The sequence below is a fragment of the Mongoliibacter sp. genome (assembly GCF_007692705.1).
Taxonomy (GTDB): Bacteria; Bacteroidota; Bacteroidia; order Cytophagales; family Cyclobacteriaceae; genus Mongoliibacter.
The window spans coordinates 1-53,776 of sequence record NZ_REBN01000151.1; the positions used below are offsets into that span (position 1 = coordinate 1).

Consider the following 53,776-nt stretch of genomic DNA (forward strand, 5'->3'; position numbering starts at 1 on the left):
GATATGGTAAGAGAATACCAGGTGTTGGAGTCATTACAAAAAGCGGCTTATAGCAAAGTTCCTCCCCCTGTGCATTGTTGTGACAATGAAAACATTATAGGGGCTCCTTTTTTTATTATGGAAAAAATCGATGGTTTGATTCTTAGAAACAGAATTCCTGATGGATTGAAGCTGAGTAAGGAGTTCTTTAAGCAATTATCTAAAAATACTATAGATGGGCTACTGGAGCTACACCAATTGGAACTTGAAAAATCCGGTTTAATCAATTTAGGTAAACCCGAAGGTTATGTAGAAAGACAGGTCTTGGGCTGGTCTGAACGTTATTTTAAAGCCAAGACTGATGAAATTCCTGAAATGGAAAAAGTCAGTGAATGGTTGAAAAAAAATATGCCTAGGGAAGAAGCTGTGGGTTTTATCCACAATGATTACAAATATGACAACTTGGTACTCGAGGGTTCTGAAAGCCCTGAAATCCTTGCTGTACTGGACTGGGAAATGGCTACAGTAGGTCATCCTCTGATGGATTTGGGGACTTCACTGGCTTATTGGTGTGAAGCAGGTGATTCTGACACCTTGAAAATGTTTAATCTCACCTACCCTGAAGGAAATCTAAGCAGAGCAGAGGTTATTAAATATTACGGAAGTAAAAGCCCTCTCTCTATGGATAATATGGTATTTTATTACGCTTTTGGTCTTTTCAAAGTAGGAGTGATTGCGCAACAAATTTATAAAAGGTATAAGATGGGCTTTGCTGATGATAGCCGTTTTGCTGCCTTGATCCATGCTGTCCGTTCCTGTGGTAAAAAAGCATTTAACAGTATTGAAACTCAAAATATTTAAACATATGAAAATCAAAAATGTATGTATCCTCGGTGCAGGCACCTTAGGTAGTAGGGTTGCACTTCAATCTGCCCTTTCCGGCTATAAAGTTAAAATCTATGATATCAGTACTGAAGCCCTGAAAGCTTCAAAAATCACAATGACCAAAATTATCCACCAACTGGCAAAAGGAACCGGGCTGGAGGAAAGTGCCGGTATCAATGCCATAGAAAGTATCATATTCACAGACAATGCTGAAAGTGCGGTGGAAGATGCTGACATCATCAATGAAAGTGTACTGGAAGATATTCAAGTCAAAAACGAGGTCTGGGAAATGTTCGGGAAAATTGCCCCGGAAAAAACTATATTCACAACCAATACTTCCTTTTTATTACCATCTATGTTTGCGGATATTTCGGGAAGACCTGCTAAATTTTGTGCTTTGCATTTTCATGATGTATTTTATATGAAAGTCGTTGACATCATGCCTCATCCCGGCACTGACCCTGATTTAATTCCGATTCTAGAAACATTTGGAAAAAGTCTGGAACAGCTACCTGTTTTTGTCAAAAAAGAGAACCCGGGGTATATTTTCAACAGCATGTTGATGGCCTTTATAGGGGCCGCAGGAAAACTGCTGACCAAAGATATTGGAAGCATAGAGGATATAGACAAGTCATGGATGGTCAATTTTAACATGCCCACGGGACCATTCGCAATATTAGATAAGATTGGACTGGATACAGCTTGGCGTGTCACTTCTGCTCAGCCCGACCCTGCTTCGCAGCGTTTTGCTGCACTTCTAAAATCATATATTGATGCAGGAAAGCTGGGGGAAAAATCCGGAGAAGGCTTCTATAAATACCCAAAACCAAAGTATAGAGATGAAAATTTTTTAACTTGAAATAAAAATTAACCAGTTATTATAGAATTTTTTCAAGGATTATTACCTATTTTTCTTTTATAAACTTTACGCATACCATGAATCAAAAATGATTACATGATTTTTTTACTATTTTTTTTACTTAAATATATTTTTAGAGCCCAAACAATCTTCATGTAAGAAAATTGCCCTACATCTATTTGTTGCAGAAAAGGCGTACTTTATCATGTTTTTCACCCCAAAAACCAATCAGATGAACTTTAAACAAAATCTATTTATACTAGCTTTACTGTTTATAATTCCTCTTACTACACTGGGTAAGGATGTTCCAGAAAAGTTTCCAAGAAGTATTTTTCAAATCGCTGAAATAGCTGATTTAGGTGATGAAAATTTAGATTTTGAAACTTTCCTATCAAGAGAAGGAGAGTTTAAATTTACCGAAGTAGCTTCAGCAAATTCAAATTTAGGCTTCACTGATAAAAATTATTGGCTGAAATTTGAACTCTCCAATTCTTCTGAAAAATTCAAAAAACTTTATTTAGAGACCGGAAGACCCATTACTGATGTCGTTAATCTTTACCAAATAAGGGATAAGCAAGTCATTGCAAGTTTTGAAAGCGGGGACCTAATTCCCCTGAAACTAAGACCTGTAAATCATAGAAAAATTCTCTTTCCATTGGAATTAGAGCCCGGAGAAACATATACTTTTTACATTAATTTTCAAAGTGATGGCGAGGTTATCAATCTACCCCTCAATATTTTTGATTCAGAGTCTTTGATTGAACAATCTTATTTTGAACAGCTCATTTTTGGAGGGTTCTATGGCTTACTCTTTTTAGCAGGGATCATTTATCTTTTTTTCTACTTTGGTATCCGAGAAAAAAGTTTTCTGTTATACTCTTTTTATGTTTTGTCTATCATTCTATTGCATATGGGACTTGATGGCTATTTTTACCAATATATCACTCCTGATGCAGGCTGGTTTTCCCAGCGATCAATTTTAATTTTTGCAACCTTTTCAGCCATTGCTTTTGGAAGATATACACAAGTTTACCTAAATGTAAAGGAATACAGTCCTGGGATACATAAGTCTTTTAACATACTGTTTATTCTATTAATTACGCTGATGATCCTGATAGTCACAGTGCCATTTGGAATTAGGTTTTATTACCCTTTGGTCAATTTATTGGGTATCCTTATTTTGTTTCATGTTATAGCTTCTTTGGTAGCCGGATATATCAAAGGGAAATCTCCCGATATCTTTTTCAGTTTGGGTATCACATCTTTTTTCTTGGGCTTTTTGGTCTTTATTCTGAATAACTTCAGTGTTATTCCAAATTCCTTTTGGACTGAATTCAGCTCCAAATTTGGGACTGGCATGGAGGTAATGTTTCTTTCTTTGTCCATGGCAAACAGAATCCGTTTGCTGAAATCTGAGAAAGAGCAAATGCAAGAACTAGCACTAGAGAAATCGGAAGAATCCAATGAGATCAAGTCATTTTTCCTTTCCAATATCAGCCATGAATTACGCACTCCCTTGAATGCCATTATAGGGTTATCCAAATCAGTCCAGGAACAAAGCAAGGATGAAAGAGTAAAAGGAGACCTTGAAGTAATTCAATATTCTTCGCTTGGCCTTTTGAGTGCCATCGATGATATCCTGGATTATTCCAGAATAGAAAAGAAGGAGCTGAAATTAGACAAAAAGGTTTTCAATTTCCATAAACTGCTCAAAGAAGTCAGAACCAATACTGAAAGACAGGCTTTGGATAAGAATCTTAAATTCATTTATGAAGAAATTGGACAGATTCCAAAATTCATTATTGGGGATCTGGCCAGAACCAGACAGATTTTCCAAAATCTACTTGGCAATGCCCTAAAGTTTACTCCTGAAGGAAGTTTAAAATTGAGCATTGAAACTACTCAGAAAGCCAATCAGACAGTCAGTCTAAATATCAAAATTACAGATACAGGAGTTGGTATTCCAAAACATAAACTCAATAGTATTTTTGAATCTTTTATTCAGGAGACCATCAATGATAAAAGGAAGTTTGGGGGATTTGGCTTGGGATTGTGCATAGTAAAGGCATTGGTGGAATTGTTTGAGGGTAAGCTGGAAATAGAAAGTCAAGAAGGAGAAGGTACAACGGTAACAGTTTTATTGGATTTCAATTATGCAGAACCAGCCTCTGCCCAAGAACCTGATTTTTTAAAGAATGGTGTTCACGATCTCAGTGGTAAAAACATCCTGGTGGTCGAAGACAATGCTGTCAACCAGATGGTCATGAAGTCTATATTGAAAAAGTGGAAAAATACCAGTTTTGATCTCGCTTACAATGGTGTGGAAGCTCTGCAAAAGTTGAAGGAAGAGAAATTTGACCTTATCCTTATGGACCTTCAGATGCCGGAGATGGACGGTTATGAAGCTACAGAAGCCATAAGATCTGGATCTGCTGGAAATCATCACACTCATATTCCTATCATAGCCGTGACAGCAGATGCTACAGATAAAGCCAAAAATAAAGCTGCTGCCGTTGGAATGGATGATTACATTACCAAACCAGTAGACAGGGAAGAGCTATATAAGAAAGTTCAGAAATGTTTCTTTTTGCAAAAAGTGAATATCTCTGCATTAAATGGGGATATAAGAATGTGAAAATTTTGAAATCAATCGATGAGGTAAGTTCCAATAATTTAGAGAACTACCCTTTACATCTCAAAAAAGAAAATAACCTGAGGCTTTTGAATTATTGGACGATCCCATTCAGCCATCAACCCTATTTCACCATCTCGAATGTGGAGCTGATACCATGAATAAGAATCAAGTATCAATTATAATTCCTTAAAATCTATCACCAAACTAAATAATATTTGATGGAGAGTAACTGAAAATCTGTGCGATACAGGGGGGGGTATATTTCAAAATTGTACAGAAAAGCTCTTATAAATTAAAGAAGAGTTAAAAAGAAAAAAAACAGAAAAAACCCGGGTCATTTAACTAACATAAGCAATTAACCTGGGTCCTGTTCAAATCTATTTGATCTACACTTTTTTTGGAGGGAGATCGAAAGCTACCGCATTGTGTTCCAAATGTCCACGATGTGAACCGTCACAAAAAGGTTTATTTTTGGAAAGACCACAGCGGCAAAGTCCCAATACGGTCCTACCCTGAAGCCCATAAGCATTACCCTGAGCATCGACAATTTCGAAGTCACCTTCAACTTTTAACGATCCATTTGAATTAACAGTGATTTTAGTATTAGCCATTTTTTTATTGTAAAGTTGATTAAAAAACTACTGTAATTAAGCAATTTAGTATAAATAGAAAGAAAGTATTGAAATTTCTTTTTTACAATGAATCCATAAAATCAAGTCTTTGATTTAAAAAGCCTTATCGGGCTCCATCAGTCTTCCCACCATGATACCAGACTGTGACTTATTTCCTTTCAGGTAATCATGCAAAGGCATTTCAGAAACCTCCACTTTCATATTTTTGGTTCCTGCGTGCAATAAATGAATTCTCCCTTCTTTCTCAACAGCAAATCCCACATGGACAATATCGAGGTTCTTCATGGAGGTAGTGATGGCTATAAGGTCGCCTGGTTTGATCTTATTTTCCTTTTGGCTGATTTCCTCTTTAGGAATATAATAATACGTCCTATCACTGATCTCACTTTCGTAAAGCTTTAATCGTTCTACATATTCAGGATTCCCTAATTGAGCATAATATTGAGGATTGGAAGACATAAATGAAGGATTATTAGCATAAGACCTTCCTCCAATCTCTTTGGTGATATCCTTCAATAGCCCCTTTTTCTGATTTTGATAAATCCAGTCTGAGAAATAATGTAACCTGGAAGGATAGTCCTGTCTCATCCCATCCCTATACCTTAGAATTTCCAGTTCCTGTTCATAATCCTCAAAGGTATTCTTCCCCAATTTGGCCATTCTTGTAAGGGTAACCACAGTTTCCAAGTATGTAGTACAATCCAAACCAGTCAGGTTAATCACCAGTTTTTCTTCTCCAGGTAATTCCAGGGTCTTTTCCACATAAGGGGTCCCCAAAAATTTCTGTCCTATAAGGACATTCAGCTCATTGATTGATTTTCCTTGGAGCTCCATCCCTGACAGTTCCTCCAACATACTTTCCAAGCGCTCCCTGCTCTCGGCGGTGCATACGGTCTGTGCCTGGATCAATAGTGGTAAGAAGCAAATCAGAAGGAATATATAGCGCATTTTATGGATGTTTAAGGTTGAAATTTTCGAAATATAAAAAACAACTCATTGATAACCCAGTAGCCATTTGACCATCATACCAGTAAGTAGTGCTATTCCAAAACTCAACAAGGTTCCAATCAGAATATACTCAGTCAATTTCCTGTCTTTGGACTCCTTCAGGTCTCCAAATCTAAATATAGATTTGGCAGCCAATAAAAATCCTATAGCTTCCCAATGATCTGTCAACACAAATACAAAAACCATCAGTCTTTCCAGTATTCCAATATACCTTCCTGCATTTACCAAAGACTCTCCCTCACTTTCCTCTAAAGCCTTTGCCCAATTGGCCAAAAGCGCATTGATCAAGATGCCCACTACCCAGGTAACGAACAGAAATGAAGTCAATAATATCCAGATAGATGGATTATCCATCCAAACAGAAAATGTGATTTCAGGCTGAAACCAAAAATACCAAATCAGCAAAATACTGAATACGTGTAGCCCTTGATCTATGATAAACCACTTGGGTTTATTTTGGTCAGTCTGCATAAAAATTTTGACGATATCTATCACTGCATGGGAAAAAGCCAAGATCAAAGCCAATAGCCAATAGGATAAGTCCCAAAGGACAATAAGAACCAAGAAGCCATGAAGCAATACATGGATATAAAACTGATATGCTTTAAGCTTGTAGGTTTCCTTGGCCTTCACCCATGAATCAGGTTGTAAGACAAAGTCGCCGATCAAATGGGCCAATAAAAGTTTGACTAAAAAGATCACTGCAATAAGTTATTGAGTTTATGTTGAAAAACCTTATTTATCTCAATCAGTTCATCGACTTTGGCCCGGGACCACCTCCCACTGACTGAATTCTGTCTGATTCCTAATTTCTCCCCAATTTCTTCTTGGGTTGCTTTAGGATTATCCAGGTATATCGCAACCAACTCTGCTGAAGAAACAGTCCAAGAATCCATAAATGTACCTGCAAGTTTCAAGTAAAGATTCATTTCCTTATCGAATTCTTCCCAAGGACTTTGGATCGCCAAATTGATCTTGTCTTTTTTTAGCTTTTCAAAGCGTTCACCTGCATGTATAAATGCAGGACCGTTACTTTCCGATATTCTTGTTCCTGCGTATGTTTTAGCTCCAATTCCAATTGCCAACCTTACATCAAGAAGACCATTGGACTTGTCTTCTTTATTATGTACTACATTCTTGATCAAAGCCTTAATAGCCAAAGCTTTTCCAAATGCAGTTATTGGTTCTTTGATTTCCAATTGGAAAAAATCACCCCAAACAAGCTCCCAGTCTTTTGGAGAGTCTCCCCATCTTGACAAAAGCTCCTTGAGTGGATTCATCCAGACCTCGGGATCCTGAATTTTCCTCGATGCTATAATATCTCCTTTTATTACTGCTATCATAATTTCAAATATCGTTTAATTTAACGATAATTCAAATTATCGTCTATTTTAAGGATAATTTTAAATATCATTTATTTGAACGATAATTTAATTTATCGTTCATCTATAAGATTATTGCAATTATTTGGACTTACAGTAATTCCTATTGTAAACTTGATTCCAAATTCAACAAACAAAAAACTCATTCCTGGTCATCATAAAGCTCCTGATGCAGTTTCCGAATTTCTTCTATTGGGAATTTGATCACCTTCCTGTCATAAGTCATCAGTCCATTCACCTCAACTTCCACATCTGTAGTCTGGGTATAAACAGCAGCTGCAAGTCCTTTAGGTATCAATAGCTTAAGATCTTTGATCAACTGCTGGTAGCGCTGCCAGAGTTCATCCTGATTTTTGAAACTCTGATATCCCCAATTGTCCTTTTCCTGCCATGTATGCCCTTCTACCGGCAAACCCAAACCTCCAAATTCTCCCAAGGTCAATATATTGACTTTCCCAAAAAGATCGGGCGAAGGCATCACAGGATCAGGATAGTTGTGAACATCAAAAATATCCCCTACCAATTTATTGCCTTCCAATTCAAAATTTCCTCCTGAAGCTGAATTGACCAGCCTGCTTGGGTCATATGCTTGCGTCCATTCAGTAATTTCTTTGGTCTTGAATTGTCCCCAAGCTTCATTGAAAGGTACCCAAACCACAATAGATGGGAAATGATGGAATGCATCTATAATGGCTTTCCATTCTGTCCTGAATATTTTCTCTGATTTCTCAGTCCTTTCTCTTTCCATTCCTTTTCTGTAGATACCAGGCTTGGGTTCCCACACATTTCCCATGTCTCCACTTGGCATATCCTGCCAAACCAGCAATCCCAAGCGGTCACAGTGATAATACCAGCGTGCAGGTTCTACCTTGACATGTTTCCTGATCATATTGAAGCCCATCTCTTTGGTTTTGACAATATCAAATAGCAAAGCATCATCTGTAGGGGCCGTGTATAAACCATCAGGCCACCAGCCCTGATCCAAAGGACCATACTGGAAAAGAGATTTACCGTTCAATTCCATTACCTGCATCCCATTTTCATCAAGACCAATACTGATTTTTCTCAAAGCCGAATAGGATTTAACCACGTCCACTACCCTATTTCCGCGTTTAAGACTGATTTCAAAATCATACAGGTGCGGCTGATTGGGTGACCAGGATTTTGCATCAGGAATATTCAAAACCAGTTCTTCTCCAAATTCTCCTGAAGATTCTGCAACTATCACTGTTCCTTCAAACGCTTTTACCTCAACTGTAAAGTCATCTGTGACAAGCTTAGCAGAAGTTTCCACTAAAAAATTTCCGTTTTCCCAATCTGGAATGATTCTCAAAAGAGAAATGTAATTCTCTGGAACAAATTCCAACCAAACTGTCTGCCATATCCCTGTTACAGGGGTGTACCATATTCCTCTAGGCTTATTGACCTGTTTGCCCCGAGGCTGCGGCCCCTCATCTGTAGGGTCCCATACTCTGACGGTGATTTCCTGCTCTTTTCCTCTTTTAAGGTAATCTTTGATATCAAAATAAAATGGGTCAAAACCACCTTGATGTATACCTACTGATTGACCATTGACAAAAACTTCTGCTTCCCAGTCTACTGCTCCGAAATGCAGCAAAACCCGACCTTTTCGCTGCGAATTTTCAAGGTTGATCGTCCTTTGGTACCAAAGTTCATTTTCATCTCCCACAGGTTTCATTACACCACTTAGATATGATTCTACCGGGTATGGAACGGTTATTTTTCCATCAAAACTTTCAGGTCTTGCAGCTCCTTTATCCAAGATGGTGTAATTCCACTGACCATTCAGGTTTTGCCATGTCTCTCTTTCCATCTGCGGTCTGGGATATTCCTGCAGAGGGGTATTGGGATTGACATCATCAGCCCAGGGACTGAGGATAGGGTTTTCATTAATATTTTGGCTAAAGCCATAATTCGAAGATCCGACTATAAGCAATAAAATAGCAAATAGGTTTTTCATGGTGAATAGCTTATTGATTGGGTGTATTATTTTGAAATGTAAACCAGAGTTGAATGCCAAATGGCTTGTCACCTGAATGGCTCACAGGTTGAATTTTAGTTCCACTAGGTCCCATGGTCTGAGGACCTGCAAATTTATTCCCTATAGGGCTAATCTGGTGAAGGAAAGTAATATCACCTTCAGGCATGGATGGAGTTACTCCTGGCGTCGCTTGTGGTGGATTTTCTGGATTATAAAGCTTGAAAAACATCCCTGGACTTCCCGAAACTACCTGAATATCTCCTGCTGTAGTCTGAAGAAGCATCGCATAAAGATTTGCATGGTAGCCTTTGAATTCAGGATAGATAAGGTTTTCATAACTGTAACCAGTGATCGTATTGTTATAAGCCTTTTCCCAAAGTCCGAACTCCACCCCTTTCATACGGTTCCTCCATACACGGTATGGACCATCTCCAATCCACTTCACTCCTATCATTTCATCTTCCGGAAGATTAAATGAAAGTCCTAAATAATCTAATTCCTGTCCTCCCAACATTGGTCCATCTGCTTCAAAATAAAGAGTGCCATCAGGATAAACCTTCCAGATACTTTGTTTCGGAAAGGTACTATGTGTAGTCCTGACAAGAACATTCCCATCTGCATCCATTTCCCAACTTACATCCTCTGCCTGTGATGAAATTCCAACGGGAACAGGTCCATCCTTTATTGGGAAAGGGACTCCGTTTTTTGAAACATTTTTCAAATGTCCAGAATTCAGGTCAAAAAGATATTTCATATCGCCGGCATCAACAGTCAATATACTTCCCTCTTCCTCCATGGAGGTTACGCCTTCTACCATAGAATCGAAAGCTAATATTCGCTCAGCAAATTCTTGAGCACTCGAAATGGGCCAAGTCCAAGAATAAAGCTCTCTGCCAGACCAGTCAAATGCACTTACTTCCAGGTAATCTGCTGATTTGAATTCGTCTGACAAGGGCAATTTTATTTGTTTTCTTTCTCCCGGCAATATTTCAGGAAGTTGAATTTCACCTTTAGACAATCTTATGGATTCTTCAAATCCGGAAATTTTATGAAGGCTCCATTCGATTTTACAGTCTTCTAAAGAGGAATAGATATAAGTATTTTCAATCCAAATGTCACCTTTGTAATTCTTATTGACGTTGGCAGGCACAATCTGAATAGGTGACCAAATATTTTTAATCGTATAGAAGCTTCCTTCTTTTTCTTTGTAAGGCCCCACGATTCCATCCGGAGCATGATTGCCGTCAGCATCCAATTTGCCATCCTGATCAGTTCTTACCACTGCTTCATCAGCAAATACCCAGAGAAAACCACCGGTAGCTACAGGGTTTTTCATAAAATCAGTCCAATAATCTTCCAAGCCTGCACCATGTCCGCCATCATAAAGTCCATGCATAAATTCTGTCGGGAAAAATGGAGTCTGCCCCCGTGTCAACCTTTGGACTCCGGCATTGAAATTAAAATAGTGAAATGTATCTACACCATTACGAATCAACCAAGGATAGATTACTGGCCTTTTTTGTATGTCGTACTCATGAAACCATTGCTCATTTTCGAAGTCCCAACCGCCTTCATTTCCATGATCCCAAATGATGACAGAGGGATGGTTTGCATCTTTCAAGACCGTAGCTTTGATCACCTTTGGGCCTATTTTAGTATCATACCCCTGTTGCCAACCGGCAACCTCATCCAATACAAAAAGCCCCAATGAATCACAAAGAGCCAAAAAGCGTTCGTCGGGTGGATAGTGAGACATGCGCACAGCATTCATATTCATCTCTTTCATCAACAGAATGTCCTCTAAATGATTGGCTTCAGAAAGTGCTCTTCCCGAACTAGGATGGAATGAGTGCCTGTTTACTCCTTTAAATATTACCCGTTTATCATTAACATAAATACCATCTTGTTCCCTAAGCTCTACAGTCCTGAACCCGATTTTTTCTGTTTTTTCAAAAATGGCTGTACCTTCATTTTTCAGTCTGAAGACAGCATCATACAGTATTGGTTTTTCTGGATTCCAAGCTTTTACTTCAGGAAAATCCCCCCAAAGGGTAATTTCACTTGCATCGACCAATGTACTTATTGTCCCAAGGGATTGCTTTTGACCTGACTCAAAAAGCTCCATTTCAATTATGCCCTGATCCAGTACCTCATTCAGCCATAGTCTGGCTTCAAAACTCCCATCAGCCTTAGGATTGACCGCTATTCTCTGAAAATGCACTTCTGGCAAAACTTCCAAATATACAGGTCTGTAAATACCGCCAAAAATCCAGTAATCTGCTTCACGCTCAGCTCTGTTTACGGATGCATTTGCAGAATGCTTAGCCACCTCTACCTCCAATACATTTTGTTGACCAAAATTCAAAAATTTACTGATATCAAAAGTAAATCGGTAAAAACCCCCTTGAAACTCAGCTCCTACCGCATCCCCATTTATTTTAATTTTAGTGTCTGTCATAACACCCTCAAAAACGAGTTGCACTGACTTACCTTCCCATGATGAAAGAGCTTCAAATTCATATTTATAAAAACCTTTTTCCTTACCCAAAACTCTATTAGGATTACTATGGTCATGTCCATAATTATACGTTCCAAATCCATGTAGCTCCCAATTGGAGGGAACAGGAATGCTTGACCACTCTCCTGATTTCCTCCCACCATCCACCATAAATTCCCAGTTTACAGGAGTAGCGGCATCCTGGCCGGAAAGATAAATACGTTCGTAGGCGATATTTTGCCCGATGCAAAAGGGTATTGCGCTTAACCAAAGAAAAAAACAAAGATGAAATTTTTGCTTGGTAAAATACGAGAAAGGATAGAAGCAGATAGCTCTAGCTTGTGTGGGTTTTTTAGGCATGAGTTAGAGGGAGTTTTGCCGATTACATACATCGGCTGTTATTTTTATCAAGATATTTTCTAATTTAAAGAATTAATAACTCATTATAGCTGAAAGTCGAAATCGATTTCGTAATAAATGCTTTTTATAACTTGAAAATTTGGCTTTAATGAGGAATTTCAAGGATTATAAAAATAAATCCGTATATCAAAACCCAAAATATGAAACTAAATGGACTGAATTATCTCATCTTGTTATTTGTGCTTTTTTTGAGCTATGCCTGTCAATCTGCAAATGATGAACAAGGAGATGAAACCTGGACTGACCTATTCAACGGCAAAGACCTAGATGGTTGGAGACCTGTTATGGGGGAAGCCAACTTTGAAATCAAAGACGGAGAAATCATAGGAATAGCCAAGTCAAATACTCCCAACACGTTTTTAATTACTGAAAAGGAATACAGCGATTTTATCCTGGAGTTGGAGCTTAAGATAGAGGACCTCAGCAGCAACTCAGGCGTGATGGTCAGAGGTCAGTTTGACCAAGAGGCAAGAGATGGCAATGGCTTAGTCTATGGCTATCAAATAGAAGCAGATCCTACAGAAAGAGCTTGGTCCGGTGGATTATATGATGAAGCAAGGCGTGGTTGGTTATATCCTTTGGATCTGAATCCGGAGGCAAAGTCCGCCTTTAAAATGAATGATTGGAATCACTACAGAATAGAGTGCATAGGAAATGAAATCAAATCCTGGATAAATGGAAAAGAGGTTGCCTATGTAGTGGATGAAATGGACTATAAGGGTCACATTGGCCTACAAGTACATAGCATCAATAATCCAGAAGATGAGGGCAACAAAACATACTTTAGAAAAGTCCGCATCAAAACTGAAAATTTAGAACCTACCCCATTTAAAAATGACATTTTCGTGGTCAGCACCGCTTTGAATAATTTGACTGATTTCGAAAAGGAAAAAGGTTGGAAGTTGCTTTTTAATGGTGAAAATTCTGATGGCTGGATAGGTGCTTACAAGGATGATTTTCCTGAAAAAGGCTGGCATATCAAAGAAGGTATATTGATGGTAGAAGCAGCTGATGGCGGGGAATCCACGAATTTTGGAGATATCGTCACAAAAGAGAAATACAGTGCTTTTGATTTGGCTTTTGATTTTAAATTTACCGAGGGGGCCAATTCGGGAGTAAAGTATTTTGTAACCTTGGAAGAAAAAAACACAGGTTCAGCCATTGGTCTGGAATACCAGATTTTGGATGATAAAAACCATCCAGATGCAAAAATGGGCATTGATGGTAACCGTACCCTTGCATCTTTATATGATCTGAAAACTGCTTCAAAACAGGCACGATTTGTAAAAGGACCAGGAGAATGGAATAAAGGTAGAATTGTAGTACATCCTGACAACAAGGTGGAGCATTATCTAAATGGTGTGAAGGTCTTGGAATATGAAAGAGGTTCGGAGGATTTCCGCAAATTGGTAGCTGGAAGTAAATACAAAATATGGGAGAACTTTGGCGAGGCTGAAGAAGGCCATATTTTATTGCAGGATCACGGAGATGAAGTACATTTCAAAAACATTAAAATCAAAACGCTTAAATAAACCCATTAACCATGAGCAAAAATTTCAATCCCAGAAGGGAGTTTATCAAAAAATCAGTTCTAGCAACTGCCGGGGTTTCCTCATTGGGTGCATTGGGCTTTACCGCCAAAAGCTATGGAAATATACTGGGAGCCAATGACCGAATGCAAGTGGCTATTGCAGGTTTGGGTAGAAGGTTAGGAGCTTTTTATAGCCCAATCGCAAGAAAAGAAAGTAATGTGGTTTTGCACACACTCTGTGATGTAATGGCATCACAAAGGGAAAATGCTGCTGCAAGTTTTGCCAAGCATATAGATTATATTCCCAAGCTGGAAAACAGCATCATCAAAGTCATTGAAAATAAAGAAATCGACGTACTAATCAATGCCACCCCTGACCACTGGCATGCTCCGGGTACTTGGATGGCAGTAGAAAACGGAAAACATGTGTATGTGGAAAAACCTTGTAGCCACAGTCCCGAAGAAGGCGAGTTGTTGATCAAATACAGAGACAAGTTTAATAAGGTCATTCAGATGGGGAACCAACAAAGGTCATCTTATCATACCATTGAAATTATTAAAGAAATTCACGGAGGTGTTATCGGTAAGCCTTATAGGGCCGTTGCATTTTACAGTAATGGCCGTGGACCCACTCCACATCAGGTTAAACAAGCCCCTCCTCAGGGTTTAGATTGGGAATTGTTTCAGGGGCCTGCACCGAGAAGAGAATATACCCATGATACATGGGATTACAATTGGCATTGGTATGGATGGGATTATGGTACAGCAGAGACAGGCAATAATGCTACGCACGAACTTGATGTGGCCCGCTGGGCTTTGCAGGTGGAGTTTCCAAAGCACGTCAATGTAGATGCAGGCAAATACCATTTTGTTGATGATGGCTGGACCATGTACGACACCATGTATGCCACCTTCCAGTTTGAGGATGATAAAACCATTGTATGGGATGGTAAAAGTCGAAATGCCCTGAACACTTATGGTGCAGACCGTGGAACCATCATTTACGGCACAGAAGGCTCAGTATTCGTAAACAGAGGTGTTTACAAGCTTTATGATAGAGCAGGAAAGTTGATCAAAGAAGAAAAATCCAGGGGAGAAGAAGGAAGTACCAATCTGGGAGGTGGAGGAGATAATACCACAGACCACGTAGTTAATTTCTTTGAGGCAATCAGAGGAAAGCAAAAACAGAACTCCACTATAGACGAAGGGGCGGTATCTACCCTACTCTGTCATTTAGCCAATATTTCTTACCGCATAGGAGAAAACTTTGATTGCGATCCGAGTAATGGACATATCAAAAACTCCAAAGGCATGGCTCTTTGGTCAAGGGATTATGAACCTGGTTGGGGACCAAAGATTTAAAAAGATAATAACTCAAACCTATTGAACCAACTCAAAAGACCCTTCCTATGGATGAGGTCTTTTTTTGTTCATCGTTTTAATGAAGAGAAGACTTTCTTATGTGTAATACAGATGGAATTATGATAACCTCATCCTGTATATCTTCCTGCTTCTTTATTTTAAGTTTTTTCATTAAAAGCTTGCCGCAGGCGATACCAATTTTATCGGCAGGCTGAGCAATAGTGCTCAAAGGTGGATCTAACAAATCCGCAATGCTCATGTTGGAGAAGCTGACTATCCTTACATCTTGGGGGACCTTTAGCCTTGTTTTTTTCAAAACCTGATAGGTAGTAATGGCTAATTTTTCTACTGAAGATATAATACCGTCGGGCCTGTCAATTGGAAAAAGTGTTTTCTCTATAAGTGCTGCATTTTTATTTTCTTCCTGAGTACAGTGAAGTACCCACGAATCCTTAAAAGCCAAACCTGATTCATTTATAGCTTTCAGGTATCCATTTAACCTTTCTTTACCAATCGTAATTTCTTTAGAAAGTGATAGAAAAAAAATCTTCCTACAGCCCTGTTCAATCAGGTGCTTGGTTCCGAGATAACCACTTTCAAAATCATTGGTAATAAACTTGGTTGTGGGAATATCCTGGGCAATACGATCGAAAAAAATGATAGGAATCCCTTGATTTTGAACCTGTATCAAATGTTCAGAGCTGCTTGTCTGACTGGATACAGACATGATAATGGCGTCTACCCTGCCGCCCAGCAAATAAGAAATGATTTTTTTTTCCTGTTCCACATCCTCATGAGAATTATATACTAGCAAATGAAAACCGTATTCTTGTGTTACTGACTCCAGTCCATCTATCACCTGGGCAAAGAAATTATTGATCCTTTCGGGAATGATTACCCCGATAGTTTTACTGCTATTAGCTCTCAAACTTCTAGCGTATGGATTCGGCTGATAATTCAACTCTTTTGCCAAAGCCATTACCTTGGCCTTTGTTGCAGGACTGATTTCATAACTGTCGTTTAATGCCCTTGACACAGTGGAAGGGGCCATATTTAGCAACGAAGCCAAATATTTGATATTTACTTTAGGCATTTTAAATTGGAGCAATTATAACTAACAAACACAACTTAATTAAAAAAAACCAATCTGCTTGTAAACAGGTGAATTTTTCAAAAAACACATAACGGAATCGTTTCCATAATTAAAAAGGCGGATTTGGTTTAGAAAGCGATTTAAAAGTGTTAAAATGAATGCTAAAACCTATTGAGCTATGCACACCCAAAAGACCTCCATGATTAAGCATGCTTTTATCTCTGAAGATTTCCTTTTGGAAAATGAATTTTCCAGAAAATTATATCATGATTATGCTTCCTCCTGCCCTATTATCGATTACCACAATCACCTGCCACCTGAAGATATCGCAAGAGACAGAGTTTTTAAAAATCTCTCTCAGGTTTGGTTGGCTGGAGATCATTATAAATGGAGAGCTATGCGTACGCTGGGAGTTGATGAATCCTATATCACTGGCAATGCAAATGACAAAGATAAATTCCTGAAATGGGCTGAGTCTGTACCGTTCACCTTGAGAAACCCGCTTTATCATTGGACTCATCTGGAATTGCTGAGGTATTTTGATGAATTTGAATTACTTGATGGAAAAAGTGGAGAAAGAATTTATGAAGACTGTACTTCAAAAATCAACTCAAAAGATTACTCAACTTTGGCATTACTGGAAAAAATGAAAGTGGAATCGGTCTGCACCACGGATGATCCTGCAGACAATTTGGAGCATCACATTTCCTTTACAGAAAGAAATTCTTTTACCAAATTATATCCTGCATTCAGGCCGGATAAATCTTTCGCAATTGAAGACAGTAAGAATTATCCTGCTTACTTACAAAGGCTTGGAATAGCTGCTGATATAGAAGTAAAAAGCTATTCAGACTTATTGCAGGCTTTAAAATTGAGGATAGAGTTTTTCCACCAAAATGGATGCAGACTATCAGATCACGGCCTGGAAAAGATGTTTTATTTTGAGCAAGAAAAATTTAGCCCGGAAAGCATTTTTCAAAAAGCGAAAGATGGGATTGAAGCAAGCGAGGAAGAAATAAATTATTTCAAATTCAAGGTACTTTCAGAACTCTGTAAAATGTATCATGCCAAGGGATGGACTCAGCAGTTTCATCTTGGAGCTATGAGGAACAATAGCAGCCGCAACTTAGCCAAGTTGGGGCCAGATACGGGTTTTGACTCTATTGGAGATTATTCACAAGCAAAAGCCTTATCTGGGTTTTTAAATCACCTGGATCAGGAAAACAAACTCTCCAAAACCGTGATTTACAACCTCAATCCATCAGATAATGAAATTTTTGCAAGTATGTGCGGCAATTTCAATGATGGCAGTATCAGAGGCAAAATACAATTTGGATCAGGCTGGTGGTTCCTGGATCAAAAAGATGGTATGGAAAGACAACTCAACGCCCTATCCAATTTGGGCTTGGTTTCCACTTTCGTAGGCATGCTCACTGACTCCAGAAGTTTCCTTTCTTTTCCAAGGCACGAGTATTTTCGAAGGATCCTTTGTAACTTGTTTGGAAGAGATATGAAAAATGGGGAACTGCCTCAAGATGAAAAATGGGTAGGTAAAATCATTCAGGATATTTGCTACCATAATGCCAAAAACTATTTCAACTTTCCTTAAATCAACTAAGAATGTCCTTATTTAAAGTAAAAAATAAAAAAATTGTCATAACAGGTGCAACAGGTGTTTTGGGCGAAACAATTACCAACTACCTAGCCAAAGAAGGCGCACAGGTAATCATCATTGGAAGAACGCCTTCCAAAGTAGAAAAACTGGTGGATAAAATCAGGACAGCCGGTGGAAATGCTGACGGCTATCTTGCAGATGTCACCAAAGAAGATCAAGTAGAAAGAGCTGCCACATTAATCAGAAAACATTTTGGAACTATTGATGTATTGATCAATATGGCTGGTGGAAATGTGTCTGAAGCAATAGTACAGCCTAATCAGACAATCTATGACCTTTCTATAGAGGCCATGAGAAAGGTGATGGATCTGAATTACCAAGGCACCCTTATTCCGTGTAAAGTATTCCTCGAACTCATGCTCCCTAAAGGTGAAGGCAATATCATCAACATTTCATCCATGGCTGCAAGTAGGCCAATGACAAGAGTAGCAGGATATGCCTCGGCAAAGGCTGCTATTGATAACCTGACCAAATGGCTTTCAGTTGAACTTTGTTCAAAACATGGAGAGTTTTTCAGAGTCAATGCAATAGCTCCGGGATTCTTCCTGACTGAACAAAATTACAGCCTTTTAAAAGAGAGTAACGGTAATTTGACCCAAAGAGGTGATCAGATCATATCCCATACCCCTATGAAAAGGTTTGGAGAACCCGAAGACTTACTTGGAACATTGCAGTGGCTTTGCTCTGATGCATCAAAATTTGTAACAGGAACCATTATCCCGGTAGATGGAGGTTTTTCTGCTTATTCTGGGGTTTAAAAAATCCTATCTAGCCTATATAGTTTTAATGGAATGTTAGGTATACAGAAATACAGTTGAAATACGATAGAAATATAGTTGAAATAGCTTCACAAGTATGATGCTGAATATTATTTCGCTAAACCTGCCTGCCGGTAGGGAGGGGCATATATCTATGTATATCGCGAAGCATGTATCATTTGAATATCGCTAAGCTTATATCATTTAAATACATATAACCATGACTTTTAGAATGAAACAGACCATGCGTTGGTATGGTCCCAAAGACCCTGTAAGTCTTGCGTATATTTCGCAGGCAGGAGCCACGGGGATCGTATCCGCACTCCATCAGATCCCTAATGGTGAAGTTTGGCCCCTTGAGGAAATCAAAAATAGAAAATCCCTGATCGAATCAGCGGGTTTATCCTGGGATGTGGTAGAATCTGTGCCCGTGCACGAAAAGATCAAAACCCGATCCGGGAATTTTAGGGAATTGATAGAAAATTATAAGCAAAGCATCAAGAATCTAGCTACTGAGGGAGTATTCAGAATCTGCTACAACTTTATGCCTATTTTAGACTGGACGAGAACCGAATTGGCCCATACCCTACCCAATGGCGCAAAAGCCTTAAGGTTTGTCAAAAAGGAAGTTACGGCATTCGACTTATACATTCTTCAAAGAGAGGAAGCAGAAAAGGATTATAGTCCGGAGGAAATACACGCCGCCAAGAATTTTTTTGAGAATGCTTCTAAAGCTGATATCCAAAGAGTTCAGGACAATATTCTCAAAGGACTTCCGGGCTCTGAGGAAGGCTATACTTTGGAACAGTTTAAAGCTGCATTGGCTACCTATAAAGAAATAGGCAGAGAACAGCTCGCAGAAAATTTAAGGCTATTTCTGGAAGAAATCATTCCTGTAGCTCAGGAAAATGGTGTCTTTATGGCTATCCATCCCGATGATCCACCATTTGATATTTTTGGATTGCCAAGAGTAGTCTCCACTGCCGCAGACATGAAAAGGATTATAGGAGATAATGATAACAGGCACAATGGTTTTACATTTTGTACCGGTTCGTATGGAGTAAGAGAGGATAATGATTTGATTGCCATGGTCAGGGAATTTGGAAGGTATATCCACTTTATTCATTTAAGATCTACCAGGCGTGATCAGGAAGGAAACTTTTTTGAAGACAATCATTTGGATGGAAATGTCCTTATGGAAGCCGTTATTGCTGAAATTCTGAAGATTCAAAAGCAGAGAAAAGTCTCTATCCCAATGCGTCCCGACCATGGACATCAGATGCTTGATGACCTGGATAAACCCATCATCAACCCTGGTTATACTGCGATAGGTCGACTCAAAGGTTTAGCAGAAATCCGAGGTGTTGAGGCAGGCCTGATTTGGGCAGGAATAGTTTGATATTCTTTGATATCAATCCTGTTTTAAGTCCTGAGCGTTTTTTTGAAATGCTCAGGACTTTTTATTTATTTTTTTCCCTTAACAATATTTTATTCATGTATTTTAATTTTGAAACCGATTTCAATTTTTCTAAATTAGTTTTTCCAAAATAAAATAATAAATCTAAACCTATGAATCTTAAAATCATCCTAACTCCCTTGATATTGGCATGTGGAGTCTTGCTTTTATCCTCATGTAGCGAAAAAACCTCTACCAGTGAAGAAGTTGAAAACCAGGAAGGTGTCAGCAATTACCTTTCAAAACCTTTGGTTTCCCATATCTACACAGCGGACCCATCTGCACATGTTTTTAATGGGAAAATTTATATTTATCCATCGCATGATGAAGAATCAGAAATTAAACAAGATGACTCAGGTGCCCATTTTAACATGAGAAATTACCATGTATTTTCTATGGAATCCATTGATGCGGAGCCCGTAGACCATGGTGTTATTCTGGATATAGATGATGTGCCTTGGGCAAAAAGACAAATGTGGGCTCCTGATGCCGCAGAGAAAGACGGTAAATATTATTTCTACTTTCCCGCTAAAGATCATGATGATATTTTTAGAATAGGTGTGGCGGTAGCTGATAAGCCTGAAGGACCTTTCAAAGCAGAAGCAGAACCCATCAAGGGAAGTTACAGTATGGATCCGGCAGTCTTTCAAGATGGAAAAGATTATTATATGTACTGGGGTGGAATTTGGGGCGGTCAACTTCAAAAATGGAGAACAGGAAAATATATTTCTACAGGAGACAGACCATATGACGATGAGCCCGCAGATGATGAACCTGCCATTGCACCCGTGATTGCCAAAATGAGTGAGGATATGCTGCAGTTTGGTGAAGAACCAAAGCAGATTTCAATTTTGGATAAAGATGGTTCTCCAATCCTAGCTGGTGATCATGAAAGAAGATTTTTCGAAGCTGCTTGGGTTCATAAGCACGATGGCAAATACTATTTCTCCTACTCTACCGGAGATACCCACAATATCGCTTATGCCATTGGCGATTCTCCCTATGGTCCATTTACTTACCAAGGTGTAGTGCTTAAACCTGTTGAAGGTTGGACCAACCACCATTCCATTGTTAAGGTAGATGATAAGTGGTATATTTTCTATCATGACACGGAGCTTTCAGGAGAAACCCATCTCAGAAATATCAAAATGGCTGAATTGACCCATAACCCTGATGGAACTATACAAACCATAGATCCAATGAAAAAACCTTAATCATATTTAATCATTACCTATTAAACCATGAAAACGGCCTCTTTGCGGAGGTCGTTTTTAAAGCTTAATATCATACTGCTTATGGATAAGGAAATAACTATTTATGATATAGCCAAGGATCTGGGGGTTTCACCAACTACGGTTAGCCGTGCACTCAATAATAATCCAGCAGTCAACGAGAAGACGAGAAAAAAAATCTTCCAAGCAGCCCTTGATATGGGCTATCAATCCAATGTATTTGCGTCCAATCTAAGAAGCAAAAGAACCAATAATATAGGGGTGATTGTTCCCAGGCTGAATAGTTCTTTTCAATCTGATGTAATTGCAGGAATGGAAAAGGTAGCAAATAATGCAGGGTTTAACCTGATCATTTCCCAATCTCTAGAATCAAAGGAAAAGGAAATAGCCAACACCATTACCATGTTCAACAGCCGGGTAGACGGTCTATTAGTATCATTAGCCAGCAACACAGAGAGTTTAGATCATTTTGCTCCTTTTATTAAAAAAAATATTCCTCTGATATTTTATGACAGGATAGGAAACTTCGGGGATATTTTCGGCGTGACCATTGATAATCTGAATGCTGCCTACGAAGCCACAAATCATTTGATTGACCAAGGTTGCAGGAAAATTGTGCATGTCTTGGGAAATATTAAAGCCAATGTATATCGTGATAGGCTGAATGGATACAAATCTGCCCTTTTAGATAATGGGCTTGAGTACGAAGAAAAGTTAATCTTTCATTCTGATCTCAATGAAGAAGCAGGAGCAGAAATCATTCAAAAAATCAAAAAATTAGCCTTACCTATCGACGGACTTTTTGTCTCCAACGATGCTTGTGCTGCCAGTTGTATTCAGCAATTGAAATTGGAAGGTTATAGAATACCAGAAGATATTGCTGTAGTGGGATTCAACAACGACGCGATTTCCAGATTGGTGGAGCCTAATATTACAACTATCAATTACCCAGGATATGAGATGGGAGAAATTGCGATGCAAAACCTCATCGATCATCTTGATCAAAAATCAGAAAGCAGGTTGAAAAATACCCATAAAATCACCCTCAGATCAGAATTATTTATTCGTGAATCATCAAAACTAAAATGAACTCAAGCCATTAAACCTATAATCCAACATGATCAGAGCTCTTCTCACATCGATAGCCTTGTTTTGCATTCCAATGCTATTGTCTGCCAACGATGGCTACAAACTTTGGCTTCAGTATTATCCTATAGAAAACCCACAAGCTTGGCAGGAAAATGTACTGAAACAGGTTAGCATTGATGGCAATAATGAAACCATCACCATCATCAAAAATGAGTTGGAAGTTGCATCACAGGGATTCTTTAGTACAAAACCATTATTTGTAAAGGAAAATCCAAGCCTTTTGATTGCCTTAAGAGAACAACTCCCATCTTCTCTGTCACAGTCAGCTTCAAAGGATTTGGGAACAGAGGGTTACCATATTTATTCTAAAAATGGTCAAACAGTAATTACAGCAAATAGCAAATTTGGTCTTCTTTATGGGACTTTCAGGCTACTTCAGGAAATACAAAAACAGGAGATAATCTCCGAAACGGGAATTGTAGAGATCCCAAAAGTTAAACACCGTGTTCTTAACCACTGGGATAATCTCAACAGAACAGTTGAAAGAGGCTATTCAGGTTTCAGTATTTGGAATTGGCACAGGCTTCCCAGACACATTGACCAACAATATCTGGATTATGCGCGTGCTAACGCTTCATTAGGCATCAATGGAACATCGGTTACGAATGTAAATGCCAATGCTTTGGTTTTGACCCCCTATTACCTGGAAAAAGTACAGGCACTTGCAGATGCTTTTCGGCCTTACGGTATTAAATTGTACATCACTGCAAGATTTTCATCTCCCATGGAAATTGGAGGATTAGAAACAGCTGACCCTCTCAACAAAGAAGTACAGGATTGGTGGAAAGACAAAACCAAAGAAATCTATGAATACATCCCCGACTTCGGTGGGTTTCTGGTAAAAGCCGACTCAGAAGGTCAGCCCGGACCACATAACTATGGCAGGACACAAGCAGAAGGCGCCAATATGTTGGCAGATGCAGTAAAACCTTTTGGGGGAATAGTCATGTGGAGGGCTTTCGTCTACAGCGAAAAAACTCCTGATGACAGACACAAGCAGGCTTACAATGAATTTGTACCCTTAGATGGTAAATTCAGAGATAATGTGATCGTGCAGGTAAAAAACGGGGCAATTGATTTTCAACCAAGAGAACCTTTTCACCCATTGTTTGGCGCTATGCCAAAGACACCTTTGATGATGGAGTTTCAGATTACTCAAGAGTATTTGGGTCATGATACTCATTTGGCCTTTTTGGCGCCTATGTATGAGGAAGTGCTAAAACAAGATACTTATATCAATGGAAAAGGATCAGAAGTTGCTAAAGTGATTGATGGAAGCCTGCATGACTACTCTTTTACAGGTATGGCTGGAGTTGCCAATATAGGAACAGACAGAAACTGGACTGGACACCATTTTCATCAAGCCAATTGGTATGCCTATGGCAAACTCGCCTGGAATCCTTGGGGAAATTCAGGTGAAATCGCTGAAGATTGGATCAAACTCACTTTTACAAACCAAAAAGAGTTTGTAGATCCAATTAAGAAAATGATGCTCAATTCACATGAAATGGTTGTGAATTACATGACACCTTTGGGCATTCATCATATTATGGCTAGAAGTCATCATTATGGTCCAGGTCCATGGGTGACGGGCGGAGAAAGGTCAGATTGGACATCTACTTATTACCACAATGCAAGTGAAAGTGGGATGGGCTTTGACAGAACCCAAACAGGAAGTAATGCCCTGGAACAGTATTCCACTCAGCTTCAGGAAGAATGGGGTGACTTGAATTCAATTCCCAACAAATATTTGCTTTGGTTCCATCATCTGCCCTGGGATTATCAGATGAATTCAGGGAATATACTTTGGGACGAAATTGCCTTTCACTATCAAAAGGGTGTGAATGAAGCCAGAGAAAACGTTAAAATCTGGAAAGACCTTCAAAAGCATGTGGATAGATTCCGCTTTGAGCACGTGCTCTCATTTTTAGAAATACAAGCTGAAGAAGCTGAGTGGTGGCGAGATGCTGTCTTATTATATTTTGGACAGTATTCTGGACTGCCATTACCAGAAGGTGTGGAAGCTCCTAAACATGATTTGGAGTATTACATGAATATCGAGCACAAATTTGTTCCAGGAATATGAGCATTACAAAAAGGAAGGCTAAATTAGTCTTCCTTTTCTATTCTCCAGTCAATTCCCGAATGATTTCGTTCCTTCTGCTTCTGGACAAAGGCACTTTGCTTTTACCCATATCTATCTCATTTCCAATGATTCCCTGTACTTTTCTTTTTGAGATGATATAAGTCTTATGGATCCTAATAAACTCAGATGTAGGAAGACTTTCCTCCATACTTTTCATCGTCATCAGCGTAATCAACCTTTCGTTTTCAGTGTGAATTGCAATATAATTTTCCATACCCTCTATATAAAAAATATCTACTAGATTGACTCTTTTAAGCATGTAATCTACTTTGATATAGATATGATCCTTGGATGAGAGCTCCGCGGTTTCAGCACTTTGATTAACTTTCAGACTAAAAATATCACTGGCCTTATTCACTGCTTTTAAGAATCTTTCAAAAGGATAAGGTTTGACCAAATAATCGACCACATCCAACTCAAAGCCTTGTAAAGCATAATTGGGATAGGCAGTGGTCAAAATAACCAAGGGAGGAGTTTTAAGAGATTTGAGAAAATCCAAACCATTTACTTTAGGCATTTGTATATCCAAAAACATCAAATCAGGCTTTAATTCCTGAAGCTTCTCATTTGCTTCCAAAGCATTTTCACAGACTGCAGAAAGCTCAATATTTTCTATTTCTCTGATATAGCTTTTCAGACCTTCTCTTGCCAGAGGCTCATCCTCTACAATAATAGTTTTGATCTTCATGTCAGTTGATTTTTAAAGTTAGCCAAACTTCAAATGTTTCTACACTTTCTATTATTTCCAGCGCATGCTTTTCAGGATAAATCAAATCTAATCTCCGTCTGATATTATTCAATCCCAATCCCCCTTCTTTTTTCTCTTTTGGGTTCTCATCTGTGGTATTGTAAAAATAAGCCTTTAATTCATCCCCAATCCGACTTATCCTAAAGATAATTTCATTTGTTTTGTCCGTATGCGTAGACAAATGTTTGAAGCAGTTTTCCAAAAAAGGAATCATTACCAATGGAGCGATTTCAAAATCTTCCAAATCTCCTTCAAACTCAAACTTTAAATCCAGCCTGTCTCCTTTACGGATTTTTTCAAGCTCTACATAGTTTTCCAAATACTCTAATTCTTTTTGAATATCTATTCTGTCCACAGAAAACTCATATAATTGGGACCTGAGTAGGTTTGAAAGCTTAATCAGAGTTTCGGAAGCTTTTTCTGGATCCATCCTAATCAGCACATACACTGAATTTATCGTATTGAAAAGAAAATGAGGGTTAACCTGGGATTTCAAAAATTGGAGTTCTGTTTCTATCCTTTCTTTTTCTTTCAATTCATTGATGCGCTGTAGCTTCCGATTATCCAAGAAACCCTTGAAACCAAGAAGAATTGCCCCTGTAAATAGATTAGAGCTCGAATAAATTAATATTATTTGACTGAAATTGGACTGGAAAAGCTCTTCCAATCTATTCTCTAAGACCAAATTGATACCCAAATACATCAGGTTAGCATTTAAAAATGCCAAAAATATAAAGGCTATTAAAAAAAGTATGATCCCGTTCTTTTTAAAGATTTTAGGGATTAATAGATAATAGGACACATAATAGATTGATGCATTGGAAACAGTATAAAATCCCGTCACCCAATAGAGGTCTATTATGTTTTCATACATGGATTCGTAAACCCTAACCCAAAAAATAAAGTACAATACCCAGAACAGAAAATGATGAAACTTCCATTCCAGAAAACTCCCCAGAATGGATTGGCCTTTATTCCTTAGAACTTTATACTCACTCATTTTTCCTAACGTCTTCTGATTGGAATGCTCCTGCCAATAACAATGTTAAAAAAACTACTCCTACTATAAATAATGTCCACCAAATCATACTTATATTTTTATGGGAACCAAATTACTGGATTTAGTTGGATTGCTTTAAAATCCTTGACTAATGGCTTCTCAAAATTGATCAATTGTAATAACCAGTAGCCAATTTGAAAATATTCAGGATTAAAATACAGCAAATTTCTAAAAGCTGGATAAAACTTCTTTGGTCAATCAAACCTCACAGGTAGTCAAAGAATTTTCTAAGTTTCTTATTTGTAACTCAATTTTGAGGAAACAAAACAAAGAACTTTATGAAAACAGTAAAAACTTCACTCAAGCTCATATTGCTTATTTTTATCCTTTCTTCCTTGAAAGCAGCAGCCGCAAACTCAAAATTGATTTCTACGGAAGTTAAAGGCTCTGGGAGTCCTATGATTTTGATACACGGTATGTCCTGCAGTGCGGCTGTCTGGGATGAATTTGTTGAAAGGTATAGCGGCAATTATGAACTTCACTTAGTTCATATCAAGGGATTTGGTAACAAGGAAATAATGGCATCTGATCATTATTTGAAGCAGATCAGAGATGAGTTAATAGGCTACGTTGGAGAAAATAAATTGAAGAGCCCTATATTGATTGGTCATAGTATGGGAGGTTTTATTGGACTTTGGGCAGCTGCCGAGGCGACAGATATTTTCGGAAAGATAGTATCGATAGATGGAGTACCCTACTTTCCGGTATTGCAGATGCCGGGTATAAGTCCCGAAACAGCTAAACCAATGGTAAATTCCATGAAAGCTCAATTTGAAAGTGTCGATGAAAAAGCAGCTAGAGCCAATCAGGAAATGATCGTATCTACAATGATTGCCACAGAAGATAAAAGAAATGAGGTTGTCGAAATGGGTATGGCTTCAAATCCAAAAGTCGTAGGACAAGCATTTGGAGAAATGTTCCTGACTGATATCAGAGGTGAAATGTCCAACATTCAGGTACCTGTTTTGGTATTCGGATCATGGGCTGCATACGAAAACTATGGTGCAACAAAGGATTCTGTAACCGAAGGGTATCAAAGCCAATTGAAGGATATTAAAGATGTCAAACTTCTTGTTGCAAATGAGGCTTATCATTTTGTGTTCTATGATGAACCGGATTGGTTCTACAATGAACTTGAAAAATTCCTTGAAGAGTAGCGAAATCTCCTATTTCTAAAAAGTTAGAAGTCCATTTATCACATATAATGCACTTCCATCCCATTTTAAGCTATTTTAAGAAACTTAAAAAACATGCTGTCGTTGATAAAAATAGTTAAACTAGCAATGACAGGAAGATTTCCTTAAGCTCATACGGAGAGTAAGGCTTTTCTTTTAAAATAAGTTTAGTTTAGTTGATGATTGTCATTGTAAAAAATTTGGGTCCCATCTGGGACCCATTTTTGATTTAAATAAAAGCTTTACTAAATTTTCTTAAGCACCATAACGGTCCTGTTGGGCAGATAAATTTTTAGTTTGTTTTCTTTATCTGTTGGATATGTCAAAGAATCCTCCACCCTTTCAAAGCCTCCAAATTCTTTACTGTCAGAATTTAGAATCATTCGGTATTCACCTAATTGAGGGACTTTAATTTCATATCCAAAAAAGGATTCTGAAATATTGAAACTGAAAATAAATAACAATCCTGCCCTTTCAAAGACGAGTATTTTTTTCTCGGCGTCCAAAAACAGTTGTTGGGCATGTGGGGAAGCACAAACTTTATATTCATTCACAAGAGCAACCATAGCCCTATCCCACTCATTAAGGTCATAATACCTAAGATGATCAGAATCCACTAATGACCATTGTCTTCTTGCATATTGATAACTCCAATTATTACCCTCTCTCGGAAAGTCTACCCACTCAGGATGCCCAAATTCGTTTCCTATAAAATTAAGGTATCCTTCACCACCCAGCGCAATGGTTATCAGACGAATCATTTTATGAAGCGCTACTCCCCTATCTACCACCAATGAATTTTGAAGCTTAGACATACTGGAATACATTTCCTTGTCCATCAACCAAAATGCGATTGACTTATCCCCAACCAAAGCCTGATCATGAGACTCAGCATACGCTATGGTTTTTTCTTTTTTGGGCCTATTTGTCAATTCATGCCACATTTCAAACATATCCCAATGTTCATCAGGCTTATGCTTTAGTGTCTTTATCCAAAAATCAGGAATACCCATACCTAAACGGAAGTCAAAACCTATACCACCATCCTGATGTTTTCTGCACAAGCCAGGCATCCCGCTTACCTCCTCAGCTATTGACAAGGCTTGAGCTGAAAAATCATGGATCAACTTATTTGCCAATTGCAAATAAATGAGCGCATCCCAGTCCACTCCTTCACTGAAGTATTTCTTTGGATCATCAAAAGATACATGGCCATGGTGCAAGTACAATATGGAAGTTACACCATCCCAACGGAAGCCATCAAAATGAAACTCTTCCAGCCAGTACCTTATATTGGATAGCAGAAAGTGTTTCACCTCCTTTTTACCATAATCAAATAGCTTGGAATCCCAGCCTTCATGATAGCCTCGTTCACCAGGATGAAAATATTGGTAGCTAGATCCGTCAAATTCGTTTAAACCTTCATTGACATTTTTGACTGCGTGACTATGAACCAAGTCCATTACCACTGTGATGCCCATGTTATGAGCCTTATTGACCAAGAATTTTAATTCTTCCGGAGTGCCAAACCTGGAAGTTGGTGCAAAAAAGTTGGAAACATGGTAACCAAAGGAGCCATAATAAGGGTGTTCCATTATAGCCATTAGCTGAATAGTATTATAGCCTGCATTTTTGATTCTTGGAAGTATATTTTCAGCAAACTCCATGTAGGTTCCGACTCCCTCTTTTTCTTGAGCCATTCCAATATGACATTCATAAATGAGAGGCTGTTTGTTATTTTCCCTAGAATCAAAATTATGATCAGTCCAAACAAAAGGAACCTCAGGTATCCAAATCTGCCCCGCAAAATCATGAGATTCTTCATCCTGTACCACGCGACGAACATAAGCAGGGATTCTATCCACACCACCGTTTTTTGCCTCTACGTGTACCTTGATTTTAGAACCATGTACAATGCTGCCCTTATATTCATCAAATGGCAAGAAGATTTCCCAATCTCCTCTATGGTTTTTTTTCAAAGGATGGGAATATTTATTCCAACCATTGAAATCCCCCATTAAAAAAAGATTATACGCAGCTGGTGCCCATTCTCTATACACCCAACCATTACGGAAGTTATCGAAATTGATACCGTAATATTCGTGAGCCCTGGCAAACTCCAGTATGCTGCCATATTGTAGATCTATGTCCTTTAAGGCATCTAAGTATCTCTGATACCTATGGAATATGTCATCGGCATAATCGCTTAGCCAATCTTCTTCTTTAACTAAGGGAAGGATTTTTTTCTGTTCCACAAAAAATTATCAGTTGATTGAACCTAAATATAGAAATAAAAGTGGAGTCCCCCACAAGATTTACGCAGTCATTCGGCTTTATTTGGGAGTGATCTCTCTATAAAACTTAAGCCACTATAAAATAAAGCATGGCTGAAGCCAAGGTGTAACCCATCAAAAAAGAAAAGAATATTGGTGTGGAAAGAGAAACCTTCAGGTACTCTGGAACATTTTTGTGATGATTGAAATGGGATATTTTTTTTAGATATTTTTCAGGAAAAATAGACAAAAATGCTAAGCCGTAAATTGTAGTGAGCAGCAACAAAGAAAATAGTGTTTCCATACCGTAATTCAATCTGATGCAAAGGTAAAAACTCTACTGAAATCTAAGAAGAATTATTATAAAATCTTTACCTAAATATTACTGAATTGTTGCGTGATTTTTTTTCGTAAGTATTGTAGAGGCCCTAATGATTAAATTTGTTTTCAATTCAATAATTTCTTCATTTTCCAAGTCATGATTTTTAATTAGTTCTATCAATTTAAGTGTAGCTTTTTCTCCCATCTGGTAACCATGCTGGTCAACAGAACTTAAACTGGGACTCACAATCTCAGCCAACTTCCAATTAGAAAACCCTATTACACCGATTTCGTCTGGAACTGCTATTTCCATTTCTTTGAGGTATTTCAAAACCCCAAAAGCCACCAAGTCAGTGATACAAAAAATAGCATCAGGTGGATTTTTACTTGTCATCAACTCCTTACAAAATTTATATCCCTCTGCTTCGTCTATAGCAAAACAGTCCTTTATCCATTCTTCAGAAGTTTCCATTTGGTGATCAATAAGTGCTTGTTGATATCCAATAGCCCTTTCATTGGAGTTTTTCACCTCACGTCTTCCCCTTAAATGCGCTATTTTTTTGTAACCTTGGTCAATGAGGTGCTTTACAGCTTGATAAGCTCCCTCAAAATCATCTACTATCACTTTGGGACTAAGGAGATCATCAGTAACTTTATCGAATTGTACTACCGGCTTACCTTCCTCTAAGAAGCCCTTTAAGTGATCCGCATCTCTTGTCTCATTCGAAATAGAAATTAACAAACCATCCACACTACTTGCAAGCATTGTTCTACATGCTATGGTTTCATCGCTAAGGATATCATTGGACTGGCTAACAAGTATATTGTAACCATGTTTTTTTGCCGTATCAATGGCACCACTAATCACTGTAGAGAAAAAGTGATGAACCAGCTCAGGAACAATCAAACCTATGTTGTAGGTTCTACTTTTACGAAAGTTGACTGCCAGAATATTAGGGACATAATGATGCTTTTCGGCAAAAGCTTTTACCATTTTTATGGTTTCATCGGCAATATCTGGATGCTCTTTTAATGCTCTTGAGGCTGTCGAAATAGAAATCCCTAATTCTCGTGCTATATCTTTGAGCGTAAGTTTCTTTTTTTCGGTCATTGTGGGTTCATAAGTTACCTTAATATTAAACCTTTAAAGGCGCTTTTCCAATACGGAATTTTGTAAATATTATTTATAATTATTATAAACAACAGCTTCGCAATGGTTTGTGCAAACGATTGATTTTTTTTTGCTTTTGGACATTGACGATTAAATATTTTTATTCATTACAAAATATCATATAGATATAGTATTTATTTTCATTCAAGTTTCAATGTGAATCAACAATAAAACCTACTGATCTAAAATGAACCTAGAGCTTATTGGTTATCTGGACTTGGCAATTATCATTGTCTACTTGGTAGGGATGATCTTTTATGGGCTATATCATGCAAAGAGGGATAGTTCAGAAGACTACTTTTTAGCCGGTCGAAGCATGACATGGCCCATTGTCGGTATTTCTCTTTTTGCAGCCAATATTTCAAGTACCACTTTAATCGGTTTAGCTGGAGATGCCTATAGCACAGGGATTTCTGTTTATAATTACGAGTGGATGGCAGCTGTTATCCTGGTGTTTTTCAGCATCTTCTTTTTACCATTTTACCTAAGATCTGGAGTATATACAATGCCAGAATTTTTGGAAAGAAGGTATGACCGAAGGAGCCGTTACTATTTTTCTTTTATCACATTGATCGGTAATGTAATGATAGAAACTGCTGCTGGATTATATGCCGGAAGCCTCATACTTAAGCTGGTTTTTCCTGATATCAGCATGACTGTGATTATCTTGATTTTGGCCGCCGCAGCAGCAGCATATACCATTCCAGGTGGATTGTCTTCAGTAGTGCACACAGAAGTTATTCAGGCCATATTGCTATTTGCGGGTTCCTTGATTTTGACATATATCACGTACAGAGAAGTAGGAGGATGGGAAAATGTACTGGCTGCAACGCCACCCGAAATGATTAGCCTCATCCGTCCAATTGATGACCCTTCAGTCCCTTGGACAGGTCTGATCTTCGGTGTACCGCTGCTAGGCTTCTATTTTTGGGCCAATAACCAATTTATGGTTCAAAGGGTTCTCACAGCAAAAGACCTAAATCATGGCAGGTGGGGCGCTTTATTTGCCGGTTTGTTGAAGCTACCTGTGCTTTTCTTTATGGTTTTACCAGGGACAATGGCAAGAGTGATTTTTCCAGAGCTGGATAATCCTGACACTGTCTTTCCTCATCTGGTTTTCAATCTATTACCTGTGGGCTTGATTGGCTTGCTAATGGCTGGACTATTGGCAGCCATGTCTTCAAGCATAAGCGCGACACTTAATTCTGCCAGTACTTTGATTACAATGGATTTTGTCAAAAACATCAGGCCAGATTTAGATAGCAAGCAATTGGTAAGAGTTGGACAGGTCGCAACAGTTATCTTAGTCCTTTTGGCCGCAGCATGGACACCTCAGATCGAAAAATTTGACTCCCTTTTCAAATACCTTCAAATGGTCGTTGGATTGATTGCTCCTCCAGTTGTAGTGGTTTTCATTTTCGGAATGTTTTGGAAAAGGGGAAATGCGGATGCTGCTTTTTACAGTCTTATCACTGGTTTTGCTACAGCTGTCATTCTGATTTTTGTCAACGTGTCAATGCCTGATGCAACTATTTCACAATGGCATTTCTTGCATACTGCTCCTTTATTATTCTTATTCTGTGCCATTGTGTACATAGTAGTCAGTTTATCAGGTAACTTACCACCCTCTGAAAAAATAGAGGAGTATACTTGGAAAAATAAAATCTATACTGACGAAACAGCTTCTTTATCTGTACTTCCTTGGTATAAAAACTTCAGGATTCTTTCTGTTTTCTTACTCATCTTGACCTTTATAATTGTATGGATATTCAGGTAGCCAAAGAAAAAGCATTGAATATGATGCGGAGTGCTTCCCACCAAATGGGATTTCTTGCATCTGCCCTACCCAAAGACAATTATCAAAGGGTCTGGGCCAGAGATGGGGTAATTACCGGAATGGCAGCCCTTTCAAGTAGAGAGGAGGATTTGATTGACACTTTCCGTCAGACGCTGATAACCCTCGGTAATCATATCAGTCCACAGGGACATATTCCCTCAAATGTAGATTTAGATTCTGGAAATGTAAGTTATGGTGGTCTAGCAGGGAGGGCAGACACTGGCAGTTGGTGGTTGATTGGGCTTTGTCTTTATGTCAAATACACTGGAGAAAAACATTTACTAGACCGCTTTGAAAATGATATTGAGCAGGTCTTGAGTCTTTATCAGGCTTGGGAATACAACAATAGAGGTCTGGTTTATGTCCCTCTTGCGGGTGACTGGGCTGATGAATATATCCTTCATGGCTATGTACTTTATGACCAAGTCTTAAGATACGCTGCATTGAGGCTATGCGGTTCTTTGATGGAAAGACCTCAGTGGTTGGAGAAATCAGAGGCCATCAAACTTGCTATTTACCAAAACTATTACCTTCATCAGGATTGGGAAAGCTCTGGAGTACATGTAGAAGCCAAAAAGAGATTGATGGAAGAAAAAGGCCCTCAGCCTTATCTTATAGCATCATTCCACCCCGCAGGATATCAGCCTTACGTTGATTTTCTGGGAAATGCATTGGCCATGATTTTCAAGATTCATCCTGAACCGGAAAACTGTCTCAATTGGGCTCAAAAAGAAATCGGGGTTTTCACTCCTGCTTTCCACCCTACCATATACAGAGATGATAAGGACTTCCACTTATTGGAGAATAATTTCAGGTTTGAATTCAGAAATAAGCCAAATGAATTTCACAATGGAGGTATTTGGCCTATGGTCAATGGCTTTTGGGGATTGGCTGCTTTTATACACAAGGGTAAAGCAGAGGCTGAGTTTATCTGCAATAATATTACCCAACTGAACAAGCTCAATGATTGGGAATTTAACGAGTGTTTCAATAGAAAAACCTTCCATCCCTGTGGAGTTCCAAAATGCACCTGGAGTGCAGCAGGACAGGTTATGTTGAGTAGTGCCATTCAAAAGGGTTTTTATTTATTGGATTGAGATGCAAAAAGATATTGATATCATAGTAGTTGGAGAACTGTTGGTGGATCTAATCGGACACGAACTGAGAGACGAAATATTCAGAACACACTCATTCAGACGGTTTCAAGGAGGTAGCCCGGCTAACTTAGGAGCCAACCTAAAGCGCTTGGGGAAGCAGGTACATATGATTGCCAGTGTAGGAAAAGACGGTATGGGTGAATACCTGATCCATGAACTTGAAAAATTAGGTCTTGACATCAGTGGCATCAAAGAAAGACAGGAATTTCCCACCTCATTGGTTTTATTATCCAGGTCCCATGATACCCCTGATTTTATTGCCTATAGGGAAGCAGACCATTATATTTTCCTGGAGGATATTGAAAATGAAACTTTGGAAAGGGCTCGACTTTTCCATACTACATGTTTCGCCTTAAGCAAACAGCCCGCCCAACATGCAATAATGGACGGGGCAAGAAGAGCAGCGGATCTTGGTGTTCAATTGAGCATTGACCTCAATTATGCTCCTTCTATATGGCCTGATCATATCGAAGCCATGCATGTCATACAGAATTATTGTAATTTATCCCCCTTTGTGAAAGTAAGCAAAGATGACTGTGAGAGAATTTTTCAAAAAGAAATTGAATACGAAGAGGCTTGCAAAACTTTCCTTAAATGGGGCGCCAAAATTGTTTGTCTGACCATGGGCAAACAAGGAAGTATGTTATGGACTGACGAAGGAAAAAATTTCAGTATACCTGCTTTAGAAGTAAAAGTAATGGGAGATGCTACAGGAGCTGGAGATGCTTACTGGTCAGGGTTCTTAAGTGCCTGGCTCAAAAATAAAGATTGGAAAACATGCGTCCAAACTGCTGCTAAAATGGCAGCACTTAAACTTTCCATCGACGGCCCTCTCCCCGAAAAAGTGATTTTAGAATGATAGAAGATTCATTAACCTTCTATCGTTAATTCTACCCTCCTATTGATATTCCTTCCTTCGTCAGTACTGTTGTCGGCAATAGGCCGGGTACCACCCCATCCTGAAATTCTAATCCTTTCAAATTGAATTCCATTCAAAGTAAGGTAACCTCTTATTTTAGACGCTCTTTTAAGTGATAAATCCTTGTTCAAAACAGGATCTCCCGCATTATCTGTATGGCCTTCCAGTCTGATTTTTACAGCTTCATTTTCTTTTAGAAACAACACAAGCTGATCCAGAACCTGTATTGATCTGGAATCTGCAAAGTCTGAAGTACCTCTATTGAACTGGATATTATCCAATACAATCCGAGCACCCGCTGAAGCCGGCTGCATAAGCAATTCATTATTAGGTAAATCAGACCATTCACTTGCAGTCATGTTACTAGGTAAATACCCTTTTGAAGAAACTAAGATGGAAACCCATTCCTCTTTATTCAAGTCTTCCAAAAGCATATTCTGATCTTCCATTTCTTTCCTGTCTCCTCGATTATTGATTAAAAAAAGAGTATAGGCTATTTCCTCACGCTCATTGGCACTCAGGATCCTAACCAATTCGAACTTTGATTGAGTCTGCTCATCTATTTCTTTATCATCATTTTGAACATAGATTTCATCAACTTCAGGAATACTGTCATTTTCAACAGCCAAAAGAAGGTCTTCTTCCTGAACTATTGTTTCGCTCAGAACTTCATCCACCTGAGTAATTTCGGCAAGAGCTACTTGCTCCTCTTCCATCAACTCTTCAGGGGCCACATTGGCAAGTTCTCTTTGAGGAGAAATATTATCAAATTTGACAGTCATAAGATCGCCGAAACCTTCAGAGTTTTGGGTACTCGAAAATATCGCAGAGGAATCCGAAGAAGAAAGTGGTACATATCCCATTTCAGTTCCAGTGCTGTTAGCATACCTAATGGCTTTTGGACTAGTCCACGATGTCCAAGTATCATCCAATCTTTCAGTAAAAAAAATATCCTTCCCTCTACCTTTTCCACCTGCATTAGCTGAAAAGTACAATATTCTTTGGTCATCAGACAGGTAAGGGGTCTGTTCTTGGCCATAGGAATTGACAATCTCTCCAAGGTTCAATGGGCTAGTCCATTCATTTACAGATTTTTTGAAGCTTACATAAAGATCTTCATTTCCAAAAGTCCCATATGAATCTATAGACATTACTATGGTTTTTCCATCCTTACTTAATCTTCCGCCAAAATACTTAGAGTTGTTCTTGAAATTTCCCATTTCAAGTGGACGGAGGTAATTATAACTATTTCCGAATTTTGAATATTGATGAATACCTTGGTTTATTCCATTTCCCTCATGGTATACCAAGATGCTAACCGGATCTGGAAAACCTACCACCACATCATTACCAGAAGTGGAAAGGGATACGACCCTTTGAGGTTTGGACCAATTCCCGTTTTTATCCTTGGTGCTTCTCCAAATATCACCAAAGTCACTGGCTCCTCCCTTGTTATCAGGATGAAATCCAACTGAAAAATAAAGATCCCCATTTGGAGAAACCACAGGGTGGTGTTCGTCATAGGGAGAGTTTAGTTCTTTGAAAGAAGAAACAATTTGAGCATTTACAGGTAAATAAACAGAAAAAGCAAGCAGGAATAACCCACTTGCTTTCAGTATTTTATACATAATTAATTTAATCATTTTTTACTGATCCAATACAATGGCAAATACCAAAGGCACAACAATAGTTGCGTCGGACTCTATTATATATTTTGGTGTGTCAAGACCTAATTTTCCCCACGTGATTTTTTCATTAGGTACAGCTCCAGAATAAGAACCATAGGATGTGGTAGAATCAGAAATCTGACAGAAGTAACCCCAAAGTGGAACATTATCTCTTTGAAGATCCTGATGCAACATTGGGACCACACATATAGGAAAGTCACCTGCAATACCACCGCCAATTTGAAAGAAACCTACAGTGCTATCCTCAGAAGCATTATTTGTATACCATTCTGCTAGGAACATCATATACTCAATACCTGTTCTTACGGTGTGTACGTTTTTGATATCACCTGAGATAACATGGCCGGCAAACATATTACCCAACGTAGAATCTTCCCATCCGGGTACAATTATTGGAAGGTTTTTCTTTGCTGCTTCCAACAACCATGAATTTTTAGGATCAATTTGAAAGGAATCATCCAATTTTCCAGATAGGAGGATTTTGTAGAAAAACTCATGCGGGAAAAATGCCTCTCCTGCTTTATCGGCTTTAACCCACTCTGCCAAGATGATATCCTCTATTCTTCTCATGGCTTCCATTTCAGGAATACATGTATCAGTTACCCTATTCATATGCCTGCTTAACAAGTCTTGTTCTTGTTCAGGGGATAAGTCACGGTAATTTGGAATTCTTTCGTAATAATCATGCGCCACCAAGTTAAATACATCTTCTTCTAAGTTGGCTCCTGTACAAGTGATAATCTGTACCTTATCCTGACGGATCATCTCAGCTAATGAAATTCCCAATTCTGCTGTAGACATGGCCCCTGCCAATGTCACCATCATTTTACCATTATTGTCAAGGTGCGTTTTGTAACCTTCTGCTGCATCAATTAGGGCTGCCGCATTAAAATGTCTGTAATTATGTTTTAAAAATTCAGTAATTTTCATGGATTTGACTTTAGTTTTCAATGCTTCAAAAGTACCAATTTATATTACACGAAAAAAGCCCCGAGAATACAGGGCTTTTCAAAATCAAGTTAGCAATAGACTATATTGCTTATTTATTGTCTTTTTGAGACGCATATTTTTTGTTTATACCATCGATAACATGATCCGTTACATCTAAGGACTTCTTGCTATACCAAACAGCACCACCTCTTGTGTAAGAAAGTATCATTTCCAGGTCATTTTCGTCAGCGTATACTTTTAGGTAATCAGCAATCTTGTCATAAACTTCTCCATAAAGTTTTGACTCATCCGCAGAAAGCTCCTGCATCAGATTATCTCTGTATGTCATAAGGTTTCTTTCTTTCTTCATCAAGTCCTCTTGTTTTGCTCTTGCTTGATTGGGAGTCATAGAATTAGCTGTTTGTTCGAAATTAGAGACTTCCTGCTCGAATCCTCTTGCACGGCTGCCCAGTTCACTTTCAAATTTTTTGCCTTTTTCGGTAATCTCTTCTGACTTTTCTTTGAAATAGTCAAACTTAGCAATAACTGAATCAGTCATTACATAAGCAATTTTTAAGTCAGTAATACTAACTTCTACAGCTTCTTCGGAACCTGCGCCGGACGCATCTGTTGAAGTACCTGATTGGTTACATGAAGAGAAGGCAAAAGCAGCTATGCCAAAAACTCCTAAAACTTTAACTAATTTTTTCACGATGTTTGTCTTAAATTTCAACTTGGCGCAAATATAAACAAACTATTCTATCTTCAAATTGGGACAGTAAAGCCAAATGTTAAAATCCGTTAAGAGACCTTATTCTTCTTATCTGAAAGGGTCATTAAGGACTTGAAAACCACAGCTTGACCAAAAAAAGACAAACCCGCAAAAAAAACTGCAAGCGAAACAGTACCATAAATAAACCAATCCAAAAAGTCTGCACCCTGCATTTTAACAACAACTGCGTCTCCTATCATACTGAGGCCCAAACCCATAACCAAAAAACCAATAACAGCATGTAACAACCATTTGATTTTCAACTTATTCTTTCCCATAGTTTTATGTTTTGAAAGTTAAAAGAATATTTCTTGTGCTAATCTAAAAGTATTAGAATGTGCTTCAATAATATGACTGATTTTTTCTGAATAGCCCCCTCCCATACAACACATGATTGGGATCTCGTTTTTTGATGCTACTTCCAATACAATCTTGTCTCTTTCTTTACAACCCTGAAGACTCAGACCTAAGCGGCCTAGCTTATCTGTTTCCAATACATCCACACCACTCTGGAAAATAATGAAGTCAGGCTCTACCTGGTCTAGAAGCGGTATAAAATGCTGATTTAGCAGTTTTATGTAATCCGAATCTCCGATTTTATCAGGAAGCCCAACATCTAAATCGGAATTTTCCTTGTGCATAGGATAATTGGAAGCACCATGCATACTAAATGTAAATACCCTGCTTTCATTTTGAAATATTTCTGCGGTGCCATTTCCCTGATGAACATCCAAATCTACTACCAGAATTTTTTTCGAATGCCCATTTTCCAATAGGTAGTTTGCAGTAATCGCTATATCGTTGAGTAAACAAAACCCTTCTCCTCTGTCTGTGAAAGCATGGTGGGTACCTCCTGCGACATTCATTGCAATTCCATACTCTAAGGCGAATAAAGCAGACTTAACGGAGCCATGCATAATGTGTACTTCTCTTTCAACCAATGCCTCACTTAGTGGGAAGCCTGTTTTCCTAATTTCTGACTTACTCAATCTTTGATTTTTCAGCTTATCGACATAATCAGACTTGTGAGTATTGACAATCCACTTGTCTTCCAGGGAGTAGGGACTAAAGAAATTGTCATTAGTAACCGTTCCTTCGTACAATAACTGTTCAGGAATCAGATTGTACTTCTCCATAGGAAACCTGTGGCCTTCAGGTAAAGGGTGACAGTATTTGGGTGACCAGGCAATTTTTAACATATCCTCAAAAAAAACGCTTGTTGAAGTAACAAGCGCATTTAGATAATATTGTTTATGAACACTAAAGTTTTTATTCGTCTACGTCTTCCTCTTCTTCAGATTGAAAAGCATATAAAGTGTCATCCAATATTAATGTGTCTTCATTGAATTCTTTGATGAATTTAGTAATGACCTTATCATCGATGGCATCTACATTCAAAGCAACATCCAAACCTATTCCAAAATCATGATGTGTGTCTAGGTCTACAAATTCCTGAACTTTAACTGACTCATCTTCTTCCATGTCCATAATAATCTCTGTAATAAACCAGCCTATCTCCTCTTCTTCGCTACTAAGAGGTTCTAAGTTTCCGTTTTCATCTTCCTTATAATGAATTCCTTTAAAGTTGGGAAATTTTTTTGCGGCTTCATGCTCGGCAAGCTCGTACAGTTCAGAAGCATGATGTAACCTTAAAGTGTACATCGCTGCATCATATACGACCTCTTTCCCTTCAAACATACCAATAAAATAAAAGTTGACATATTCGTCAGTGTTTTCGTCGTCAGGAACGATTTTATAAGGCTTTTGGCTTGCTGCCAATTCTTTTTTCAATCCTTCGATTGTTTCTGGCATAAAACCATCATTTTGATATTTCATAAGAAAAATTTAGGGTTTACAATAGACAACATACAACACTATCGTTAAATTAAAAACACTTTAACGAACAATTGTGATCTTAATCTAATTGAAAATTAATTTACAAGTATCTAGCATAAAAAAAAATGTTATCTCCAAAAAAAGATGAAGAATACATTTCAATTCTTCTGCAACAACAAGAAGGTGAAAACCTTGATTTTAAGCAAAGTATAAACAGTTCAGAAAAAATCGCTAAAACTCTATCTGCATTTGCAAATACTTCAGGTGGGCAAATTGTAATTGGAGTCTCAGATCAAAAACAGGTACTGGGTATTGACGAATATGAGGAGATGTTTATGATTGAAAAGGCAGCTCAGGAATACTGTGTTCCCCCTGTTAAAGCTGATTATGAGTTATATGCTCATGATCTTTATGATGAAGGAAAAGAGCAGTTTGAAGAAAAAAATATATTAATAGTAAAAATTCAAAAATCAACTGTAGTCCATTCTGTCAAAAAAAGTAGTGGTCAAATTATCCCATACATAAGGGTGCGTGATAAAACCCTTCCTCACATACAGGATTAAGGTCTGGGAGCTCCTCCCAAGGATACTCCAAGTAACGAATTAATCAATCCTAGTATCAAACCGAACAAAAGTGCCCACCAAAATCCATTTACCAAAAATCCTGGAATAATCTCCGCTGCCAAAAGAATTAGGAGAGCATTGATGACCAACAAAAATAACCCTAGGGTTACTAATGTGATTGGGATAGTCAGAAATATAAGTATTGGCTTGACAGTTATATTCAAAAGAGCAATCATGGCAGCTACTACAATGGCTGTAAGAAAAGAGTCTACCACAACCCCTGGTAATAAATATTGAGTTAATAAAACTGCTATACCCCCAAGAACAAGCTGGATGAGTATATTGACTACGTCTTTTGATTTGCTCATAACATTTTTTTAACAATTTTAAGTCAATATAATAACAACTTTTCAAGGATTGAAACCCTAATAAACACTAATGTCTATTTTTTTTTAATTAAGTCAAATTGAACTGTATTTATCAAATTAACATTCCATATATAACAAATAGCATGATATTGATCATATTTTGATTTCAAATTCCTGAAAATCGTCGGTGTTTTTCAAAATATGGATTTATCTTTGTTCAATATTAATTAAAACTCAATTATTAAGTGATTCTCATTATCTTCTTTCTGCTGCACTGGTATTTCTCACTGTTTTGCCAAAGCTTCTTCTTACATCGCTATGCAGCCCACCAAATGTTTTCAATGACTAAAGTCTGGGAAAGGTTCTTTTACGTATTCACATGGGTATGTCAGGGAAGTTCTTATCTCTCACCTAGGGCCTATGCAGTTTTACACAGAATGCACCATGCATATTCTGATACACCTAAGGACCCCCACAGTCCTCATCATACAGAAAATCTTTTCACTATGATGTGGAAAACCAAAAATATTTACAACGATTACTTTTCTTTCAAGCTAAAACCAGAAGAAAGATTTTCTAAAGACGTTCCTGATTGGAATAAATTTGATCTTCTTGCTGACTCCATGATGGCACGAGTAGGCTGGGGTTTATTTTATGTGGCTGTGTATGTGTTGAGCATATCAGTTTTTGAACTTGCCGGTACACACTGGTGGATGTATTTCTTATTACCTATTCATTTTATGATGGGTCCAGTTCATGGGGCTATTGTCAATTGGAGTGGTCACAAATATGGTTATGCAAATTTTGACAATAATGACAAATCAAAAAACAGCCTACTTCTTGATGTACTCATGCTAGGAGAACTGTTCCAAAACAACCATCATAAACTTCCAAACAGAGCAAATTTCGCCGTTAAGTGGTACGAATTTGACCCAACCTATCCAATAGTCAAATTACTTCATTCCACAGGTATCATCAAATTAAGAACTACCTGACATAATTTTCAATTCTAAAATGCATAGCCCGGATAAAACCGGGCTTTTTTTATTATTAAACTATCTATATTTTAATTCACCTAAGAGTTTTTTATTTGATTTTCAATTGGCAATAGAAAGATTTAAAACTTTACTTGTTTTTATAAAACTAAATTCATAAGTTCGATAACATTTAAAAACTTAAACACCATTATGAGAGAACTAACAAGAGCAGAAGAGCAGATCATGCAGATCTTGTGGGATATCGAGAAAGGTTTCGTCAAAGATATCCTAGAAAAAATGTCAGAGCCTAAACCGGCTTACAATACTGTATCCACTATTGTGAGGATATTGGAAAGAAAAGGTTTTGTCAGTCACAAAGCTTATGGTAAGTCACATGAGTACTTCCCCATTGTTTCAAAAGACGAGTATAGAAGTTTTACCATTAAAAACCTTCTTACTGGATATTTCAGTGGTTCTTTTTCCAAATTGGCTTCTTTCTTCGCCAAGGATAAAAATCTTGATATCAAGGAACTAGAGAAAATTATGAATGAAGTAAAAGAGGAAACAAAAAAATAGCCCATGGCTGTTTTACTTGATTATATCTGGCAAAGCACTTTCTGCTTGCTGTTTTTCTTCGGAATCTATTTTTTATTCCTTAGAAATGAAAAAGCATTTTCCTTAACACGAGTGTATATACTATTGACACCTGTTTTGGCACTTAGCTTTCCTCTCATCAGCATTCCAGTAGGATTTGATAAGCCTGATATTTCTCTTGAACAAACTCAGTTATTTCGGGCGTTTTCGGCACAGGAAACGCCCGAAAAAATTGCTGCTACATTCGGTCTTCCCGAAGTAACTATAGAAAGTACCAAACTCCCTTTTCTATGGGAAATAAAAGATTACCTTTTTTTAATATACTTGATAATAGTATTACTCCTTTTTTTCAGACTTTTTTGGAATTTTATACAATTGAGAATGGTAAGGGAAAAGGGCTGGTACCAAACCCGTTATAACTTACAACACAAATACTACCTCATACCTACTTTTGGTCTAACACCTATATTTTCTTTTTTCGACAAACTGTTTTGGGATGAGACACAAGAACTTAAGACCGAAGAGAAAGAACAAATAATCAAACATGAAATAGAACATATCAAACAAGGACATTCATATGATGTGCTTTATTATCAGGTGCTTACAATTTTATTTTGGTTTAACCCTGCCATTCACCTCATGCGGGCAGCGCTTGTCGATATCCATGAATACCTTGCAGATGAAAATGTCATAAAAAATTCTGCCAATAAAGACGGTTATGCTAAACTTATCGTGAAAATAGCATTTAAAGGAATGGACTTACCTATTGGTAATTATTTTATCAGGTCTACCACACTTAAGAGGCTATTAATGCTGAAAAATCCAAAAAAAATCAATTGGGTAAAATTGTTTATGGTCATCCCAATGACTCTGATATTGATGGGTCTGATTTCTATGAAAGCCGAAACTGGGCAAAATTTACTCCAACAAAACTTTAATATTGAAGAGATTAAAAGGAAATTGATTGCTTCGCAGGACTCTCTTGAGATAGGTATCAAAGTAAAAAAGATCAATACTCCTATCCACTACGAACATATAGGTACTTTGGAGGATGAAAAACTAAAAGCTCAAATCGGACAGCTAGAGTATGTTTTCAGCAATATCAAATCAGACGAAGACTATATAAAAGTTAGGGGACTGATAGAAAGCCTTAGAAACTCTTCTGTATTTTCCAAAGACTATGGTGATCTAAAGAGAAGTAGTGATGACTTAGACGAATCCGCAAAACCTGAAATTGGAATGGAAAGCTGGTTCAGAAAAATCAGAGAACAGGTGAAATTGCCGGAAAATGAAGATAATTTAGGCCTTCTTGGAGGCAATTTGGTGTTGGAATTTGTAGTCAATACAGAAGGTCAGATCGAAAACCCAATGATTTCCAGAAGCTTGGGTGGTGGCATTGATCAACAAGTTCTTGATCTGCTTAAGGATTCAGAACTGGGAAAATGGATACCTGCTACCAAAAATGCTGAAAAAGTAGCTATGGTACAGACCGTTTTTATTCAATTTAGTGAACAAAGACAAAAAAGCGATGCCCATAAGTTCTTTAAAGATACCACTCCCCTACTTGAGAATGAGGAACCTAAGGTAAAATCCGAACAAGTCATTTTTGATGTGGTGGAAAATGCTCCTGAATTCAAAGGAGGCATCCAAGGATGGCAAAATTATGTAAGTCAGAATTTACAATTCCCAGAAGCTGCTCTAGCCAATAATATAGAAGGAGTAGTGTATGTTGCCTTTGTAGTGTCTAAGGATGGAAAAGTAGTAAACCCCGAAATCCTTAGAGGCATTGGTCATGGAGCAGATGAGGAAGCCTTAAGGTTGATTTCAGATAGTCCCAAATGGACACCTGGCATGCAGCGTGGCCAAGCCGTCAATGTAAGGATGAGATTGCCCATTCGTTTCAAACTGGATGAAAAACAGCTTAACCAGAAATTATTAAATTCCAATACAGCAGAAAAGATCAGATTATCAGACCCTGTCCCTTCTGAAAAATTCAATTTACATCTAAAAAAAAACCTGAAATACCCATCTGAGGTAATGGAGGCATCAATATCAGGAACTGTTGTGACCATATTGAAACTTGGTAAAGATGGAAGTGTGAAGAATTTTGAGGTTGTTGAAAGTCCCTCAGAGGAATTGAAAAATGAGGTTATTCGCGTTCTTGAAACCAATAAACATACATGGAGTGTAGATCCGGGTAAAGATGAATACTTGGTCACTTTGCCAATAACTTTTATTATTGCTAAAGAAGAACCATCTTCTAACCGTTATGAAGGCATGAAAAATGAAGTTGTGGTTACAGGATATAGAGCTTCAAAACCAAAGCAACCTCAGCTTAACCTGACGCCTATTGATAAAAAAGCTGAACCCATTTTCATTCTCAATGGAAAAGTAATCTCTAGCAAAGAAAACATAAGTGACTTGGTAAGTCCTGATCAAATTGAATCCTTAGAAATTTTCAAAGATAAAAAGGCTCAAAAAATGACGTCTGAATTTGATATGCTTAAAAACAATGCTGTGATAGTCATTGAGACTAAAAAGTAAAATTCAAATACTTCTATACCAGAAGACACAGTACCTGTGGTTTGAAGATAAAAGAGCAATCAAAAGATCGCTGAAAAAATATATGAATATTGATTCTACATCTCTCGCCAATGCTTATCATTAAATACTCGTAATAAATAGTATATAAATAAAGTAATAAAAGAGCCCAGAACTACTTATAGGACTGAGCTCTTGAAATTTGAAGTGCTATTTAAGATTGAGTTTACCTTGTGATGCTCCAAGTAAATTTGACATCCTGTACAAAATCCTTGCTCCAACATTGCCATCCCATTCGTCTCCTTCCGGCCCTGGAGCAACTTCTACCAGATCAAAACCAATGATTTTTTTACCTGATTTCACTACCTGCTTCATCAAATACATAACTTGTTCCATTTCAAAGCCACCGGCTACTGGAGTACCTGTATTTGGACAAAGTTTAGGATCTAATCCATCTATATCTATTGTCACATAAACATCATTTGGGAGTTGATCCACAATATCATCACAAATAACTTTCCAGGCCTTTCCTTCATAGAGGTTTTCTTTGATATCCTTATCATAAAAGGTGGTGATTCTGTTATTTTCCTTAGCTGTAATGGCTTCTGCTTGGCAAAAATCCCTAATACCCACCTGAACCAGTTTACTGATTTGAGGCAATTTCAGTGCATTATAAGATATTGAAGCATGAGAATATTCAAAATTTTCATAAGCCTTTCTTAGGTCTGCATGGGCATCAATCTGAAGTATTCCAAAACTGGTATGTTCTTCAGCCAGTGCCTTGATCAATCCAAGAGGAGTACTGTGGTCCCCTCCTACCAAAGCAACAAGTTTGCCTTTTTCTCTGTACTTCCTGGCCTGCTCATACACCCAGTCATTCATTTCCTTACTGGCATTATTGATTATTTCAGGTACAGCCGCAAATCTTTCTGACTCCTCAGCAGGGGAGCCAGACTCCAACCAATTGATATAGTTTCTAGCTAGGATTCTAAAACTGGAGCTTCTATCTGCTAAGTCTGTTGGTATTGGTAGCATGTAAATACCCATTTTCCAGGCATCATGGATATCAGATTCATACAAATCTACTTGTGCTGAAGCATTCAGGATAGCCTCAGGACCATCAGCAGTGCCTGATGAATAAGATACTGTTACTTCCCATGGAACTGGAATGATGATCAAGTCTGCAGTTTCTTCATCGAAAGGAAGTCCAAAAATAGATGGGAAAGAACTTACACCATTTGGGTCAAATTGTTCTATTAATTTATGTTTTAATGACATCAGTTTTGTGATTTTTAGGTTGATAAGTATAGTTCAGGTTATAAAAAGAGAAACAATTCTAAGTTTTTTAGCAAGTATAACCAATTACAAAAGAAATAAAATCCTCGGCCAAGCAAAATCTATTGGAGTATTTCAAGTAAAGTTCCTGTCCCTCTCCCACACATTTCCCAAGAATCCACTTCCAAAGCGATTTTAGCCATCATACCTGGCTGCATGCTTATAAATTGATCTATGGTTATATTTGAGACCAAGTTGCTGATACTGGGGTTATGTCCTATAATTAGTAAATGGTCTACTTCTTTATTTACATGATTGATTTGACTCAAGATCCTCTCAGTTGGAGCTTCGTAAAGAAGTTCTTCAAAAACAATATTTCTTGGCTGAATATTTTCTACAATAAGTTCGCAGGTCATTTTGGTTCTTAAAGCATTACTGCTAAGAACGAGATCAAAATTTTCAGCATTTATTTTCAAAGTTCTTCCCAAACGTTTCAGTTGGGTTATTCCGTTGTCTGTCAACTTCCTATCAAAATCAGAACATTGACCATATCCTAATTCAGCCTCCCCGTGACGGAGGAGATATAACATCTTCTTACTGGGCATAGTTAATTGAGTAATTAATACTTTAAAATAGTTGAAATAATCATGCCAAGGAATACTGGATAATTCCTAAAATTTGGAAAGGAATAGAATGCCATCTATTTTTAGGCTTTTAATCGAATGCCTGAGCATTCCCATCTTTTAATTGATATCATATGCCAAAGAATTTAGTCATTGTGGAGTCTCCTGCTAAAGCAAAAACCATAGAAGGATATTTAGGTAAGGATTTTAAAGTTGCCTCAAGTTATGGGCATATCCGAGATCTTCCTAAAGGAGACAAAGCGATTGACATTAAAAATAATTTTAATCCTACCTATGAAGTCACAGCAGACAAAAAAGAGGTAATCAAGGAATTAAAGAGGTTGGTTAAGGATTCAGAAACTGTTTATCTGGCGAGTGATGATGACCGTGAGGGAGAAGCTATTTCTTGGCACCTCAAAGAGGTGCTTAAGTTAAAAGATGAAAGTACGAAAAGGATAGTATTCCGTGAAATCACCAAAAATGCGATCGTAAAAGCTATAGAAAACCCAAGAACAATTGATTTGGACTTGGTTAATGCCCAACAAGCAAGGCGTATTCTTGATCGTTTGGTAGGATTTGAGCTCTCTCCCATTCTTTGGAAAAAAATTAAAACAGGGCTCTCTGCGGGAAGGGTGCAATCAGTAGCCGTTAGGTTAATAGTCGAACGGGAAAGAGACATTGAAAAATTCAATTCAAAATCATCATTTCGGATTACAGCACTTTTTGATGTTAAAGGTAAGCAGCTGTCAGCAGAACTTCCTAAAAAATTTGACAGTCAGGAAGCCGCAGAAGAGTTTCTTAAAAAATGCTTGCAAGCAGATTTTAATATAGAAAACCTAGAAACAAAACCTGGCAAGAAAACACCGGCTGCCCCATTTACAACATCTACTTTACAACAAGAAGCAAGCAGGAAGCTTTACTTTTCTGTGGCTCAAACCATGTCAGTAGCGCAAAAACTCTACGAAGCTGGTAAAATCACCTACATGAGGACTGACAGTGTCAATCTTTCTGATGATGCCATGGCAGCTGCCAAAAATGAAATTAATGATGCATATGGTCCTGATTTTCATAAGGCAAGAAAATTTACTACAAAATCCGAAGGAGCCCAAGAAGCGCACGAAGCCATAAGGCCAACCGACTTTTCCAAGCATGAAGCAGGAGGAGATAGAAATGAACAAAGGCTTTATGAACTGATTTGGAAAAGAGCTATAGCCTCACAAATGGCAGATGCCCAACTGGAAAAAACTTCCGTCACAATCGGGATTTCAACTACTCCAGAAAAGCTTTCTGCAAGCGGCGAAGTCATTAAATTTGAGGGCTTTTTGAAGGTATATCTTGAAAGCACTGATGATGAGGACGACGATGAAGAAAATGAAAGCAAGGGGCTCCTACCTCCATTGGAAATAGGCCAAAACCTTGATTTGATAGAGTTGAAGGGAAGGGAAACTTTCTCCAGGCCTTCCCCAAGATATACAGAAGCATCCCTTGTCAAGAAATTGGAAGAAATGGGCATAGGGAGACCTTCCACATATGCACCTACTATTTCTACAATCCAAAAACGTAATTACGTTATCAAGGAATCCAGGGATGGTAAGGATAGAGATTATATTGAAATGAAAGTAAAGGATGGAGGTTTTTCCAAGCAGACAAAGACAGAAACAGCAGGTGCTGATAAAAACAAACTCTTCCCTACCAACATTGCCATGGTAGTCAACGATTTCCTAGTGGAACATTTCCCTACCGTGATTGACTTTTCTTTTACTGCCAATGTGGAAAAAGAATTTGATGATATAGCTCATGGAGGCCAAAACTGGCAGGATATGATAGGCAATTTCTATGGGAAATTCCATAGTCGTGTCGAAGAAACAGCCAACGTTGCCAGAGCAGACATTAATACATCAAGAGAATTGGGTAATGACCCAAAAACAGGAAAACCCATTATTGCTCGATTGGGGAAATTTGGACCTTTGGTTCAAATAGGAGATCAAGAAGATGAAGAAAAGCAGTTTGCAAGCCTTAAAAAAGGTCAGTTTATTGAAAATATTACGTTAGAAGATGCTTTAGAACTCTTCAAACTACCAAGAGATGTGGGTCAATTTGAAGATAAAAAAATTGTAGCTGCATTAGGAAGATTTGGGCCTTACATCAGACATGACAGCAAATTTGTCTCTTTGGGAAAAGAACACGACCCACTAAGCATAACAGAAGAAGTAGCCATTCAACTCATCAAGGAAAAGAGAGAAGCTGATGAAAAAAAGCATATCAAAACCTTTGAAGAAAATCCGGAAATTCAGATTCTAAATGGCAGATGGGGTCCTTATATCAAATTCGGTAAGAACAATTTCAAAATCCCAAAGGATAAAGAGGCTGAAAGTCTTACTTATGATGAAACAATTGAAATAATTGAAAATCAGCCAGTAAAGAAAAAAGGTAGAGCCTACGCAAAGAAGAAATAACATAAAGCTGTCATTGTAAAATGACAGCTTTTTTTATATACAATTTTTATTTCCAGTGAATTTTATAAGGATCAAGACCTGAAAATTCCCGATTATTTATTTTTGATATATTTCGTTATTTTGAGTCTCAAACAACCAGCAAATCTATGAGCATACAAATAATAGCAGTTTTTTTTCTTTCACTTTCAGGTTTGGCCTTAGCCGCATTTCAGTTTAAAAATAGAGAAAGAACTGAGGTCAAAGAAGGTGATGCATTGGATCATATCAAAGGAATGTATATCCTCAAAGTACCTTATGAAAAATTAGTGATTGCTTATTTTGGATTGATGGCCATAGCTTCCATTTTAGATTGGATTTTAGGTGGAAACCCTGAAAAACTAAACCTGACTTATTTCTTGGTCTCTTCTTGCGCTTTTCTGATTTTTCTATATAAGCTCGGTATGTCTTTTATCAAGACAGTAGAATTCAAATGGCCTACAGCCGCATATATCTTACTAAATGTAGGGATCGCCGCTATTGTCTACCATTTCATGACTCATCCTGTCTTAAAAATGGCTGAGGCATTAGAGTATATATTGACTTTTCATCTTTTAGGAATGATTCTAGGGCTGGGTGGCACTTTGATTTTAGATATATTGATTTTCCATTTTCTTAGAAATTTCAAAATCAATTCATCTGAAGCTGTCATAATGCACCTTATCTCACAACTGATAATACTTGGTTTGGTACTTCTAATGGTTACTGGCGTTGCCATATACCTGACGGATATGCAAGCCTACAATAGTAACCCAAGATTCCTCATGAAAATGACAGCTGTTCTGATTTTAAGTATCAATGGTGTATTTCTTAACTTCTATATGATGCCTGCTATAGAAAAGCTTTCATTGGTGGAAGAGGACATTGAAGAAGATCAAAACCTGAAGAGAGTTGCATTTTCAGTAGGTGGAGTTTCTATGGTATCTTGGTTGGCCGCCTTTGCCTTTGCTATGGTTAAGGACCTAAGTCAGTTCAATTATATTCAAATGTTAGTACCCTATCTGGTATTGGTTATCGGTGCCATTGGTGGCGGTCAATTCATCAAAAAGAAAATGGAAAAAGAGGTTATCGAGGAAAGTCAAAAATGAAAAAACTTGTAGTATTGTCTGGTGCTGGGATCTCAGCGGAGAGTGGTATTAGCACTTTTAGGGATAGTGGAGGGCTTTGGGAAGGTCATGATATAATGGAGGTCGCTTCACCTGAAGGATGGAGAAAAAACAGAGAATTGGTGCTTGACTTTTACAATAAAAGGAGAAAGCAGGCACTTACAGTGATGCCCAATGAAGGCCACAAAGAATTGGTGAGGCTGGAAAAATATTTTGACGTCACAATCATTACCCAAAATGTAGATAACCTACATGAAAAGGCTGGCTCCAGCAATGTCATTCATTTGCATGGTGAACTGTTTAAATCCCAAAGTACAGTAGATCCTGGATTGGTTTATGATATAGAAGGATGGGAAATCAAATTAGGCGATAAATGTGAAAAAGGGAGTCAATTGAGACCATTTATCGTTTGGTTTGGCGAAATGGTTCCCATGATAGAACCGGCCATAGAAGTTGCCTCAGAAGCTGATATTTTTGCAGTTATCGGTACTTCACTTTTGGTTTATCCAGCAGCGGGTTTGATTCAATATGCACCTTCTGGTATTCCAAAATATATCATTGATGTAGATATCCCTCAGATAGCCAGTACTGGGAACCTGAGAAAAATTGTGGCTCCGGCATCTACAGGGACAAAAGAAATGGCTGAAGAATTGATTGAAAAATATGCATAAAGACATTAAAATAGCAATTATAGGTGCTGGTCCTTCAGGTATCACTGCCTTGAAAAATATTCTTGATCAAGGATTAAATGCAGTCGTTTTTGATCGCAATAATGATGTTGGAGGCAACTGGATTTACAGTGAAGATGAATCCCATTCAAGTGTTTTTGAAACCACCCATATCATTAGCTCTAAGACCCTTTCACAATATGAGGATTTCACCTTTGATGATTTTGATCCAGAAACAGCTGATTACCCTTCTCATGAGGAGTTAAGAAGGTATTTTCAAGCCTATGCGGTACATTTTGGACTATATGATCACATAGAGTTTAGCACCTTAGTCAAAAAATGTAAAAAGGATAGTGATGGATTCTGGGAAATAATCACAGAAAAAGCAGGAATAGAAGAAAGGCATACTTTTTCACACTTGGTTGTCTGTAATGGACATCATTGGCACCCAAGATGGCCAGAATATCCAGGCAAATTTTCAGGGGAGTTTATTCATTCCCATTCTTTCAAAAAAGCTGAGCCATTTCGGAACAAAAAAGTATTGGTTATCGGAGGTGGAAATTCTGCCTGCGATGTAGCTGTAGAAACGAGCAGGGTCAGTGCCCATACGGCCATTTCATGGCGCAGAGGGTACAGGATTATCCCTAAATTCTTCTTTGGTCAACCATCCGATAAAATTGGAGAAAAAAGTGCTTGGATACCACTTAAAATCAGGAGTTTTTTCTTTGATGTTCTATTGAATATTCTAGTAGGCAAAAACAGACTTTACGGATTGCGGGAGGTGGAAACAAAATTTGGAGAAATTCACCCGACTATCAATGATGAGTTACTGTATAAAATCAGGCATGGAAAGGTCAAACCAAGGCTGGATATTAAAATACTTGAGGGAAAAAAAGTCATTTTCGAAGATGGACTGGAGGAAGAATATGATGCCATTATAGCATGTACAGGCTATTACCTCTCCCACCCTTTCTTTAGCAAAGAACTTATTGACTACAGTTCAGGTCCAGTTCCCTTATATTTGAAGATGTTCCATCCTGAAATAGAAAACCTCTATTTTATAGGTATGTTTCAGCCATTAGGTTGCATATGGCCTGGGGCTGAATTACAGTCAAAAATTATGGCTCTTGAGCTTGCCGGAAAATGGAAAAGACCTGAAAATATCAAAAAACTCTGCCAGCTTGAAGTTACCAATCCACACTACAAGCAAATCGATACGCCAAGACATACAATAACAGTAGATTACCATAAATTCAAAAAGGAACTTTTAAAACATCTTCCTCACGACTATATTTCCAAATCACCACAGGTAGCACATTCAACTTAAAAAAAATGGAAAGTATCCCGATATAATTCAGGTTTCGCAAGGACTGGATACAAAAAAAGAGGCTCAAGGCCTCTTTTCTGATTTTAACATATTCTGATTATTCACAATACCTAGACATAGCTTCTCGGGCATCTTCAAAATTAAGTTTGATTGCCGCTCTCATATCATCACAACCGGATTTAACCCTATCTGTGGCAAATTTCAGTAAACCTCTATAGTAATAGGCCTGCCCAAAATTCTTATCCATTTTAATAGCTGTACTATACTCCTTGTAAGCTTCCTCAGTATTTCCCAGCTGATGTAATGCCCTGGCTTTCATGAAATATGCCATGGCAGGTGCCCCAGCTACTTCTACCGCATATTCAGCATACAGTAAAGCACTGGTATGCTTTTTCTGTTTTTGATAAATATTCGAAAGGCTTAACAACACTTGAGTATTCTTAGCATCATGAGTCAAAGCAGCCAGAAAATCTCTTTCTGCTTTATCAAACTCCCCTAATTCTTCATGTGAGCGACCTCTATTGTACAAAGCCTGTACATTTTTAGGTCTGTTTACCAAATAAGCATTGTATGCGTTGATGGCTTCTTCATAGTTCCCGGCAGCATAAAGCTGATCTCCTTTATTGGACTCTCCGGAAGAACAAGAAGCTAAGA

General features: G+C 38.0%; 45 protein-coding genes. 23 read left to right on the forward strand and 22 right to left on the reverse strand.

Features of this window, described 5'->3' with window-relative positions; all coding sequences use genetic code 11:
* From EA341_RS09085 to EA341_RS09095, 3 genes are all read left to right on the forward strand, one after another.
* Nucleotides 1-840, forward strand: an 840-nt coding sequence (locus EA341_RS09085; protein ID WP_293013190.1) for a phosphotransferase family protein, incomplete at its 5' end; no start/stop codon positions are given.
* A 4-nt stretch (nt 841-844) separates the two neighbouring features.
* Nucleotides 845-1,723, forward strand: coding sequence for a 3-hydroxyacyl-CoA dehydrogenase (locus EA341_RS09090; protein ID WP_293013192.1), 879 nt, complete (start codon nt 845-847; stop codon nt 1,721-1,723).
* 232 nt (nt 1,724-1,955) lie between these two features.
* Nucleotides 1,956-4,358, forward strand: a complete 2,403-nt coding sequence (locus EA341_RS09095; protein WP_293013194.1) for a hybrid sensor histidine kinase/response regulator — start codon at nt 1,956-1,958, stop codon at nt 4,356-4,358.
* Nucleotides 4,359-4,744: 386 nt separating this feature from the next.
* On the opposite strand, the gene EA341_RS09100 is transcribed toward EA341_RS09095, so the two are convergent.
* From EA341_RS09100 to EA341_RS09125, 6 genes are all read right to left on the reverse strand, one after another.
* Nucleotides 4,745-4,969 (reverse strand): CDGSH iron-sulfur domain-containing protein, encoded by a 225-nt coding sequence (locus EA341_RS09100; protein WP_293013196.1) that lies wholly within the window; start codon nt 4,967-4,969, stop codon nt 4,745-4,747.
* A 114-nt stretch (nt 4,970-5,083) separates the two neighbouring features.
* Nucleotides 5,084-5,938, reverse strand: a complete 855-nt coding sequence (locus EA341_RS09105) for an N-acetylmuramoyl-L-alanine amidase-like domain-containing protein (protein ID WP_293013198.1) — start codon at nt 5,936-5,938, stop codon at nt 5,084-5,086.
* 45 nt (nt 5,939-5,983) lie between these two features.
* Entirely contained in the window at nt 5,984-6,700 is a 717-nt protein-coding gene (locus EA341_RS09110; protein ID WP_293013201.1) for a DUF3307 domain-containing protein, read from the reverse strand.
* A complete protein-coding gene (locus tag EA341_RS09115) occupies nt 6,697-7,341 on the reverse strand; it encodes a hypothetical protein (protein WP_293013204.1) in 645 nt (214 codons plus the stop codon). The genes EA341_RS09110 and EA341_RS09115 overlap by 4 nt, the downstream gene beginning before the upstream one ends.
* A 181-nt stretch (nt 7,342-7,522) precedes the next feature.
* Nucleotides 7,523-9,361 (reverse strand): glycoside hydrolase family 2 protein, encoded by a 1,839-nt coding sequence (locus tag EA341_RS09120; protein WP_293013207.1) that lies wholly within the window; start codon nt 9,359-9,361, stop codon nt 7,523-7,525.
* 10 nt (nt 9,362-9,371) lie between these two features.
* Nucleotides 9,372-12,239: a glycoside hydrolase family 2 TIM barrel-domain containing protein gene (locus EA341_RS09125; protein WP_293013210.1), complete on the reverse strand. Its 2,868-nt coding sequence runs from the start codon at nt 12,237-12,239 to the stop codon at nt 9,372-9,374.
* Between the two features lie 200 nt (nt 12,240-12,439).
* Between EA341_RS09125 and EA341_RS09130 the strand changes: the two genes are divergently transcribed.
* Together EA341_RS09130 and EA341_RS09135 are read left to right on the forward strand one after the other, a co-directional pair.
* Nucleotides 12,440-13,831, forward strand: coding sequence for a DUF1080 domain-containing protein (locus EA341_RS09130; protein ID WP_293013212.1), 1,392 nt, complete (start codon nt 12,440-12,442; stop codon nt 13,829-13,831).
* An 11-nt stretch (nt 13,832-13,842) separates the two neighbouring features.
* Nucleotides 13,843-15,192: a Gfo/Idh/MocA family oxidoreductase gene (locus EA341_RS09135; protein WP_293013215.1), complete on the forward strand. Its 1,350-nt coding sequence runs from the start codon at nt 13,843-13,845 to the stop codon at nt 15,190-15,192.
* Between the two features lie 76 nt (nt 15,193-15,268).
* On the opposite strand, the gene EA341_RS09140 is transcribed toward EA341_RS09135, so the two are convergent.
* Nucleotides 15,269-16,285: a LacI family DNA-binding transcriptional regulator gene (locus tag EA341_RS09140; RefSeq protein ID WP_293013218.1), complete on the reverse strand. Its 1,017-nt coding sequence runs from the start codon at nt 16,283-16,285 to the stop codon at nt 15,269-15,271.
* A 178-nt stretch (nt 16,286-16,463) separates the two neighbouring features.
* On the opposite strand from EA341_RS09140, the gene uxaC reads away from it, so the two are divergent.
* The 6 genes from uxaC (at nt 16,464) to EA341_RS09170 (ending at nt 24,641) form a co-directional block, all read left to right on the forward strand.
* On the forward strand, nt 16,464-17,894 hold the full coding sequence (gene uxaC / locus EA341_RS09145) for a glucuronate isomerase (protein WP_293013221.1): 1,431 nt from the start codon (nt 16,464-16,466) through the stop codon (nt 17,892-17,894).
* 11 nt (nt 17,895-17,905) lie between these two features.
* Nucleotides 17,906-18,718, forward strand: a complete 813-nt coding sequence (locus EA341_RS09150; protein ID WP_293013224.1) for an SDR family oxidoreductase — start codon at nt 17,906-17,908, stop codon at nt 18,716-18,718.
* A 220-nt stretch (nt 18,719-18,938) separates the two neighbouring features.
* Nucleotides 18,939-20,117, forward strand: a complete 1,179-nt coding sequence (gene uxuA, locus EA341_RS09155) for a mannonate dehydratase (RefSeq protein ID WP_293013226.1) — start codon at nt 18,939-18,941, stop codon at nt 20,115-20,117.
* A 170-nt stretch (nt 20,118-20,287) separates the two neighbouring features.
* Complete coding sequence (locus EA341_RS09160) at nt 20,288-21,388, forward strand: family 43 glycosylhydrolase (RefSeq protein ID WP_293013229.1); 1,101 nt, start codon at nt 20,288-20,290, stop codon at nt 21,386-21,388.
* Nucleotides 21,389-21,469: 81 nt separating this feature from the next.
* Entirely contained in the window at nt 21,470-22,495 is a 1,026-nt protein-coding gene (locus EA341_RS09165) for a LacI family DNA-binding transcriptional regulator (RefSeq protein ID WP_293013232.1), read from the forward strand.
* 28 nt (nt 22,496-22,523) lie between these two features.
* Nucleotides 22,524-24,641 carry an alpha-glucuronidase family glycosyl hydrolase gene (locus EA341_RS09170; RefSeq protein WP_293013235.1) on the forward strand — a complete coding sequence of 706 codons (2,118 nt, stop codon included), beginning with the start codon at nt 22,524-22,526 and terminating at the stop codon, nt 24,639-24,641.
* Nucleotides 24,642-24,678: 37 nt separating this feature from the next.
* On the opposite strand, the gene EA341_RS09175 is transcribed toward EA341_RS09170, so the two are convergent.
* A complete protein-coding gene (locus EA341_RS09175; RefSeq protein ID WP_293013237.1) occupies nt 24,679-25,389 on the reverse strand; it encodes a LytTR family DNA-binding domain-containing protein in 711 nt (236 codons plus the stop codon).
* Nucleotide 25,390: 1 nt separating this feature from the next.
* A complete protein-coding gene (locus tag EA341_RS09180) occupies nt 25,391-26,449 on the reverse strand; it encodes a sensor histidine kinase (protein WP_293013240.1) in 1,059 nt (352 codons plus the stop codon).
* Nucleotides 26,450-26,787: 338 nt separating this feature from the next.
* Between EA341_RS09180 and EA341_RS09185 the strand changes: the two genes are divergently transcribed.
* Nucleotides 26,788-27,666, forward strand: a complete 879-nt coding sequence (locus tag EA341_RS09185; RefSeq protein ID WP_293013243.1) for an alpha/beta hydrolase — start codon at nt 26,788-26,790, stop codon at nt 27,664-27,666.
* Between the two features lie 263 nt (nt 27,667-27,929).
* Here EA341_RS09185 and EA341_RS09190 read toward each other — a convergent pair whose 3' ends face one another.
* From EA341_RS09190 to EA341_RS09200, 3 genes are all read right to left on the reverse strand, one after another.
* Nucleotides 27,930-29,939: an alpha amylase C-terminal domain-containing protein gene (locus tag EA341_RS09190; protein WP_293013246.1), complete on the reverse strand. Its 2,010-nt coding sequence runs from the start codon at nt 29,937-29,939 to the stop codon at nt 27,930-27,932.
* A 106-nt stretch (nt 29,940-30,045) separates the two neighbouring features.
* Entirely contained in the window at nt 30,046-30,261 is a 216-nt protein-coding gene (locus EA341_RS09195; protein ID WP_293013249.1) for a hypothetical protein, read from the reverse strand.
* A gap of 78 nt (nt 30,262-30,339) precedes the next feature.
* A complete protein-coding gene (locus EA341_RS09200) occupies nt 30,340-31,389 on the reverse strand; it encodes a LacI family DNA-binding transcriptional regulator (protein ID WP_293013252.1) in 1,050 nt (349 codons plus the stop codon).
* A 247-nt stretch (nt 31,390-31,636) separates the two neighbouring features.
* On the opposite strand from EA341_RS09200, the gene EA341_RS09205 reads away from it, so the two are divergent.
* Genes EA341_RS09205 through EA341_RS09215 form a run of 3 tightly spaced genes read left to right on the forward strand, consistent with a single transcriptional unit; the run spans nt 31,637 to nt 35,302 of the window.
* On the forward strand, nt 31,637-33,226 hold the full coding sequence (locus EA341_RS09205; RefSeq protein ID WP_293013255.1) for a sodium:solute symporter: 1,590 nt from the start codon (nt 31,637-31,639) through the stop codon (nt 33,224-33,226).
* Nucleotides 33,211-34,383: a glycoside hydrolase 100 family protein gene (locus tag EA341_RS09210; RefSeq protein ID WP_293013257.1), complete on the forward strand. Its 1,173-nt coding sequence runs from the start codon at nt 33,211-33,213 to the stop codon at nt 34,381-34,383. The genes EA341_RS09205 and EA341_RS09210 overlap by 16 nt, the downstream gene beginning before the upstream one ends.
* Nucleotide 34,384: 1 nt before the next feature.
* Complete coding sequence (locus tag EA341_RS09215) at nt 34,385-35,302, forward strand: carbohydrate kinase family protein (protein WP_293013260.1); 918 nt, start codon at nt 34,385-34,387, stop codon at nt 35,300-35,302.
* 11 nt (nt 35,303-35,313) lie between these two features.
* Here the strand turns inward: EA341_RS09215 and EA341_RS09220 are convergent, their stop codons facing one another.
* From EA341_RS09220 to EA341_RS09245, 6 genes are all read right to left on the reverse strand, one after another.
* The gene (locus tag EA341_RS09220) at nt 35,314-36,990 is read right to left on the reverse strand and encodes an OmpA family protein (protein WP_293013262.1); all 1,677 of its coding nucleotides are present in this window, start codon (nt 36,988-36,990) and stop codon (nt 35,314-35,316) included.
* Nucleotides 36,991-37,008: 18 nt separating this feature from the next.
* The gene (locus EA341_RS09225) at nt 37,009-37,980 is read right to left on the reverse strand and encodes a deoxyhypusine synthase family protein (RefSeq protein ID WP_293013264.1); all 972 of its coding nucleotides are present in this window, start codon (nt 37,978-37,980) and stop codon (nt 37,009-37,011) included.
* 109 nt (nt 37,981-38,089) lie between these two features.
* A complete protein-coding gene (locus EA341_RS09230; protein ID WP_293013267.1) occupies nt 38,090-38,692 on the reverse strand; it encodes an OmpH family outer membrane protein in 603 nt (200 codons plus the stop codon).
* 89 nt (nt 38,693-38,781) lie between these two features.
* Nucleotides 38,782-39,030: a hypothetical protein gene (locus EA341_RS09235; RefSeq protein WP_293013269.1), complete on the reverse strand. Its 249-nt coding sequence runs from the start codon at nt 39,028-39,030 to the stop codon at nt 38,782-38,784.
* An 18-nt stretch (nt 39,031-39,048) separates the two neighbouring features.
* On the reverse strand, nt 39,049-39,951 hold the full coding sequence (locus EA341_RS09240) for a histone deacetylase (RefSeq protein WP_293013271.1): 903 nt from the start codon (nt 39,949-39,951) through the stop codon (nt 39,049-39,051).
* 70 nt (nt 39,952-40,021) lie between these two features.
* On the reverse strand, nt 40,022-40,588 hold the full coding sequence (locus EA341_RS09245; RefSeq protein WP_293013273.1) for a hypothetical protein: 567 nt from the start codon (nt 40,586-40,588) through the stop codon (nt 40,022-40,024).
* A gap of 125 nt (nt 40,589-40,713) precedes the next feature.
* Between EA341_RS09245 and EA341_RS09250 the strand changes: the two genes are divergently transcribed.
* Complete coding sequence (locus EA341_RS09250; RefSeq protein ID WP_293013276.1) at nt 40,714-41,151, forward strand: helix-turn-helix domain-containing protein; 438 nt, start codon at nt 40,714-40,716, stop codon at nt 41,149-41,151.
* Here the strand turns inward: EA341_RS09250 and EA341_RS09255 are convergent.
* Nucleotides 41,148-41,519, reverse strand: a complete 372-nt coding sequence (locus EA341_RS09255) for a phage holin family protein (protein ID WP_293013279.1) — start codon at nt 41,517-41,519, stop codon at nt 41,148-41,150. The genes EA341_RS09250 and EA341_RS09255 overlap by 4 nt on opposite strands.
* 245 nt (nt 41,520-41,764) lie before the next feature.
* Here EA341_RS09255 and EA341_RS09260 point away from each other — a divergent pair, with 245 nt between their 5' ends.
* The 3 genes from EA341_RS09260 (at nt 41,765) to EA341_RS09270 (ending at nt 45,634) form a co-directional block, all read left to right on the forward strand.
* Entirely contained in the window at nt 41,765-42,514 is a 750-nt protein-coding gene (locus tag EA341_RS09260) for an acyl-CoA desaturase (RefSeq protein WP_293013281.1), read from the forward strand.
* A gap of 192 nt (nt 42,515-42,706) precedes the next feature.
* Nucleotides 42,707-43,072: a BlaI/MecI/CopY family transcriptional regulator gene (locus EA341_RS09265; RefSeq protein ID WP_106131638.1), complete on the forward strand. Its 366-nt coding sequence runs from the start codon at nt 42,707-42,709 to the stop codon at nt 43,070-43,072.
* Nucleotides 43,073-43,075: 3 nt separating this feature from the next.
* Complete coding sequence (locus EA341_RS09270) at nt 43,076-45,634, forward strand: M56 family metallopeptidase (protein WP_293013283.1); 2,559 nt, start codon at nt 43,076-43,078, stop codon at nt 45,632-45,634.
* A gap of 207 nt (nt 45,635-45,841) precedes the next feature.
* Here the strand turns inward: EA341_RS09270 and EA341_RS09275 are convergent, their stop codons facing one another.
* A complete protein-coding gene (locus EA341_RS09275) occupies nt 45,842-46,909 on the reverse strand; it encodes an agmatinase family protein (protein ID WP_293013286.1) in 1,068 nt (355 codons plus the stop codon).
* 119 nt (nt 46,910-47,028) lie between these two features.
* The gene (locus EA341_RS09280) at nt 47,029-47,511 is read right to left on the reverse strand and encodes a histidine phosphatase family protein (protein ID WP_293013289.1); all 483 of its coding nucleotides are present in this window, start codon (nt 47,509-47,511) and stop codon (nt 47,029-47,031) included.
* 152 nt (nt 47,512-47,663) lie between these two features.
* On the opposite strand from EA341_RS09280, the gene topA reads away from it, so the two are divergent.
* From topA to EA341_RS09300, 4 genes are all read left to right on the forward strand, one after another.
* Nucleotides 47,664-49,985: a type I DNA topoisomerase gene (gene topA / locus EA341_RS09285; protein WP_293013292.1), complete on the forward strand. Its 2,322-nt coding sequence runs from the start codon at nt 47,664-47,666 to the stop codon at nt 49,983-49,985.
* 146 nt (nt 49,986-50,131) lie between these two features.
* Entirely contained in the window at nt 50,132-51,109 is a 978-nt protein-coding gene (locus tag EA341_RS09290) for a hypothetical protein (protein WP_293013295.1), read from the forward strand.
* Nucleotides 51,106-51,798 carry an NAD-dependent deacylase gene (locus EA341_RS09295; protein ID WP_293013298.1) on the forward strand — a complete coding sequence of 231 codons (693 nt, stop codon included), beginning with the start codon at nt 51,106-51,108 and terminating at the stop codon, nt 51,796-51,798. Before EA341_RS09290 ends, EA341_RS09295 begins: the two co-directional genes overlap by 4 nt.
* Nucleotides 51,791-53,122, forward strand: coding sequence for an NAD(P)-binding domain-containing protein (locus tag EA341_RS09300; RefSeq protein WP_293013301.1), 1,332 nt, complete (start codon nt 51,791-51,793; stop codon nt 53,120-53,122). The genes EA341_RS09295 and EA341_RS09300 overlap by 8 nt, the downstream gene beginning before the upstream one ends.
* Before the next feature lie 97 nt (nt 53,123-53,219).
* Here EA341_RS09300 and EA341_RS09305 read toward each other — a convergent pair.
* Nucleotides 53,220-53,776 (reverse strand): tetratricopeptide repeat protein (locus tag EA341_RS09305; RefSeq protein WP_293013304.1); only part of this gene is annotated, 557 nt, incomplete at its 5' end.

What these genes read in the sequence shown, in the direction of transcription:
- EA341_RS09090 (WP_293013192.1), top strand. Translation starts at nt 845, where the DNA reads ATGAAAATCAAAAATGTATGTATCCTCGGTGCAGGCACCTTAGGTAGT.
- EA341_RS09095 (WP_293013194.1), top strand. Translation starts at nt 1,956, where the DNA reads ATGAACTTTAAACAAAATCTATTTATACTAGCTTTACTGTTTATAATT.
- EA341_RS09100 (WP_293013196.1), bottom strand. Translation starts at nt 4,969, where the DNA reads ATGGCTAATACTAAAATCACTGTTAATTCAAATGGATCGTTAAAAGTT.
- EA341_RS09105 (WP_293013198.1), bottom strand. Translation starts at nt 5,938, where the DNA reads ATGCGCTATATATTCCTTCTGATTTGCTTCTTACCACTATTGATCCAG.
- EA341_RS09115 (WP_293013204.1), bottom strand. Translation starts at nt 7,341, where the DNA reads ATGATAGCAGTAATAAAAGGAGATATTATAGCATCGAGGAAAATTCAG.
- EA341_RS09120 (WP_293013207.1), bottom strand. Translation starts at nt 9,361, where the DNA reads ATGAAAAACCTATTTGCTATTTTATTGCTTATAGTCGGATCTTCGAAT.
- EA341_RS09125 (WP_293013210.1), bottom strand. Translation starts at nt 12,239, where the DNA reads ATGCCTAAAAAACCCACACAAGCTAGAGCTATCTGCTTCTATCCTTTC.
- EA341_RS09130 (WP_293013212.1), top strand. Translation starts at nt 12,440, where the DNA reads ATGAAACTAAATGGACTGAATTATCTCATCTTGTTATTTGTGCTTTTT.
- EA341_RS09135 (WP_293013215.1), top strand. Translation starts at nt 13,843, where the DNA reads ATGAGCAAAAATTTCAATCCCAGAAGGGAGTTTATCAAAAAATCAGTT.
- EA341_RS09140 (WP_293013218.1), bottom strand. Translation starts at nt 16,285, where the DNA reads ATGCCTAAAGTAAATATCAAATATTTGGCTTCGTTGCTAAATATGGCC.
- uxaC (WP_293013221.1), top strand. Translation starts at nt 16,464, where the DNA reads ATGCACACCCAAAAGACCTCCATGATTAAGCATGCTTTTATCTCTGAA.
- EA341_RS09150 (WP_293013224.1), top strand. Translation starts at nt 17,906, where the DNA reads ATGTCCTTATTTAAAGTAAAAAATAAAAAAATTGTCATAACAGGTGCA.
- uxuA (WP_293013226.1), top strand. Translation starts at nt 18,939, where the DNA reads ATGACTTTTAGAATGAAACAGACCATGCGTTGGTATGGTCCCAAAGAC.
- EA341_RS09160 (WP_293013229.1), top strand. Translation starts at nt 20,288, where the DNA reads ATGAATCTTAAAATCATCCTAACTCCCTTGATATTGGCATGTGGAGTC.
- EA341_RS09165 (WP_293013232.1), top strand. Translation starts at nt 21,470, where the DNA reads ATGGATAAGGAAATAACTATTTATGATATAGCCAAGGATCTGGGGGTT.
- EA341_RS09170 (WP_293013235.1), top strand. Translation starts at nt 22,524, where the DNA reads ATGATCAGAGCTCTTCTCACATCGATAGCCTTGTTTTGCATTCCAATG.
- EA341_RS09175 (WP_293013237.1), bottom strand. Translation starts at nt 25,389, where the DNA reads ATGAAGATCAAAACTATTATTGTAGAGGATGAGCCTCTGGCAAGAGAA.
- EA341_RS09180 (WP_293013240.1), bottom strand. Translation starts at nt 26,449, where the DNA reads ATGAGTGAGTATAAAGTTCTAAGGAATAAAGGCCAATCCATTCTGGGG.
- EA341_RS09185 (WP_293013243.1), top strand. Translation starts at nt 26,788, where the DNA reads ATGAAAACAGTAAAAACTTCACTCAAGCTCATATTGCTTATTTTTATC.
- EA341_RS09195 (WP_293013249.1), bottom strand. Translation starts at nt 30,261, where the DNA reads ATGGAAACACTATTTTCTTTGTTGCTGCTCACTACAATTTACGGCTTA.
- EA341_RS09200 (WP_293013252.1), bottom strand. Translation starts at nt 31,389, where the DNA reads ATGACCGAAAAAAAGAAACTTACGCTCAAAGATATAGCACGAGAATTA.
- EA341_RS09205 (WP_293013255.1), top strand. Translation starts at nt 31,637, where the DNA reads ATGAACCTAGAGCTTATTGGTTATCTGGACTTGGCAATTATCATTGTC.
- EA341_RS09210 (WP_293013257.1), top strand. Translation starts at nt 33,211, where the DNA reads ATGGATATTCAGGTAGCCAAAGAAAAAGCATTGAATATGATGCGGAGT.
- EA341_RS09215 (WP_293013260.1), top strand. Translation starts at nt 34,385, where the DNA reads ATGCAAAAAGATATTGATATCATAGTAGTTGGAGAACTGTTGGTGGAT.
- EA341_RS09220 (WP_293013262.1), bottom strand. Translation starts at nt 36,990, where the DNA reads ATGTATAAAATACTGAAAGCAAGTGGGTTATTCCTGCTTGCTTTTTCT.
- EA341_RS09225 (WP_293013264.1), bottom strand. Translation starts at nt 37,980, where the DNA reads ATGAAAATTACTGAATTTTTAAAACATAATTACAGACATTTTAATGCG.
- EA341_RS09235 (WP_293013269.1), bottom strand. Translation starts at nt 39,030, where the DNA reads ATGGGAAAGAATAAGTTGAAAATCAAATGGTTGTTACATGCTGTTATT.
- EA341_RS09240 (WP_293013271.1), bottom strand. Translation starts at nt 39,951, where the DNA reads ATGTTAAAAATTGCCTGGTCACCCAAATACTGTCACCCTTTACCTGAA.
- EA341_RS09245 (WP_293013273.1), bottom strand. Translation starts at nt 40,588, where the DNA reads ATGAAATATCAAAATGATGGTTTTATGCCAGAAACAATCGAAGGATTG.
- EA341_RS09250 (WP_293013276.1), top strand. Translation starts at nt 40,714, where the DNA reads ATGTTATCTCCAAAAAAAGATGAAGAATACATTTCAATTCTTCTGCAA.
- EA341_RS09255 (WP_293013279.1), bottom strand. Translation starts at nt 41,519, where the DNA reads ATGAGCAAATCAAAAGACGTAGTCAATATACTCATCCAGCTTGTTCTT.
- EA341_RS09265 (WP_106131638.1), top strand. Translation starts at nt 42,707, where the DNA reads ATGAGAGAACTAACAAGAGCAGAAGAGCAGATCATGCAGATCTTGTGG.
- EA341_RS09270 (WP_293013283.1), top strand. Translation starts at nt 43,076, where the DNA reads ATGGCTGTTTTACTTGATTATATCTGGCAAAGCACTTTCTGCTTGCTG.
- EA341_RS09275 (WP_293013286.1), bottom strand. Translation starts at nt 46,909, where the DNA reads ATGTCATTAAAACATAAATTAATAGAACAATTTGACCCAAATGGTGTA.
- EA341_RS09280 (WP_293013289.1), bottom strand. Translation starts at nt 47,511, where the DNA reads ATGCCCAGTAAGAAGATGTTATATCTCCTCCGTCACGGGGAGGCTGAA.
- topA (WP_293013292.1), top strand. Translation starts at nt 47,664, where the DNA reads ATGCCAAAGAATTTAGTCATTGTGGAGTCTCCTGCTAAAGCAAAAACC.
- EA341_RS09290 (WP_293013295.1), top strand. Translation starts at nt 50,132, where the DNA reads ATGAGCATACAAATAATAGCAGTTTTTTTTCTTTCACTTTCAGGTTTG.
- EA341_RS09295 (WP_293013298.1), top strand. Translation starts at nt 51,106, where the DNA reads ATGAAAAAACTTGTAGTATTGTCTGGTGCTGGGATCTCAGCGGAGAGT.
- EA341_RS09300 (WP_293013301.1), top strand. Translation starts at nt 51,791, where the DNA reads ATGCATAAAGACATTAAAATAGCAATTATAGGTGCTGGTCCTTCAGGT.